Origin of the sequence: Lysinibacillus sp. IITD104 (assembly GCF_036698265.2) — a bacterium.
GTDB classification, from domain to species: Bacteria; Bacillota; Bacilli; order Bacillales_A; family Planococcaceae; genus Lysinibacillus; species Lysinibacillus boronitolerans.
On sequence record NZ_JBAHYH020000001.1, the window covers coordinates 123,312 to 180,982 of the forward strand.

58 protein-coding genes, 1 pseudogene and 2 other annotated features (1 of these 61 only partly in view) are annotated in these 57,671 nt (G+C 38.0%); of the genes and pseudogenes, 49 read left to right on the top strand and 10 right to left on the bottom strand.

Annotated features, from left to right (window positions below):
* Positions 1-74: 74 nt before the first annotated feature.
* Positions 75-2,375 (bottom strand): RNA polymerase recycling motor HelD, encoded by a 2,301-nt coding sequence (gene helD, locus V1L66_RS00585; RefSeq protein ID WP_333005954.1) that lies wholly within the window; start codon positions 2,373-2,375, stop codon positions 75-77.
* A gap of 439 nt (positions 2,376-2,814) precedes the next feature.
* Here helD and V1L66_RS00590 point away from each other — a divergent pair, with 439 nt between their 5' ends.
* A complete protein-coding gene (locus V1L66_RS00590; RefSeq protein WP_016992078.1) occupies positions 2,815-3,771 on the top strand; it encodes an AAA family ATPase in 957 nt (318 codons plus the stop codon).
* A gap of 24 nt (positions 3,772-3,795) precedes the next feature.
* Positions 3,796-4,434: an RNA ligase family protein gene (locus V1L66_RS00595; RefSeq protein WP_016992079.1), complete on the top strand. Its 639-nt coding sequence runs from the start codon at positions 3,796-3,798 to the stop codon at positions 4,432-4,434.
* A 185-nt stretch (positions 4,435-4,619) separates the two neighbouring features.
* Here the strand turns inward: V1L66_RS00595 and V1L66_RS00600 are convergent, their stop codons facing one another.
* Positions 4,620-5,810: a coenzyme F420-0:L-glutamate ligase gene (locus tag V1L66_RS00600; protein WP_016992080.1), complete on the bottom strand. Its 1,191-nt coding sequence runs from the start codon at positions 5,808-5,810 to the stop codon at positions 4,620-4,622.
* 122 nt (positions 5,811-5,932) lie between these two features.
* On the opposite strand from V1L66_RS00600, the gene V1L66_RS00605 reads away from it, so the two are divergent.
* Positions 5,933-6,850, top strand: coding sequence for a LysR family transcriptional regulator (locus tag V1L66_RS00605; RefSeq protein WP_016992081.1), 918 nt, complete (start codon positions 5,933-5,935; stop codon positions 6,848-6,850).
* Positions 6,851-6,867: 17 nt separating this feature from the next.
* On the opposite strand, the gene V1L66_RS00610 is transcribed toward V1L66_RS00605, so the two are convergent.
* The gene (locus V1L66_RS00610) at positions 6,868-7,749 is read right to left on the bottom strand and encodes a LysR family transcriptional regulator (protein WP_016992082.1); all 882 of its coding nucleotides are present in this window, start codon (positions 7,747-7,749) and stop codon (positions 6,868-6,870) included.
* Between the two features lie 113 nt (positions 7,750-7,862).
* Here V1L66_RS00610 and V1L66_RS00615 point away from each other — a divergent pair, with 113 nt between their 5' ends.
* Positions 7,863-8,882: a YeiH family protein gene (locus tag V1L66_RS00615; RefSeq protein ID WP_333005955.1), complete on the top strand. Its 1,020-nt coding sequence runs from the start codon at positions 7,863-7,865 to the stop codon at positions 8,880-8,882.
* Between the two features lie 112 nt (positions 8,883-8,994).
* Here V1L66_RS00615 and V1L66_RS00620 read toward each other — a convergent pair whose 3' ends face one another.
* A complete protein-coding gene (locus V1L66_RS00620) occupies positions 8,995-9,327 on the bottom strand; it encodes a heme oxygenase (protein WP_016992083.1) in 333 nt (110 codons plus the stop codon).
* Between the two features lie 219 nt (positions 9,328-9,546).
* Between V1L66_RS00620 and V1L66_RS00625 the strand changes: the two genes are divergently transcribed.
* The 13 genes from V1L66_RS00625 (at position 9,547) to V1L66_RS00685 (ending at position 21,435) form a co-directional block, all read left to right on the top strand.
* Complete coding sequence (locus V1L66_RS00625) at positions 9,547-10,233, top strand: response regulator transcription factor (protein WP_333005957.1); 687 nt, start codon at positions 9,547-9,549, stop codon at positions 10,231-10,233.
* Complete coding sequence (locus V1L66_RS00630) at positions 10,217-11,632, top strand: HAMP domain-containing sensor histidine kinase (RefSeq protein ID WP_333005958.1); 1,416 nt, start codon at positions 10,217-10,219, stop codon at positions 11,630-11,632. Before V1L66_RS00625 ends, V1L66_RS00630 begins: the two co-directional genes overlap by 17 nt.
* Before the next feature lie 208 nt (positions 11,633-11,840).
* The gene (locus tag V1L66_RS00635; RefSeq protein WP_258859989.1) at positions 11,841-12,542 is read left to right on the top strand and encodes a polyphosphate polymerase domain-containing protein; all 702 of its coding nucleotides are present in this window, start codon (positions 11,841-11,843) and stop codon (positions 12,540-12,542) included.
* Between the two features lie 19 nt (positions 12,543-12,561).
* The gene (locus V1L66_RS00640) at positions 12,562-13,245 is read left to right on the top strand and encodes a DUF4956 domain-containing protein (protein WP_258859988.1); all 684 of its coding nucleotides are present in this window, start codon (positions 12,562-12,564) and stop codon (positions 13,243-13,245) included.
* Between the two features lie 42 nt (positions 13,246-13,287).
* A complete protein-coding gene (locus V1L66_RS00645) occupies positions 13,288-13,500 on the top strand; it encodes a hypothetical protein (protein WP_333005961.1) in 213 nt (70 codons plus the stop codon).
* A gap of 55 nt (positions 13,501-13,555) precedes the next feature.
* Positions 13,556-15,058 (top strand): CotH kinase family protein, encoded by a 1,503-nt coding sequence (locus tag V1L66_RS00650; RefSeq protein WP_333006058.1) that lies wholly within the window; start codon positions 13,556-13,558, stop codon positions 15,056-15,058.
* 88 nt (positions 15,059-15,146) lie between these two features.
* A complete protein-coding gene (locus V1L66_RS00655; protein ID WP_258859986.1) occupies positions 15,147-15,749 on the top strand; it encodes a class I SAM-dependent methyltransferase in 603 nt (200 codons plus the stop codon).
* Between the two features lie 398 nt (positions 15,750-16,147).
* On the top strand, positions 16,148-17,368 hold the full coding sequence (locus V1L66_RS00660) for an ABC transporter substrate-binding protein (protein WP_004233542.1): 1,221 nt from the start codon (positions 16,148-16,150) through the stop codon (positions 17,366-17,368).
* 146 nt (positions 17,369-17,514) lie between these two features.
* Positions 17,515-18,390: a branched-chain amino acid ABC transporter permease gene (locus V1L66_RS00665; protein WP_016992164.1), complete on the top strand. Its 876-nt coding sequence runs from the start codon at positions 17,515-17,517 to the stop codon at positions 18,388-18,390.
* A 12-nt stretch (positions 18,391-18,402) separates the two neighbouring features.
* Positions 18,403-19,338 carry a branched-chain amino acid ABC transporter permease gene (locus V1L66_RS00670; RefSeq protein ID WP_016992163.1) on the top strand — a complete coding sequence of 312 codons (936 nt, stop codon included), beginning with the start codon at positions 18,403-18,405 and terminating at the stop codon, positions 19,336-19,338.
* Complete coding sequence (locus V1L66_RS00675; protein WP_016992162.1) at positions 19,338-20,117, top strand: ABC transporter ATP-binding protein; 780 nt, start codon at positions 19,338-19,340, stop codon at positions 20,115-20,117. The genes V1L66_RS00670 and V1L66_RS00675 overlap by 1 nt, the downstream gene beginning before the upstream one ends.
* On the top strand, positions 20,117-20,824 hold the full coding sequence (locus V1L66_RS00680) for an ABC transporter ATP-binding protein (RefSeq protein WP_004233555.1): 708 nt from the start codon (positions 20,117-20,119) through the stop codon (positions 20,822-20,824). Before V1L66_RS00675 ends, V1L66_RS00680 begins: the two co-directional genes overlap by 1 nt.
* A 113-nt stretch (positions 20,825-20,937) precedes the next feature.
* Positions 20,938-21,435 carry a cupin domain-containing protein gene (locus V1L66_RS00685; RefSeq protein ID WP_036077792.1) on the top strand — a complete coding sequence of 166 codons (498 nt, stop codon included), beginning with the start codon at positions 20,938-20,940 and terminating at the stop codon, positions 21,433-21,435.
* Positions 21,436-21,477: 42 nt separating this feature from the next.
* On the opposite strand, the gene V1L66_RS00690 is transcribed toward V1L66_RS00685, so the two are convergent.
* A complete protein-coding gene (locus tag V1L66_RS00690) occupies positions 21,478-22,197 on the bottom strand; it encodes a DUF6904 family protein (RefSeq protein ID WP_333005968.1) in 720 nt (239 codons plus the stop codon).
* 27 nt (positions 22,198-22,224) lie between these two features.
* The gene (rluF, locus tag V1L66_RS00695; RefSeq protein WP_016992158.1) at positions 22,225-22,926 is read right to left on the bottom strand and encodes a 23S rRNA pseudouridine(2604) synthase RluF; all 702 of its coding nucleotides are present in this window, start codon (positions 22,924-22,926) and stop codon (positions 22,225-22,227) included.
* 241 nt (positions 22,927-23,167) lie between these two features.
* Between rluF and adh the strand changes: the two genes are divergently transcribed.
* The 5 genes from adh to V1L66_RS00720 all read left to right on the top strand — a co-directional run bounded on the left by adh (position 23,168) and on the right by V1L66_RS00720 (position 28,469).
* Positions 23,168-24,688 carry an aldehyde dehydrogenase gene (gene adh / locus V1L66_RS00700; protein WP_333005971.1) on the top strand — a complete coding sequence of 507 codons (1,521 nt, stop codon included), beginning with the start codon at positions 23,168-23,170 and terminating at the stop codon, positions 24,686-24,688.
* Positions 24,689-24,709: 21 nt separating this feature from the next.
* A complete protein-coding gene (locus V1L66_RS00705; RefSeq protein ID WP_016992156.1) occupies positions 24,710-25,069 on the top strand; it encodes a DUF779 domain-containing protein in 360 nt (119 codons plus the stop codon).
* Between the two features lie 411 nt (positions 25,070-25,480).
* Positions 25,481-26,449, top strand: coding sequence for a DUF4003 family protein (locus V1L66_RS00710; protein WP_333005973.1), 969 nt, complete (start codon positions 25,481-25,483; stop codon positions 26,447-26,449).
* Between the two features lie 43 nt (positions 26,450-26,492).
* On the top strand, positions 26,493-27,920 hold the full coding sequence (locus V1L66_RS00715) for an aldehyde dehydrogenase family protein (RefSeq protein WP_333005974.1): 1,428 nt from the start codon (positions 26,493-26,495) through the stop codon (positions 27,918-27,920).
* A gap of 69 nt (positions 27,921-27,989) precedes the next feature.
* On the top strand, positions 27,990-28,469 hold the full coding sequence (locus V1L66_RS00720; RefSeq protein ID WP_016992152.1) for an acyl-CoA thioesterase: 480 nt from the start codon (positions 27,990-27,992) through the stop codon (positions 28,467-28,469).
* A 33-nt stretch (positions 28,470-28,502) separates the two neighbouring features.
* On the opposite strand, the gene V1L66_RS00725 is transcribed toward V1L66_RS00720, so the two are convergent.
* Together V1L66_RS00725 and V1L66_RS00730 are read right to left on the bottom strand one after the other, a co-directional pair.
* A complete protein-coding gene (locus V1L66_RS00725) occupies positions 28,503-29,285 on the bottom strand; it encodes a methyl-accepting chemotaxis protein (protein ID WP_405027057.1) in 783 nt (260 codons plus the stop codon).
* Positions 29,268-29,828, bottom strand: a pseudogene (locus V1L66_RS00730) (protoglobin domain-containing protein); the annotation flags it as partial. The gene V1L66_RS00725 and the pseudogene V1L66_RS00730, both read right to left, overlap by 18 nt.
* Positions 29,829-30,097: 269 nt before the next feature.
* Between V1L66_RS00730 and V1L66_RS00735 the strand changes: the two are divergent.
* A complete protein-coding gene (locus tag V1L66_RS00735; RefSeq protein WP_258859982.1) occupies positions 30,098-30,307 on the top strand; it encodes a hypothetical protein in 210 nt (69 codons plus the stop codon).
* A gap of 47 nt (positions 30,308-30,354) precedes the next feature.
* On the opposite strand, the gene corA is transcribed toward V1L66_RS00735, so the two are convergent.
* A complete protein-coding gene (gene corA / locus V1L66_RS00740) occupies positions 30,355-31,317 on the bottom strand; it encodes a magnesium/cobalt transporter CorA (RefSeq protein WP_016992149.1) in 963 nt (320 codons plus the stop codon).
* A 33-nt stretch (positions 31,318-31,350) separates the two neighbouring features.
* Entirely contained in the window at positions 31,351-32,031 is a 681-nt protein-coding gene (locus V1L66_RS00745) for a class I SAM-dependent methyltransferase (RefSeq protein ID WP_333005977.1), read from the bottom strand.
* 124 nt (positions 32,032-32,155) lie between these two features.
* On the opposite strand from V1L66_RS00745, the gene V1L66_RS00750 reads away from it, so the two are divergent.
* The 26 genes from V1L66_RS00750 to rpoC all read left to right on the top strand — a co-directional run.
* Positions 32,156-32,461: a DUF4870 domain-containing protein gene (locus V1L66_RS00750; RefSeq protein ID WP_016992147.1), complete on the top strand. Its 306-nt coding sequence runs from the start codon at positions 32,156-32,158 to the stop codon at positions 32,459-32,461.
* Between the two features lie 266 nt (positions 32,462-32,727).
* Positions 32,728-33,198 (top strand): CtsR family transcriptional regulator, encoded by a 471-nt coding sequence (locus V1L66_RS00755; protein WP_004233573.1) that lies wholly within the window; start codon positions 32,728-32,730, stop codon positions 33,196-33,198.
* A 13-nt stretch (positions 33,199-33,211) separates the two neighbouring features.
* Positions 33,212-33,754, top strand: coding sequence for a UvrB/UvrC motif-containing protein (locus tag V1L66_RS00760; RefSeq protein ID WP_016992146.1), 543 nt, complete (start codon positions 33,212-33,214; stop codon positions 33,752-33,754).
* Complete coding sequence (locus tag V1L66_RS00765) at positions 33,751-34,860, top strand: protein arginine kinase (protein WP_036077777.1); 1,110 nt, start codon at positions 33,751-33,753, stop codon at positions 34,858-34,860. Before V1L66_RS00760 ends, V1L66_RS00765 begins: the two co-directional genes overlap by 4 nt.
* Positions 34,850-37,294, top strand: coding sequence for an ATP-dependent Clp protease ATP-binding subunit (locus V1L66_RS00770; RefSeq protein WP_016992144.1), 2,445 nt, complete (start codon positions 34,850-34,852; stop codon positions 37,292-37,294). The genes V1L66_RS00765 and V1L66_RS00770 overlap by 11 nt, the downstream gene beginning before the upstream one ends.
* A 91-nt stretch (positions 37,295-37,385) precedes the next feature.
* Complete coding sequence (radA, locus tag V1L66_RS00775) at positions 37,386-38,762, top strand: DNA repair protein RadA (RefSeq protein ID WP_016992143.1); 1,377 nt, start codon at positions 37,386-37,388, stop codon at positions 38,760-38,762.
* Positions 38,763-39,046: 284 nt separating this feature from the next.
* On the top strand, positions 39,047-40,132 hold the full coding sequence (locus V1L66_RS00780; protein WP_312124192.1) for a PIN/TRAM domain-containing protein: 1,086 nt from the start codon (positions 39,047-39,049) through the stop codon (positions 40,130-40,132).
* An 11-nt stretch (positions 40,133-40,143) separates the two neighbouring features.
* Positions 40,144-40,839, top strand: coding sequence for a 2-C-methyl-D-erythritol 4-phosphate cytidylyltransferase (gene ispD / locus V1L66_RS00785; protein ID WP_036077773.1), 696 nt, complete (start codon positions 40,144-40,146; stop codon positions 40,837-40,839).
* A gap of 303 nt (positions 40,840-41,142) precedes the next feature.
* Complete coding sequence (gene epsC / locus V1L66_RS00790) at positions 41,143-42,084, top strand: serine O-acetyltransferase EpsC (protein ID WP_004233580.1); 942 nt, start codon at positions 41,143-41,145, stop codon at positions 42,082-42,084.
* Positions 42,085-42,225: 141 nt separating this feature from the next.
* The gene (ispF, locus tag V1L66_RS00795) at positions 42,226-42,702 is read left to right on the top strand and encodes a 2-C-methyl-D-erythritol 2,4-cyclodiphosphate synthase (RefSeq protein ID WP_004233581.1); all 477 of its coding nucleotides are present in this window, start codon (positions 42,226-42,228) and stop codon (positions 42,700-42,702) included.
* Positions 42,703-42,792: 90 nt separating this feature from the next.
* A complete protein-coding gene (gene gltX, locus V1L66_RS00800) occupies positions 42,793-44,253 on the top strand; it encodes a glutamate--tRNA ligase (RefSeq protein ID WP_016992141.1) in 1,461 nt (486 codons plus the stop codon).
* Between the two features lie 50 nt (positions 44,254-44,303).
* Positions 44,304-44,522 (top strand) — a binding site (T-box leader).
* Between the two features lie 60 nt (positions 44,523-44,582).
* On the top strand, positions 44,583-45,983 hold the full coding sequence (cysS, locus tag V1L66_RS00805; protein ID WP_016992140.1) for a cysteine--tRNA ligase: 1,401 nt from the start codon (positions 44,583-44,585) through the stop codon (positions 45,981-45,983).
* Complete coding sequence (locus V1L66_RS00810; RefSeq protein ID WP_176408506.1) at positions 45,968-46,408, top strand: Mini-ribonuclease 3; 441 nt, start codon at positions 45,968-45,970, stop codon at positions 46,406-46,408. The genes cysS and V1L66_RS00810 overlap by 16 nt, the downstream gene beginning before the upstream one ends.
* Positions 46,408-47,160, top strand: a complete 753-nt coding sequence (rlmB, locus tag V1L66_RS00815) for a 23S rRNA (guanosine(2251)-2'-O)-methyltransferase RlmB (RefSeq protein WP_016992138.1) — start codon at positions 46,408-46,410, stop codon at positions 47,158-47,160. The genes V1L66_RS00810 and rlmB overlap by 1 nt, the downstream gene beginning before the upstream one ends.
* Positions 47,161-47,162: 2 nt before the next feature.
* The gene (locus V1L66_RS00820) at positions 47,163-47,675 is read left to right on the top strand and encodes an NYN domain-containing protein (RefSeq protein WP_016992137.1); all 513 of its coding nucleotides are present in this window, start codon (positions 47,163-47,165) and stop codon (positions 47,673-47,675) included.
* Positions 47,676-47,743: 68 nt separating this feature from the next.
* On the top strand, positions 47,744-48,391 hold the full coding sequence (gene sigH / locus V1L66_RS00825; protein WP_004233587.1) for an RNA polymerase sporulation sigma factor SigH: 648 nt from the start codon (positions 47,744-47,746) through the stop codon (positions 48,389-48,391).
* A 77-nt stretch (positions 48,392-48,468) separates the two neighbouring features.
* Positions 48,469-48,615, top strand: coding sequence for a 50S ribosomal protein L33 (gene rpmG, locus V1L66_RS00830; protein WP_004233588.1), 147 nt, complete (start codon positions 48,469-48,471; stop codon positions 48,613-48,615).
* Positions 48,616-48,663: 48 nt separating this feature from the next.
* Complete coding sequence (gene secE / locus V1L66_RS00835; protein WP_004233589.1) at positions 48,664-48,849, top strand: preprotein translocase subunit SecE; 186 nt, start codon at positions 48,664-48,666, stop codon at positions 48,847-48,849.
* A 354-nt stretch (positions 48,850-49,203) separates the two neighbouring features.
* A complete protein-coding gene (nusG, locus tag V1L66_RS00840; protein ID WP_004233590.1) occupies positions 49,204-49,737 on the top strand; it encodes a transcription termination/antitermination protein NusG in 534 nt (177 codons plus the stop codon).
* A 229-nt stretch (positions 49,738-49,966) separates the two neighbouring features.
* The gene (rplK, locus tag V1L66_RS00845) at positions 49,967-50,392 is read left to right on the top strand and encodes a 50S ribosomal protein L11 (protein ID WP_004233593.1); all 426 of its coding nucleotides are present in this window, start codon (positions 49,967-49,969) and stop codon (positions 50,390-50,392) included.
* A 116-nt stretch (positions 50,393-50,508) separates the two neighbouring features.
* Positions 50,509-51,207, top strand: coding sequence for a 50S ribosomal protein L1 (rplA, locus tag V1L66_RS00850; RefSeq protein WP_004233594.1), 699 nt, complete (start codon positions 50,509-50,511; stop codon positions 51,205-51,207).
* 53 nt (positions 51,208-51,260) lie between these two features.
* Positions 51,261-51,406, top strand: a sequence feature (ribosomal protein L10 leader region).
* A 32-nt stretch (positions 51,407-51,438) separates the two neighbouring features.
* Positions 51,439-51,939, top strand: a complete 501-nt coding sequence (gene rplJ, locus V1L66_RS00855; RefSeq protein ID WP_004233596.1) for a 50S ribosomal protein L10 — start codon at positions 51,439-51,441, stop codon at positions 51,937-51,939.
* Between the two features lie 74 nt (positions 51,940-52,013).
* A complete protein-coding gene (gene rplL, locus V1L66_RS00860; RefSeq protein ID WP_004233598.1) occupies positions 52,014-52,373 on the top strand; it encodes a 50S ribosomal protein L7/L12 in 360 nt (119 codons plus the stop codon).
* A 76-nt stretch (positions 52,374-52,449) separates the two neighbouring features.
* The gene (locus V1L66_RS00865; RefSeq protein ID WP_036077767.1) at positions 52,450-53,052 is read left to right on the top strand and encodes a class I SAM-dependent methyltransferase; all 603 of its coding nucleotides are present in this window, start codon (positions 52,450-52,452) and stop codon (positions 53,050-53,052) included.
* Positions 53,053-53,294: 242 nt separating this feature from the next.
* Positions 53,295-56,870 (top strand): DNA-directed RNA polymerase subunit beta, encoded by a 3,576-nt coding sequence (gene rpoB, locus V1L66_RS00870; RefSeq protein WP_176408505.1) that lies wholly within the window; start codon positions 53,295-53,297, stop codon positions 56,868-56,870.
* A 202-nt stretch (positions 56,871-57,072) separates the two neighbouring features.
* A protein-coding gene (rpoC, locus tag V1L66_RS00875; protein WP_036077765.1) for a DNA-directed RNA polymerase subunit beta' crosses the window boundary here: on the top strand, positions 57,073-57,671 show its start. Its footprint extends 3,085 nt past the window's final position; the window shows 599 of its 3,684 coding nt (coding positions 1-599); its start codon is at positions 57,073-57,075; its stop codon lies off the right edge, out of view.

Consider the following 57,671-nt stretch of genomic DNA (forward strand, 5'->3'; position numbering starts at 1 on the left):
CCGAATTTGAATTCATTCAAATTCGGATTTCTCACTAATTGAAGCTAGTTATGTCCCAGCCTCGTTACCTATTATTAAAGGAAATACGTTAATTTGTTAATGGAATAAATGTGCAGCTCATGCATAGCTCTCGTACACGCCGTATAGAAATAGTACCGTTCGCTTTCTCTTGAGTAATTAGCGGCAGATGCATTATAGATGATTACCGCATCAAATTCGATCCCTTTCGCCATGTAAGCTGGAAGTAATAAAATACCCTTCTTAAACTGCTTTGAATTATGGTTGATTAATTGAATATCTACTCGATTGTTTAATTGCTTATAAACGGCAGAGCATTCGGCTGCGGTTTTACAGATGACAGCGATTGTTTCAAATTTAATAGATAAATGGTTGATGTCTTGAATAATTTGATCCATTAATTCCACTTCATTTGGCACGATAGTAATCGATGGTTCAGGGCCAGTTCGGTTAAATGCTTCTACTTCACTACCATCATTCAATATTTTGGCAGTGAGTTGTATGATTTGCTTTGTCGAACGATAGCTTTTGGTTAATATCATTTTTTCTGCCTGCTCACCATATAATTGAGTGTCGAGTAGAGAAGGATTATTAAAGGTATGTGGATGAATCGTTTGGTGGCCATCACCTAAAATGGTCATACGTGCTTTTGGGAATAACTGCTGTAATACAGTAAGTTGAAATGGCGAATAATCCTGTGCTTCATCTATTAACACATGACGGATCATCCTATTGGTCTGTTGTCCTTCAATTTTGTCCTGTAAATATAAAAATGGTGCAGTATCCTCATAGGCAATCAAACGCTTTGCTAAATTAGGGAGTGTTTGCTGACAAATATCTTCCCAATTGTCTGGCATAAGGTGTTGTAAATCCTTGTTAATAGAACTGTTCAATTCAAAGAGCTGTCGATAAATACCTAACATATGAACAAACTTTAACTTGTTAACAGAGTTACGTAATGGTTTAAAGTGTTTTTTGACAATTTGTCTCGCTAATTTATAGCGTTCTTGATCAAAATCGTCAAATGAATTTTCAGTATAGCGACCCTCGTATAAAAGTTCACTATAAGATTTGGAGTAGTCTTCTTTATCTAATAGCTCAGTAGCTTCTTCTACCCATTCCTTTGTACGCTCAGCCTTTTCCAATTTCGTTAGTTGCTGCAACAACCATTCTTTTACTAATTGTAGGCGATCTGGTATCGACATAGTAGAAGGGAAAGAATAGAAGTATTCGGTAATTTCCTGTGCAGTAATAATCCGTTCTCCACGAAAAACGATATTTTTAAATAACAAGCCTTTATCGGATAAATAACTCGCATATTGATCGATTAAATGCTTATAAGCGAGACTCGCTTTAAAAGAAATGATGCTTAATTTTGTTTGATACTGAGCATCATCCTTTTCTGTTAACAGTTCTTCAAGTTGCTCATAAGGATACTCTAATTGAAACTGTTTACCTAATCGTTTTTCAGCATATTCTATAAACGTTAACTGCTGCATATTGTCTTCACCTAAATCAGGTAAGACAGAATGAACATATTGATTAAAAAGTTGGTTAGGTGTAATTAGCAGAATTTGATCGGCAGTCATTTCATCACGATAACGATAAAGTAGATAAGCTACCCGCTGTAAGGCTACAGCTGTTTTGCCACTACCTGCCACACCTTCAACAATAAGATAGCGTGAATTTACATGGCGAATAATTTTATTTTGCTCTGCTTGGATTGTCGCAACAATACTACGAATATGCTCATTTGCATTTTGCGCAAGGATATCGAGCAGTAGGTCATCACCAATTGTAAGGCCCGTATTAAACATGGATTGTAGTTGACCATTTTTAATAATAAATTGCCGTTTTAACAGCATTTCTCCATGAATTTCTTCACCTAAAGTTTCGTAGGATGCATCACCAGGTGTGTAATCATAATACATACTTGATATAGGCGCTCGCCAATCAAAAATGACGATATTTTCATCCTGTTTATCCAATAATGTGGCTACACCGATATAAATTTTTAAAGGGTCTTGTTGACCATCTTGTAAAAAGTCAATACGAGCAAAATAGGGTGACTGTTGTAAACGTTCATATACCTTTACATTACGAATTGCACGTTCCTGTGCAAGCTCTGAGTCAGATAAAAGCTCTGCCTGCTGCTTAATTGCAAAAAAGGTTTCGTCTACATCCTCGGCAGTATCTAAATTGACTCTGACATCGTTCCAAAAGGATTTCTTTAAGGCAACAGCATTTTCTTTGAAGCCTTTTTCTTTATGCTCTAACTCTTTTATTTTGTGAACAATGATGTTTAAAGAATCCTCAAGGTGCTGCTTTTCTTCTAGCCATTCTTTTTGATTTTCCAACGTTTACTCACATTCCTCTCCATAGTTATTTGCTTCCTTTGACAGTAACCCTCACCTCAATAGATGGTGAGAAGAGCGTAATTGTGATGCTTTTTTAACTGGTTGTCCCACCATCCCTTTGAATAAAGTGAAAGTATCTAACGCTGGTCATGAGAAGGGTGGATTGAATCAGGAAATTTATCATACATCTACTTCGGAAAGAAGTATAGTCTAGAAATTATTGTAAATTTATGATACAATAACTGTGTAAGGTAATAAGATATTGATATATAGAGACTGCTCTACAAAAAGGTGGAGCAGTCTTTTTTATATGTAATATTGCTTCATATTATGACTGATTATAATAAATTGTTATTAAAAATAAGTGGATGAAATGCTCTTAAGACACTAAAGAATGTGGCATGCCATACGATATAGAAACTTGAAGGGAGGTGAAAAAATGAAGGTGATCTTTACAGTAGGGTTGCCCGGGAGTGGAAAAAGTACATTTGTGAAACAGCTAGCTAAAAATGAAAATGCAATTGTTCTATCAAGCGACGCTATACGTCAGGAGTTATTTGGGGATTCAACGAAGCAAAAGTCACGTATAGTCTTTCGTACGTTATATGAACGTCTTAATGACTTAGTAGCAAAAGGGTTTTCTGTCATTGTGGATGCAACCAATATTGAACGAGAGCGCAGGATGTTTGCACTTCGTAAAATACCAAGTACAGTGCAGAAGGTATGTTATTACTTTGATACACCTTATTCAATCTGTGTAGCTAGAAACCAGCAAAGGAAAAGACATGTACCATTAATCGTGATGGAAAAAATGAGAAAGCATTTAGAGTTCCCGACAGTAGGAGAAGGGTTTAATGAATTGCATATTATTCATGAATCAAGTCCCTATGATCTTTCTCGACAACAATTTGTTTCACTCATACAAGGCCACCCCACCTATGAAGAGCTTTTTCAAACACTTCAAGCAGTCCCACTTTTCAAAGAAATTTATCAATTCGATCAAGAAAACCCATTCCATCAATTTTTACTATGTCAGCATACGTATTTTGTGTACGCGTATATCAATGAGTACTACTCAGAAAGCGATAAATTAGCTCTACAAATAGCTGCATTGTTTCATGATGTTGGTAAACCAGCTTGTAAAAAATATAAACCTTTGCAACAGCGTTATGGTTATTTTGGGCATGAAAATGTCTCTGCTCAACTGGTTTGCCATTTTCTATTAGAGTTGGGCTTTGAAAAGGACTTTGTATTAAAGGTTGTTCATTTAGTGCAATTTCATATGTTAATCCAGTATGGGGGAGATAGAGGTGGAAGCCAAATTTATCATTTATTAGATGGTGATTTATTAACAAGGCTTTATTTTTTCCGTGAGGCAGATCAATTTGCCAAGTAAACATTGGGAAAGGGAGGTGAAAATATGACGAAATTCATGAAATACCCAAGAAGTTTTCATTTACCATGGAGCAGGGGCTATACCGATGATGATAAAGTTGCTAGAAATGTGAATCATTTTATTGGAAAGGAGGTTGTTGTCACTGAAAAGTTAGATGGAGAGGGGACAACACTTTACAGAGACTATATGCATGCTAGAAGTATTCATTCAGCCAACCATCCTTCTAGACATTGGGTAAAAACATTTCACGCGAATTTTGCGTATCGGATTCCAAAGGACTGGCGCTTATGTGGTGAAAATGTTTATGCCAAGCATTCTATTTATTATCAAGGATTAACAAGCTATTTCTATTTGTTTAGCATTTGGAATGAAGAAAATATTTGTTTGAGCTGGGATGAAACCGTGGCCTTTGCAGCAGCGTTAGGTATAGAAACAGTGCCCGTTTTATACCGAGGGATTTTTGACGAAGAACAGATAAAACGTACATTCACTGGAAAATCATTCTTTGAAGGGGAACAAGAGGGGTATGTCATTAGAAATACTAGCTCATTCCATTACGAAGATTTCCGTTATAATTTAGGGAAATTTGTGAGACCGCAACATGTTCAAACAAGTGAGCATTGGCTAAGAGAAGAAATTATTCCAAATAAATTAAAATCCTAATCAATTAAGAAGAGAAGGGACTGAGCACAATGTAATACTATAGCAAGCATTCAATAATCTTCTATTACGAGGTAGGTGCAAGGAGTGCATATCCCTATTCAATGGGAGTACGGGTTCGATTCCTGTTATCCTCACCATAAAAAAATGAACTCTCTTCATTAGGACGAGAGTTCATTTTTGTTTGTTTATTTAGTGTAATTATCGAAGTAGCCTTGAATGTAAATCATTGGTGTTCCTTTGTCACCCGAACCAGATGTAAGGTCAGATAGGGAACCGATAAGATCTGTTAAACGACGAGGCGTTGTTCCTTGTGCAGCCATTTGTCCTGTTAAATCTTCATCTTTATTTTGAATGTATTCAGAAATAGCAGCCTTTAGTTCTTCGCCTCGAAGGTCTGCAAAATCATTGTCTGCTAAGTATTTCAATTTAACCTCGTTCGGTGTTCCCTGTAATCCAGCTGTGAATGCTGGGGATACAACAGGATCTGCAAGCTCCCAAATTTTACCTACAGGGTCCTTGAATGCGCCGTCGCCATAAATCATAACTTCTACTGTTTTTCCTGTAGCTTCTTTAATTTTTGCTTGGATTCCATCAACAATCGGTTGGCAAGTATGCGGGAATAATTTTACGCTATCCTCTGTAGCTTTGTTTGAGCCAAGTAGACCATACTCAGCATTGAAACCAGAGCCATTAATTGATTCAGCTAAAATATTATCAAGGCTGTAAACTTTTTCTGCACCGTTCGCTGTTAGAATACGTTTTGTGCGGAAGCGTGAATGAATATCACATGTTAAGATACTCTTTGTGTAATTTAAAATTGTTTTTGGATTATTTGAGAAGATGACCTCACACGTAGCCCCTTCTGCTTCGATTAACTCTTTATAGTATTCAATATAATCTACACCAGTAAATGTGTGTTTTTTATAGCCAAAATGCTCGCGGAATTCAACCTCATTGAGTGTATCCGTCCATGGGTTAATGCCTTTTACATCGAGCTCATCAATATCTACAAGGTGATTACCCACTTCATCAGATGGGTAGCTTAGCATTAATACTACCTTTTTTACACCTTTAGCGATGCCTCGTAAACAATTGGCGAAGCGGTTTCGACTTAAGATGGGGAAAATAACGCCTACCGTATCATCACCGAACTTAGCCTTTACATCTATGGCAATATCATCAATCGTAGCATAGTTTCCTTGTGCACGTGCCACGACAGATTCAGTTACTGTCACAATATCACGATCCTCGATTGCATATCCTTCAATTTGTGCAGCATTTAACACTGTATCTACAACAATTTGCTCAATATTATCGCCTTCGTTAATAATAGGACCACGAAGACCTCTTACAACTGTACCGATTACACGTTCCAATTTAATCTCTCCTCATTCTATCTTGCGTAAAGTGAAATAAAATCCATATGATTTTACTATAAGGCTCGTTAATGATATAAGTAAAATTAATAGTTCATATAATAGCTATAAGGGGTGCTTATATGATAGGGAAATTAGATTTATATCGTGTTTTTAGTGTTGTAGCAAAAAATAATAGCTTTTCTAGTGCAGCAAAAGATTTATATATGACACAGCCAGCTGTAAGTCAGGCAATGATGCAATTAGAAAATGAGCTTGGCACACGTCTTTTTAATCGAACCCCTAAAGGTGTGACATTAACAACAGAGGGTAGCCTACTTTTTGAATATACTAATTCTGCTTTAGGGCTTTTAGATGCTGGTGAAGAAAAGTTACTTGAATTCAAAAATTTAACAACTGGGCAATTAAAAATAGGGGTAGGTGATACGATCTCACGCTTCTTTTTAATGCCTTATTTAGAAGCATTCCATACAATGTATCCGAATATTAAATTGCAAATGCTAAATGGTACAACCTCTGAAATTTGTAATTTTATTAAATCAGGTGAGGTAGATATAGGGTTTTGTAATTTTCCAATAGAAGATTCAACATTAAAGTTGACGGTATGTACAGATATTCAGGATATTTTTGTCTGTGGGGAAAAATATAAAACACTTTCGTCTAAAAGTTTAAGCTATGAGGATCTTTTGAAATTTCCACTTATCTTTTTAGAGAAAAAGTCGAATTCACGGAAGTATGTGGAAGATTATCTTTTTGCAAGAGGCGTTCACATAGAGCCAGAGTTTGAGCTAGGCTCACATGACTTGGTACTAGAATTTGCGCGTAGTAACCTTGGCATTGCATGTGTAACAAAGGAATTTTCAAGGGACTATCTACAACGAGGTCTTCTTTATGAATTAACTTTAATGGAAAGTATCCCCACAAGAAGTATTGGTATGTGTTATTTGAAGACAGTACCCCTTTCTAGAGCAGCAATGAAATTTGTTGAAATCATTGAAAATAAACATTTTAATACGAGAAGAACCATAAAAAGAGCTTAGCGACGAGAAAAAAATCGCTATGCTTTTTTTATTAAGCTATCAATCAATATGTCGACATTGCGTTTATTTTTCATGGTAGGTGAGCAAAGATAAGAAAATGTTCGCATAAAGTGCTGGCCTTCAAGGCGCAGAATAGTCATATCTCCATTTTTTAATTCACGTTCTATCACACAGGCAGACAATAAAGAAAGACCAAGTCCCTGCATTACACTCTCCTTCACGCCCTGATTACTGCTAATAGTCAAAAGCGAATGAATCTGCAAACCATTTGCTCTGAATAAATGATCCAGATAATAACGTGTTCCAGAGCCTTCTTCACGCGCAACCCAGCTTTGCTGCTGGAGTTTATCAGCAGTCAGAGGTTGTTGCTTTGTAAGAGGATGATTACTGTCGCTAACAATAAATAACTCATCCTGCATAAATGGCTTAATGACTAGTTCATTATCATGAGCCTGACCTTCAATTAGACCAATATCGACTTGCAGTAATTTTGTATATTGAATGATTTCCTTTGTATTGCCAATAATAATTTGAAGTTCAAGTTGTGGGAATCGTTGCTGTAAGCTTGCAATGATTGGAGGCAATATATATTCGCCAATTGTAAAACTTGCCCCAATGACTAGCGTACCTTGTACCTCTTGATGATAGGCAGCGATATCTTCTTTTGCAGCTTCAGCTATCGCCATGATTTGCTTTGCTCGTTTATAAAGAATTTCACCAGTTGGTGTAATTTGCACCGATTTTGGGGAGCGAATAAATAAGGTTGTTTGTAATTCTTGCTCTAGATTCTTAATGTGTAAGCTAACACTTGGTTGTGAAATATGAAGTTTTTCAGAGGTCTTCGTAAAATTATTGACTTCAACCAGTGTGATAAATGTTTTTAAAGCATCCAATTGCATATTTTCACCTCTATTATTAGAAATATTAATAATAATAATTATATATATGTATTTTACTAATAGTGCACGCTTTATTAAAGTAATAATCAACAAGGGAGAAAGAAGTGAACATCATGGTTAATAGACAGAATAAAGTAAAATCCACACTTAATCCAAATTTCTTGAAGGGAATATTGTTAACACTCCTTATTGCTTTAGTAGCGAAATATATTGCCATATTTCCTTTCTTTTCGATATTGGGACAGTTGGTTATTGCCATAATATTAGGGATGAGCTGGCGAGCAATATTTAAAGTACAGAATTCATGGCAAGTAGGTATTTCATTTTCTAGCAAGAAGCTATTACGATTCGGTATTATTTTATTGGGTATGCGCTTAAATTTGGCAGACATTTATCATGCGGGAGCAAACGTTTTTTTAATTGCAGTCATTAATTTGCTATTTGCATTAATTGTTGTGTATGGCCTAACAAAAATATTTAAAGTTGATCAGAAGCTAGGGATATTAACTGCTTGTGGGACTGCAATATGTGGAGCTGCTGCAGTAGTGGCAATTGCACCTCAAATTAAGGCAAATGAAAAGGAAACGGCGGTAGGGGCAGCGATTGTTGCGTTATTGGGGACTCTATTTACACTTATTTATACGGTACTCTATTCGATTATCGATTTAACACCTTCTGCGTATGGTATTTTCGCAGGGGGGACATTACATGAAATTGCGCATGTAATTGCAGCTGCATCTGCTGGTGGAAATGAAGCAATTGATATAGCCGTCATTGTGAAATTAACACGTGTTGCCCTGCTCGTACCTGTAGCGATTGTTATTGGTATTTTCTATCGAAGAATGGACAAAAGTGAAGAGAAAAAGGCCTTTTCTTTATCCATCATACCGTGGTTTATTTTAGGGTTTTTAGCGATGAGTGCTATCACCTCTTTAGGGATTATACCAGCGAACGTATCGCAAGCATTTGTAAATATTGCTTATATTTTAATTGCGATGGCAATGGCTGGTTTGGGATTAAATGTTGAAATAAAAACGTTTAAGGAGCTAGGTGTAAAGGCATTTATTGCAGGTTTAATCGGCTCAGTCTGCCTATCCGTACTTGGCTATATATTAGTCATTCTTTTATATTGATTTAATTAATGTTTCGTATACCAAGAAAAAAAGACCCTGCATGATTGTTCAACATGCAGGGCTTTTTAGATAGAATCAGAAGATAATGTATAAGTAATTTAATCGTCGTTCATTAATTTAAAGCTCCAATAGAAGAAGCTAATTCAGCCACCACCATTTTGCTGCCGATAATTGGACTGTCAGCCTTTTCTCCCTCAGAGCCCGAATTTGGGCGTTGATGGGCTGCAGCAAATGCATCGCTATTACGCCATGCTTGGAAATGCTCCTTAGATTCCCAATACATATTAACACTCATTTCATCATAAGTAGGATCATCAGTTGAAATTAATACCTCTACTTTATGAAAGCCTTCAAACTGTTGCAGAGGCCCTGGCTTTGTAAAATTTGGTGCCATTCTCGCAGCAAAACCGGGTTTTACTTGAATACGATTAGTTACAATAATCATGCTTTTACCCCCCTTAATTTCATTTACTAGGTTTTTGAATGAATTATCATTGATTATCATTCGCACTCAATGATAAGTGGCTTAGGAAGACATTGTCAATAGATGTCCTCTATATAATCTGTGCTAGTAGTTTATGGATTATGGATAGGCTGACATTTAACTGACATAATCCGGTGCTATAATGAGTATAAGAGTGAACTAGTAACGAGGTGATCGACTTTGGCTAACATTTTAGTAATAGAGGACGAATATGCAATAAGCCAGGTTTTAAAGGTGTATTTACAAAAGGTGGGTTATAGTGTGACACAATGTTTCAATGGTGGTCAAGCCTTGGTCATGTTTTGTGAAACACAGCCAGACCTAGTGTTGCTCGATATTATGTTACCAGAAAAAAATGGTTGGTCCATTTTAAAGGAAATCAGAGAACGAAGTGTGTGCCCAGTTATCATGTTAACAGCATTAGGTGAGGTTAATTACCGTCTAGAGGGGTTTGATCATGGGGCAGATGATTATATTGCCAAGCCTTTTATCGCAGATGAAGTTGTTGCAAGAGTGAGGGCTGTTTTAAGACGTGCTAAAGGTAGTCCAGATTCATCTACTATTAAGCAGTATGGGTCTCTAGTGATTGATTGTAAAGCGCATAAAGTGCTTTTGGGCGGAGAAGAGATTGTATTAACGCCAAGAGATTTATCTGTGCTTATGTTTTTAGCTGACCACCCTAATCAAACATTTACCCGTGATCAGCTTATTGATCAAGTGTGGGGATGGGAGTATGAGGGTAGTGATCGTGCCGTAGATTTAGCTATAAAGAGACTTAGGAAGGCTTTAAAAGAATGGGATGAGGCGGAAGGGGAAATAAAGACACTACGTGGATTGGGGTATCAGCTAAGTGTTCAAAAAAAATAAGCGAATATCCTTACTTCAATATTGGACGAGCCGATATTTACTAACACTTTTTATAGGCTTAGCTATTATTTCTTTGATCTCCGCAACGTGGATTCGTCATACAACATTTGAAAATCGATTAGAATTAATGGAGTTTTTAGCAGACGAGACGGTCTATCGTTTAACGGATGCAACAAATCCTAATAATGGACCTATAAATGGTATTCCAGGTTTCATAGGGGATCGTCAGCGTTTTAATATGAAAGAGATCGATCCAATTTTGTATGTTGTAGATACTGAGGGAAATATACTGACAAGCAACCGTCCAGTACCACCTGGTAGTGCCAAAAATGTAGCTGGCTTGTTGGATGGAAAAGAAGGTACTAAGGAAATAAAGGATGGACTTGAGCCTGAATATGTAGTGAAAAGAAAGATAGAAAATAATAATGAGTTATTGGGCTGGGCCCTGGTGATGGAGAAGAAGGAGAATTTAACAAGGGTTAACCAAGCATATGGACAGCTTGCCATATTAATTGGAGCATTAGCATTATTAGGCTGGATCGCTATTTACTTTCTGTCAAAGCGCTTAGCCAATCCCATTAAACAAGTAGCAGAGGCTGCCAAACATGTACAGGAAGGCAATTATGCAATTGATTTGCCTCAAGATAGTAAGGAAAAAGAGGTCTATGAGCTTGTTTCCTCCTTTAAAAATATGGCAAATAAACTAGAGCAGCTGGAGAAAACTCGAACGGAATTACTGGCAGGTGTCACCCATGAGTTGAAAACACCTGTCACCTCTATAAGTGGATTATTACAGGCTGTAAGAGGTGGTGTTGTAACGGGTCAGGATGCTATGGAATTCATTGAAATGGCTATGGTCGAAACGACAAAAATGAAAACAATGGTTGGTGACTTACTTGCCTTTAACCATTTTGCTGTCGATGCTATTCCTGTGCAGATAGAGTCAGTAGATATTAATCAGCTACTGCAAGATTCAGTGGCACAGTGGAAAGTAATGCAGGAAGATGAACATGTGAAAGTTGATTTACATTTGTTGGAACAGCCTTTGCTTGTACAGATAGATATTGTTCGTATCCAACAAATCATTACAAACCTATTAACCAACGCTAAACAGGCGATGGACAAAGGAACAATAACCTTGACGGTGATAGATAAGGGGGAAACTCTGTCGGTGATGGTGAAGGACACAGGACATGGAATCCCTCTAGAGGATCAGGCATTTATTTTTGAGCGTTTTTATAGAGGAGAAAATAAAAAATATACTGTTCGAGGGTTGGGTTTAGGATTACCACTTAGTAAAATGATGGCCCAATCTGTTGGAGGAGAGTTGCGATTAATCGAAAGCAATCCCTCTGGAACACATTTTGAATTAGTATTGCAAAAGGCTACTACGCTATAAGAGCGTAGTAGCCTTTTAATGTTGGTTTAACCTGTCTCCCAGAAATCTGCTTTGTGTTGTAAAAGATAGTTGAAGAATTTGTAAAGCTGACATCTGCCTGACACAAAAGCTCTTTATAGTAAACGATGTGGACGAGCAATGAACAAAGGGACGAGCAGCATTAAAGGTTTATCAGTCTGATACTAATATGAGTAGGGAGAGTGATGAAATGCCAATAGTTACTTCATTTAATCCAAATGGTCGCCAAGAAATTAAACAAGCGATCTCCTATCCAGATTATGCGTTATTAAAAGCCAAGCTTCAGCATGTTATGCAACGAGATAAGCATGCTGGCTTAGACGGTAAATATTTGATTCGTAGTACGTACTTCGATAATTTTGCCAATAAAGTGTTAAATGAGAAAAAAGAAGGCTTTATTAATCGAGATAAATATCGGGTACGCATATACGGTAAGTCTAGTGACGTTATTAATCTGGAGCGGAAGAGTAAGCGTAACAATGTTACCTTTAAAACAAAATGTTCAATATCTCAAGCTGAATATGAAAAACTACGTATTGGCGAGATAGCCTGGATGGAGAATGACGACCGAGCGCTAATTCGAGATTTATATCAAGTGATGAATTACAGCCAGCTGAGACCTACTACGGTAGTGGATTACGAGCGAGAAGCCTATATCTATCCGTTTGGCAATGTGCGTGTGACATTTGATAGTAAGGTGCAATCGAGTCTACGCAACACGGATATGTTTAATCAAAACTTACCAATGGTCGATGTGCTTGAGCCGAATCTTGTAATTTTAGAGGTAAAGTACGACGAATATTTACCAGACATTATCAAGTATTTACTGCAGTCAGTGGATACTCGTGCTGAGGCCTATTCAAAATATCAACTTAGTCGTATGTACGGCTAATAATAAAGGAGAATGAAAAATGGATACAATTAAATTTAGTGATATTTTTAAATCCAACTTTTTAGAAAAAACAACCTCATTTTCATTAATCGATTCAATTATTGGTCTAGTAGTCGCATTTTTTATTGGGCTTTTTATTTATGCTGTTTATAAGAAGACCTTTAATGGAGTTATTTACTCACATTCATTCAATATCTCACTACTTATAATGACAATGGCAACAGCACTAGTGATTATGGGAATCAGTTCAAATGTTCTGCTGTCACTTGGTATGGTTGGTGCATTATCTATTGTACGTTTCCGTACACCTATTAAGGATCCAATGGATTTAGTCTATATTTTCTGGGCAATTGTTTCAGGTATTTTATGTGGTGCTGGCTTTATTCCATTAGTGATTATTGGTGCAGTTTTAATCGGACTTGTATTGCTAATATTCGTTAATAAAATAACGGTAGAAAATCCGTATTTACTGATTGTAAAGCTTGAAGAAGAGTTGGCTAATGCTGAAATTGAGCGAATTATTGCCGCGCAAACAAAAAAATTCGCTCTGAAATCGAAATCCATTATGCAACAGAATGAAATCGAAACAACTTATGAAATTCGTGTAAAACAAAATGATGCAAAATTGATGGATGAACTAACAAAGGTAGCTGGTGTAAAATCAGCCATTATGCTGAGCTATGATGGGAATTTCACAGCGTAATGATCTTATTAACAAATAGAACTACGATGAGAGGTGACGGCTATGATTAAAACACGAATTGTCTATCTATGCATGGCAATTTTACTCCTTCTCTTTGTCGTGATATATGCTGTACTCCCGAATATAGGCATTGAAACGAAAAATTCTGAGTTTTCCTATGAGAAAATAGTATTTAATAGCAATAAAGTAACCACTGTAGATATCGAGATCGCCGAGGAAGATTGGGCGGATATGCTGGCAAAATGCTTCTGCTGAAGAATTAAAACAAGCAGATATTACTGTAAACGGCAAGAAAATTGAGAATGTTGCTATTCGTACAAAGGGCAATCTATCATTACGATCGGTTGTTAATAGTGATTCAGATCGCTATAGCTTAAAAATCGATTTTGATTATTATGATGATACACAAAGCTTATATGGCTTAAAAAAATTAAATTTAAATAATAATTATAGTGACTCTACATTAATGAGAGAGTATATCTCCTATGAACTGATGGAGCAAATGGGTTTACCAACACCAGCACACTCCTATATGTATGTCACAGTGAATGGTGAGGAGCGGGGCTTGTTTTTAGGGGTAGAAGCTGTAGATGAGACATTCCTGGCTAATAATTACGGCTCTAATGATGGCTTTTTATTTAAGCCAGATGGGACAGGCAGTGATTTAAAATATATTAGCGACGATATTGAAGACTATACAGGTATCGGATTAAAAACAAATGAAGGTAATATTGATCAATCCAAGTTGGTTGAAATGCTAGATGCCATTAATAATGGTGGAGACATAGAAAAATATATTGATGTTGATGAAATGTTACGTTATTTTGCCGTCAATACAGCACTTGTGAATTTAGACAGTTATCAAGGGAATATGAAACATAACTATTATTTATATGAACAGAACGGTGTGTTTTCTATTATTCCTTGGGATTACAACATGTCCTTTGGTGGCTTTGGGGCTGGAGGCGGTAGAATAGCAGGAGGAAACGGCGAAAATCTAGCTGACGCTTCTACTAATATGGAAAAACCATTGGCACAAAAAAATGGACAATCCGATCAAGCTGTTGATGGGGGTATGAAAAAAGAAGGTGCCGGCTTCAACATGGGCATGTCGGGCAACCTATTAGATGATAGTGCTATTAATTTTAGTGTGATTACGCCTGTTTCTGGCACAACTTTAGAGGAGCGGCCACTCCTGAATGTATTGCTTTCGAATGAGGAATATCGTGCCAAATATGAAGGTTATTTAGAAGAGCTAGCAACAACTTATTTAACAGAAGATTATGTGCAATCTATTACTAAAAAGTTAGCTGTGCTATTAACAACTTATGTTGAGGCAGATCCAACCAAATTCTCCACTACGGAGCAGTTTTTAGAAGCAGTTGAAGGCGAAAATAGCTTGCCTGCATTTGCTAAACAGCGCTCAGAATCTATATTAAAGCAACTGTCTGGAGAGCTTGTAGTGGAAGCATCTACGTTTTCTCAGGGCAATACGGGTACGCAAATGCCAAATAAAGATGGTGAAATGAATTCGATGCCAGACAATTTTGATCCAAGTCAGCTGCCAGAGGACTTTGACCCAGCAAAGAGCCCGCCTTTAGATGGCGAGGGTCCGAGAGCAGGACAAAATGGAGAACAAATGCAACCTCCTAATGGAAATGGAGCTCCAATGGGAATGCCTGGTGTAAATAGTAAAGCTGCGAATCAGGAGCCTGTTATTGATAAAAATACAGTGTTTACGGCCATTACATGTCTAGTGCTACTCCTTATCGCTCTTCTCTTTGTTGTCAAATTTAAACGTAGAGGTCGTTAGAAAATAACCATATCCAATAGCTTTGGGTATGGTTTTTGCTTTTTATCGTGTTAAAATAAAGCATTCTTTTTCTGAGGAGTCTTTTCATATGAATGAACAGCAATTTGATAAACATTTGCATATAAGCACAGTGGGAGAGCAATATGGTTTTCCTAAGCTTGCGCATTATCATCGTTACGAGCCAACGCCCTACAGCGGGTTGGAGCAATTATTCGCTTCGTATCAGATGCCTGACAATCCAGTATTTATTGATATGGGATGCGGGAAAGGGCGAGTTCCTATTTATGTGCACCATAAGTTCCATATACCAACCATTGGGATAGAGATGGATGCAGGATTTTATACTGAGGCTGAAGAAAACAAACGTAGTTATCTTCAAAAAATGAGAGCGCATGCCCCTATTAAGTTTATTCATACAATAGCCGAGGCATATGAAATAAAGTCACGTGATAATGTGTTTTTCTTTTTTAATCCTTTTTCCATCCATATTTTTCGCACAGTCATTCATAATATTTGGAAATCCTATGAGCAACGAATGCGAGACATTCATATAATTTTATATTATCCGCCTTACGATTATTTACAATTTCTACATCGTGGTACACCATTTGAATTGCTTCATGAAGTGCAAATAGAAAATGAAACAAATCTTAATGAGCGCCTTTGTGTGTTTGAATTAAAAAAAGCTTAGAGTATAGGGAAACCCACTCTAAGCTTTTTACTATTTAAAGTACAGATACAAGTAGTTACTTGTAGTTTTATGATTATTTTCAGGGAAATAATTTTAATAGTTGGGAGTTCTTTAAAGTAATTAGACTTTATTGTGAAAAAATAATTTCATCTGATAGTTTTGTACTAGTGTATAGTTTGAATTAAAAGATAATTCATAAATAACTAATTATACTGAAAAATCACTCTAGACTAAATATAAAGAATGTTTTACAATGAAAAAGGCTTATATGAATAATATTTTTGTTTTGTTTTTAGATAGTTATAAATAATTATTTTGGCTATTGAGTAAATGAATTTAATTGTTTATAATTATCAGAAATATCTAATATTTGAGAAATTTTCAGGGGGAATTTAATTATGAGAGAGAGCAAAAAGCTTAAGAAGTTCGGTTCACTTTTAGTAGCATCTTCATTACTTGCTGGTGTTCTTGCTGGTTGCGGTAACGGAGACGATTCAAGTTCTGGCGGAGGCTCATCATCAGGCGGAGGTTCATCTGATGGCGATACAATTAAAATCGGTGCCAACTTAGAGCTTTCAGGGAATGTAGCATCTTATGGTTCCTCTATTGGGCTAGGTGCAGAACTGGCTGTAAAAGAAATTAATGACGCTGGCGGTATTGATGGTAAGAAAATTGAATTGATTAAAGTAGATAATAAATCAGAGAACTCTGAAGCAACTTCAGCTGCTATTAAACTAGCAACGCAGGATAAAGTAGTAGCAATGCTAGCACCTGCAACTTCAGGTAATACAGTAGCAACTGTTCAAATTGCAAATGATAATAAAATTCCTATTGTTACTGGTTCTGGTACAGCACCGAATATCACAGTAAACGAGGATGGCAGTGTTAATGAATATGCTTTCCGTACATGCTTTATTGACCCATTCCAAGGAATTGTAGCAGCTAACTTTGCTTCAGGTGAGCTAGATGCGAAAAATGTAGCTATTTTCGCAGATAATGCATCAGACTATGCAAAAGGTTTAGCAAAATCCTTTAAAGAAACGATTACGAAGAGTGGCGGAAAAGTTGTAAAAGAAGAAGCTTATGTAGCGAAGGATACAGACTTCCGTACACAATTAACAAATATTAAAGCGGCAAATCCAGACTTTATCTTTATCCCTGGATATTATGAAGAAGTTGGTTTGATTGTTAAACAAGCACGTGAAATGGGCATTGATGTACCTCTAATGGGGGCTGACGGTTGGGACTCTCCAACTTTAATCGAACTAGCTGGCGCGGATGCATTGAATAACACATACATCACAAACCACTATTCTGCTGAAGACCCAGATCAAAAAATTCAAGATTTTGTAAAGGCATTTAAAGCGGCAAATGGTGACAAAGCGCCTGACGCATTCAATGCACTTGGTTATGACACAATTTACTACATTGCGGATGCGATTAAACGTGCAGGCTCTACAGATGGGGAAGCAATTAAAAATGAATTAGCTGCAACAAAAGATCTTTCTTTAGTAACAGGTACTTTCTCAGTTGACGAAAATCATAACCCAATTAAAACAGCAACAGTTCTTGAATTTAAAGACGGTAAACAAGTGTTCAACTCTAAAGTTAATCCTTAATGTTTTGTAAGCAAGGGGGAGGCGGGTAAACACGCCTTCCTTTTTTGTGTGCTAGATAACTAGAATCATAGAGTAAAACATAACTTTTAGTATAGATCTATGTATTTATTTTTCAATTTTCAGAAAATTTAAAGGAGTGAATGCGCATGGAATGGATACAGCAACTTGTGAACGGTATTTCACTTGGAAGTATCTACGCGTTAATAGCGTTAGGGTATACGATGGTATACGGTATTATCAAGCTGATTAACTTTGCTCATGGTGATGTCTTCATGATTGGGTCATTTATTGGCTTTTACGCTATTGCTAAATGGGAGCTTGGCTTCTTCCCAGCATTATTATTGGCGATGTTAGTTTGTGCAATCTTTGGTGTATTAATTGAACGTATTGCCTATAAACGTTTACGAAATGCTACACGTATCGCAGCTTTAATTACAGCGATTGGTGTATCGCTATTAATTGAATATACAACGATTTTCTTCAGAGGTGCTCAACCAGCAGCATATCCTGAGGTTTTCAAAAATAAATCACTAGATATTTTTGGCGTTCAAATCAGCAGTACTTCCATCTTAATTTTATCAGTCGCAGTTGTACTGATGATTCTTTTACAATTCATCGTACATAAAACAAAGATTGGTAAAGCGATGCGTGCCGTTTCCCACGATGCAGATGCAGCTCGCTTAATGGGTATTAACGTTGACAATACAATTTCTGCAACGTTTGCGATTGGTTCAGCTTTAGCTGGTGCAGCAGGTGTTATCTTCGGTGTTTATTATACAAAAATTGACCCGCTAATGGGTGTTATTCCTGGGGTTAAAGCATTTATCGCAGCCGTTCTTGGTGGTATTGGTATCATCCCTGGCGCTATGGTTGGTGGTATGTTACTAGGTGTTGTAGAGTCCTTAGTAAGTGCACTTGGCTTCTCGTTATGGCGTGATGCAGCGGCATTCGTTATTTTAATTTTAATCTTAATCTTCAGACCATCGGGTATCTTTGGTAAAAACGCCCGTGAGAAAGTGTAGGTGAGCGGTTTTATGAAAAAGTCTAAAGTTTTCTGGGGCTATGCCGTAATAGCGCTAGTCATCTATGCAGTTGTACAATTGTTGATTACAACAGAAGTAATTGATTTGTACTATAAAAATATGTTGATCACAATGTGTATTAATATCATGCTGGCTGTCAGCTTGCATATTGTTATTGGTGTTACTGGACAATTCTCGATTGGACATGCTGGATTCCTTGCAGTGGGAGCGTATGTATCGGCTATTATTACAACAAAGTTAATGTTACCATTCCCATTGGCCATCCTATTAGGGGCTGTAGCAGCAGCAGTTGCTGGTTTAATCGTAGGGATTCCAACGCTTCGGTTAAAAGGGGATTACTTAGCAATTGCTACACTAGGATTTGCAGAGATCATTCGTATTATCTTTTTAAATACGGATTATGTTGGTGGCGCAGCAGGGATGCAGGTTAAATATTTATCGAACTGGACATACGCATTCTTTGGCGTAGTGTTAACGATTCTAGTTATCTCAAACTTTACAAATTCTCGTCATGGGCGTGCTTGTATTTCCATTCGAGAAGATGAAATAGCAGCAGATGCGATGGGTATTAACACGACTTACTATAAAGTTGTTGCATTTGCGATTGGGTCTTTCTTCGCAGGTCTAGCAGGAGCCATTTTTGCACATAACTTTTACATTATTCAACCGACAACATTCGGTTTCTTAAAATCATTTGATATTTTAATTTACGTTGTACTTGGTGGTTTGGGAAGTCTTTCTGGTTCAGTGATTGCTGCGATTTTCTTAACAGTCGTGTCTACTTATCTAGCAAACTTCCCAGAAACACGTATGATTATTTACAGTTTAGTATTAATTATCGTGATGCTCTATCGTCCAACAGGCTTGATGGGAACGAAAGAGATAACACAATTATTTAAGTTTGGTAAAAAGGGAGGTACTAAATAATGACTGGAAACCTTCTTATCAATGTTGAAAATATGGGTATTCAATTCGGTGGTTTAAAGGCAGTTCAGGGCGTTAATATGTACCTTAACCAAGGCGAATTGGTAGGACTTATTGGGCCAAACGGTGCTGGGAAAACAACTAGCTTTAATATGTTAACAGGGGTATATACACCAACGGAAGGTACAATTACTTTTAATGGTATGAAATTGAATGGACTTGCTCCCTATCAGGTTACCCAGAAGGGGATCAGCCGTACGTTCCAAAATATTCGCTTATTTAAAGAGCTGTCTGTACTAGACAATGTTAAGGTAGCCAACCATTCTCTTGCTAAGCATTCTATGTGGTCTTCTATTTTTCGTTTGCCTACTCATTTCAAAGGTGAGGCTGAAATGGAGCAACAGTCAATTGAGTTCTTAAAAATCTTTGGCTTAGATGTTTATAAAGATGAGCTAGCAAAGAATTTGCCCTACGGGATGCAGCGTCGTTTAGAGATTGCTCGTGCGTTAGCGGCAAATCCCAAACTACTTTTATTGGATGAACCAGCAGCAGGGATGAACCCACAAGAAACTCATGATTTAATGGAGTTAATTGCATTTATTCGTAAAGAGTTCGGCTTAACAATATTGCTGATTGAGCATGATATGAGCTTAGTTATGGGTATTTGTGAACGTATTTACGTACTTGATCATGGACAATTAATCGCTGATGGGACACCAGAAGAAATTCGCAACAATCCAAAGGTAATAGAAGCGTACCTTGGTGAGGAGGTTATCGGCTAATGCTAAAAGTACAAAATATCGATGTTTATTATGGCAACATCCAAGCATTAAAGGGCCTCTCTTTAGAAGTAAACGAGGGTGAGATTGTAACGTTAATCGGTGCAAACGGTGCTGGAAAGAGCACGCTCTTAAAGACATTATCAGGTTTATTGAAGCCAAAAGGTGGCATTATTGAATATGAAGGCTTTTCGATAGCTGGGAAAGCGGCACAGACTATTGTTAAATCAGGGATTTCTCACGTTCCAGAAGGACGCCGTGTTTTTGCCAATATGTCAGTTGAGGAAAACTTAGAGCTTGGTGCATATCTGCGAAATGACAAAGCAGGTATTAAAAAAGATATGGATCATGTTTTCGAGTTATTTCCACGATTATTAGAGCGCCGAAAACAGCAGTCAGGTACATTGTCTGGTGGGGAACAGCAGATGCTGGCGATGGGACGCGCCTTAATGGCAAAACCAAAACTATTATTAATGGATGAACCTTCAATGGGTCTTGCACCGTTGATGGTAAAAAATATCTTTAATATTATTGAGCAGGTTAATAAAGAAGGAACAACCGTCTTACTTGTAGAGCAAAATGCTAATATGGCATTATCTGTCGCTAACCGTGCATATGTACTTGAAACAGGGCGTATTGTTTTATCTGGTTCAGCAAAAGAGCTACAAGAGAGCGAGCAAGTAAAGGCAGCTTATTTAGGCGGATTATAAAAATGGTAGGACATCTCATGTTGAGATGTCCTTTTTGGCTTGTATGTTGAAAGAATCAGAGGTAGCATTTCCACTTTACTTTTTGGTAAGGTTGAAAAAAGGAGTGATGCTTTTTGAAGTATTCAGCACAATATTTTATTGAACATTTAAAGTTAGCCGAACATCCTGAAGGGGGCTATTACATTTCATCGTTTCGTGCATCGGACGATATAGCAGTGAGAGATGTACAGAGACCGATTTATACTAGTATATATTTCCTCCTGCGCTCACAGGATATTTCACATTTACATCGTTTACAATCGGACGAGCTATGGTATTATCACGCAGGAAGCCCACTAACAGTGCATATGATTTTCCCAGATGGGACATATGAAGCGAAGAAGCTTGGCTTGAATGTAGAAGCAGGGGAGGTCCCTCAAATCGCAGTACCAAAGCATACAATTTTCGGCTCGTCGGTGGAGGAATCTGATTCGTTTAGTTTAGTAGGATGTATGGTGGCGCCAGGCTTTGACTTTGAGGATTTTGAATTGTTCACACAGGAAGAGCTTTTAGCAGATTATCCTCAGCACGAGGAAGTTATTCGTAAAATGGCCTACAAAACAATAGAATAGAAAAAACAGCCGTCTCAATTATGTTGAGACGGCATGGTTTGTTCACCAGAATATTTCTTCAGGATAATTTAGTTGAATTTGAATATCATGTAATGCTTGTTTTGTTGCTATAGCTGCTTCCATCAGGTGGGATTTTAAAGCTACATATTCATGGTCCTCTACCATTAATCTCACAGCAAATGCCGCTAAATGAGCCTGACGTTCCTCTTTACTTAATTCGATATATTCTAGATTTAGAACATCCACGTACTGGGTTGCAAAACGGAAAGTTAAGGGATTTTTAGCATGTAACATGCTTAAAAACACAGCATAATCTTCTTCACTTACCTCTTGCTCTAGACATTCAGCAATAGCCGCTTGAAATTTGCGTATAATAGCTATTTCAGGATTCCACATAGAAGCATTGTTTAACTTTTGGTGCAGGTCAATAAAATCATTTAATGCGATGGCACTAAAGATAATTTCCGGCCAAAGAATTTCTGTTGAAAAATAGACATTCTTACTTGGAAAGATGAGCTCATGTTGTGTTAGAACACTCTTATTAAGTCCATTACTAACAAACTCTAGGTGATGTTCACCGAGCATAGCATGTCTTAGTTTATAGCAAACGCTTAAAATACGTAGTCGAGGACCCTGATAATCATAGTATTTATTTTCGTCACCAGTTACTTTATAAATAGCATTAATTAGTTCATCTAAATCCCAATAATCCGCGCTAATTCTTACCCCTGTTAGTTGTTCTGTGCTTTGAATGGATATCATAGTCCTCGCCCCTCCCCTTAAATGTGTTTATTTTGGTGTGTAATTGAGTAGTTTGAATAGTTCTGTTCGTTCCTTCTCTGTTAAATCACGCCATTGCCCTACCTTTAAATTACCAAGCTTAATATTCATAATTCGAATACGTTGAAGACGCTTAACGGAATATCCTAGTGCAGTACACATTCGACGAATTTGGCGGTTTAAGCCTTGCTCTAAAATGATTTTAAATACTTTATCTGAAATCTTTTCCACATGACATGGTAAAGTTGTTGTATCTAAAATATCGACCCCAGCCCCCATTTTTTGGATGAATTGCGCAGTTATAGGCTTATCAACTTGAACAATGTATTCTTTTTCATGATGATTTTCAGCACGTAGAATTTTATTGACGATATCACCATCATTCGTTAACAACAATAGCCCCTCTGATTCCTTATCAAGACGCCCGATATGAAAAATACGCAAAGGATGATTGACAAAATCAACGACATTGCCTTTTATATGACGTTCTGTTGTACTTGTAATCCCAACAGGTTTATTCAGAGCAATGTAAACAAGCTGTTGTTCTTTCTTTACCTCTTTTCCATCCACGCAAACAATGTCTCCTGTTTCAACCTGACTACCAACTGTAGCCAGCTCACCGTTAATCGTTACCTTTCCTTCTGCTATCCATTTATCAGCCCCACGACGAGATATGATGCCTGTTTCACTTAAATATTTATTAATACGCATATTGTTCTCCTATATTTTATATTATTTTTAAGTATACCTTAACGTCACACATACAGTGAATGCTAGAAGCTTTTCTAGCAAAAATAAATTAGTTGGAAAAATTTTTGAAAAAGTTGAAATTATTTTATGTTTCTGACAATATATTAGGTGAGAGGGTTTCTATGAAAATATTGTTATTCCGATATAAAATAACGTTTTTTGTAGATAGTTCTCATTAAATTGTGTAAAGGGGAGAAGTAAAATGGTTTATGCATTTCCAAACACTGAAGGATCGGTAGTTCAATTCAAAGAGAGATACGATAATTATATCGGTGGCGAATGGACACCCCCAGTGAAGGGTCAGTATTTTGATAACGTTACTCCTGTTACTGGACAAGTTTTTACACAAGTAGCACGTTCCACAGCTGAGGATATTGAACATGCATTAGATGCGGCGCATGCTGCTAAGGATGCATGGGGCAAGACATCACCAGCAGAACGCGCAAACATTTTACTTAAAATTGCGGACCGTATTGAGCAAAATTTAGAAAAGCTAGCCGTTGCTGAAACATGGGATAACGGTAAAGCGGTACGCGAAACATTAAATGCAGACATCCCTCTTGCAATTGATCATTTTCGTTATTTTGCTGGGGTATTACGTGCTCAAGAGGGCTCAGTAAGCCAAATTGATAACGATACAGTTGCTTATCATTTCCACGAGCCAATTGGCGTAGTTGGCCAAATTATACCTTGGAACTTCCCATTATTAATGGCTGTATGGAAGCTTGCGCCGGCACTTGCAGCTGGAAACTGTGTCGTATTAAAACCTGCAGAACAAACACCAGCATCTATTATGGTGCTTTTAGAATTAATAGAAGACTTACTACCACCAGGTGTCATTAATGTTGTGAATGGATTTGGCTTAGAAGCAGGGAAACCGCTTGCATCAAATCCACGCATAGGTAAGATTGCCTTTACAGGTGAGACAACAACAGGGCGTTTAATTATGCAATACGCTTCTCAAAACCTTATTCCAGTAACATTAGAACTGGGTGGTAAGTCGCCAAACATCTTCTTTGAAGATATTATGGATAAAGATGATGCCTTTTTAGATAAAGCTGTTGAGGGCTTTGTGCTATTCGCTCTAAATCAAGGGGAAGTATGTACTTGTCCTTCACGTGCACTGATCCAAGAATCTATTTACGATAAATTTATGGAGCGCGTATTACAGCGAGTAGAAGCCATTAAAGTTGGCAACCCACTTGATCCAAACACAATGATGGGTGCACAGGCATCTAGTGAGCAAATGGAAAAAATTCTTTCTTATTTAGATATTGGTAAGCAAGAAGGTGCAGAATGTCTAATTGGAGGAGACAAAAATAATGTGGGTGAAGGCTTCGAAAATGGCTACTACATTAAACCAACTGTTTTCAAAGGGCATAATAAAATGCGTATATTCCAAGAAGAAATTTTCGGACCAGTTGTTGCTGTCACAACATTTAAAACGAAAGAGGAAGCATTAGAAATTGCTAATGATACATTATATGGTTTAGGATCAGGTGTTTGGACGAGAGATATTAATACGGCATATCGCTTCGGTCGTGAAATTCAAGCTGGTCGTGTTTGGACAAACTGTTACCATGCATATCCTGCACATGCTGCATTCGGTGGCTACAAAATGTCGGGTGTTGGTCGTGAAAATCATAAAATGATGTTAGCGCATTACCAACAAACGAAGAACTTATTAGTTAGTTATAGCGAAAACAAACTTGGTTTCTTCTAATTCGTAGGGAGGTGCATGAGCGTGGTTGAACGTGTATTAGCTACGGAAGAAGCGCTAGCACTAATCGATCTATTAAAAGAGAAACATGGGCCCGTTATGTTTCATCAATCAGGCGGATGCTGTGATGGCTCATCACCAATGTGTTATCCAGAAGGGGATTTGTTAATAGGAGATCAGGATGTGTGCCTTGGTGAAGTGGGTGATGCTCCTTTCTATATGCACAAAAATCAATATGATTACTGGAAACATACACAAATTATATTGGATGTGGTGGATGGCAGAGGCGGCATGTTTTCACTCGAGGGCGTAGAGGGAAAACGTTTCCTAACAAGGTCAAGAGCCTTCACATCTGAAGAACTGCAAGAGCTAGGGTTAATTTAACAAGTGATTTGTACAGCGGCAAAGTTTTTCTGCCGCTGTTTTTTATCTGGAAATAGAAAAGTTATTGTATGGAAAGTGAGGCTTTAGTGATGAATATTTATTTTGAGTGTTCAAGTGTTTCGATATTAATTTTTATGGAAAAGAGTATGTAAAGCGATATTACTGGATGAATTTCTTAGGAAAAGGAATAGATTTAATCGATCCTTTAAAGTCATGGTAAATAATAGTTTCTTTGTGGTTTTTGCTACCATCGGCCATACCTCCTTTGTAGGTTGTTAATATTTTCTATTAAATCAAATAAAGTAAGTAACATACATTAAATTATGTTTACTTTTTATGTTAATTGTTACAAAGAGGGTGAATCTTTCTCACATTATGTTACGTAAAACGGGTAAAGGAGTGGGATTTAATATGGATTATGTGATGATTGAAAATGAATTTGCAAATATAGTAGAGGATGTTTCAAAGGCTGCAGGCTGGACGGTGGACCGTAAAATTGTATTAGCTATTGCTAGTACATTCGTAGCGTCAGGAAAAACTTTTGATGCAACGAAGTATAAAAATGTTTTACAAGAGATGAAGAAGCAATCTACATGGATGTCTCCTTTACGAACAACAGTTGGATATAGTATTGCTGCCAACCTCATGGAGCAAGATGATGCTGAAAATGCAGTAAAGAATTTACTTACAAATGTGAGCATCTTGAAGGAGGTTAAATTTAGAAGTGGTAATTTTAGCTATATCGGGGCGCAGTTTTTGACGGAGGATGAACAGGATAAAAAGGCGCATGCACAGGCGGCTAGGGCCTTATTCGATGCTATACGTAAACATCACCCATTTTTAACCTCATATGAGGACATTCCTTATGCCGTATTATTAAGTAGTCCATCTGATGATGTTGAAATGCGTGCAGCTACCATGAATCGATACTATAAAGAGCTACGAACATATAATTTTAATGCTGGTAATGAGCTCCAATGGCTTTCGCAGGTATTAACATTTTTTTCACCCCAATTTGATGGTCAGCTAGTATCAGATGTTGTGGCCCTTCGTGATGTGCTCAAAAAGCAGAGCGTTAAAGTCAAGGCTATGCATTATCCTTTACTTGGCTTTTTAGCAATACTTAATCTGAATAAAACACAACTTCAAGGATTGATTGATTTATACCATGAATTAAAAGACATGAAGTTATTAAAATGGCATCGTGAATTTGTGCTCTTTATGGCTGTACAAATCGCTATTTATGATATGGCAAAGGTGCAAAAGTCTTTGTCCATGACCATTATGTCTTCTATAGAGCTATTAATTCAAGCACAGCAAGCAGCAATGATTGCAGCGGTTAGTGCAGCTACCATTGCATCTAGTTCAAGTTCTTCGTGATAGAATAAAGAATAACATGATTATTTGGAGGTGCATTTGAAGGATGAAGGAAACAAAACTGTGGATTAATGGCCAGTGGCATGATGCAGAGGAAAGCTATGAGCTAGCTTCTCCATACAACGGTGAGGTTATTGCTCATGTAGCTAAAGCATCTATTCAAGATGTAGAGAAAGCTATCGAAGGTGCACAGCAGGCATTCCAATCGTTTAAAAAGACAACAGCCTACGAACGTGCCGAAATATTATATAAAGTTGTTGATAAGATGCGCCAACGAAAAGAAGAACTTGCAGAGATTTTAGCCTTAGAGGCTGGAAAACCTATAGTTGCAGGTTTAGCTGAAATTGACCGTACAATCGCCACCTATCAATTTGCAGCAGAGGGAGCTAAACAGTCAAAAGGTGAGACTGTGCCAATGGATGCAGCCCCTGGAGCAGGGGATCGAATAGGCTGGACAAAAAGAGAACCTTTAGGTGTGGTATCAGCCATTACGCCATTTAATTTTCCATTCAATTTAGTGGCTCACAAGTTAGGTCCAGCATTTGCAGTAGGTAATACAGTTGTATTAAAGCCAGCAACACAAACGCCACTAAGTGCTATCGTTATGGCTGAAATTTTCCGTGAGGCAGGATTACCAGATGGGGCATTGCAAATTGTGACAGGCAGTGGAGGCGAGCTTAGTGATACACTTGTCACACATCCATACGTCAAAAAAGTAACGTTTACAGGTAGTGGTAAAGTTGGTTTGAAAATTAAAGAAAAAATAGGTTTACGTAAAGTTACTTTAGAGCTAGGTTCTAATGCAGCGGTAATTGTCGAACCCTCTACGCCAATAAATAAAATTATCAATCGTTGTGTAAGCGGGGCTTTTAACTTTGCTGGACAAGTATGCATTTCATTACAACGTATTTATGTGCATTCTTCCATTATTGATGAATTTACTAAAGCCTTTGTTGCAGAAACAGAAAAGCTTATAGTAGGAGATCCATTAGATAAAACTACGGATGTCAGTGCCATGATTAATCCAAATGAAGTGGAACGCATCAGGGAATGGATTGAGGAGGCACAGGAACAGGGGGCTAAAATTGCAACTGGAGGCGTATTTACTGAACGTACTTTAACACCAACAGTTATGACGAATGTGACAGCTGATATGAAAATTGTCTGTCAGGAAACATTCGCACCAATCGTCTCAATTGTTTCATATGAAACATTAGACGACGCAATTCGACTTGTAAACGAGTCGGACCTTGGTCTAAATGCAGGTATTTACACGAATATACTGTCAGATGCTTTATATGCAGCAGATGAATTACAGGCTGGTGCTGTCATTATTAATGACATTCCGACATTCCGAGTAGATAACATGCCATATGGTGGAGTAAAGATGAGTGGTTACGGACGTGAAGGAATTAAGTGGGCTCTAGAGGAAATGACTGACATGAAATTTATTTCGATGAAAAAATCGTTCTAAATTTGCATCAGCTCTTTTTCTGCGATACGATGACGAAAGAACAACATGAGAAGGGAAGTTGCAAGAATTATGCCAAACAACGCTGTACCAATGAGCCAATCACGTACGGTTCAATCGCGTCTCGTATTACCCCCAGACACAAATAATCACAATTCTATTTTCGGTGGAAGAGTGTTAGCTTATATTGATGAAATCGCTGCTATTACAGCAATGAAACATGCAAAAGGCCTTGTAGTGACAGCTTCTATTGACTCGGTTGATTTTTTATCCGCTGCACATGTAGGAGATATTCTTGAAATCGAGAGTATTGTTTCGTCTACAGGACGTTCTTCGATGGAGGTTTATGTTCGCGTTGTTTCGCGTAATATTGAGACTGGCGAGGAAAAATTAACGACAGAATCATTTGTCACGATGGTTGCAGTAAATGAGGAAGGGAAACCAGTACCAGTTCCTGCGATTTACCCTGAAACAGATGAAGAAAAGCGTTTATTTGAAACTGGGCCAGCAAGACGAGAGCACCGTAAACAAAAACGTGCATTGCCGCATTAAGGAAAAAGGGAACTCTAAACGAGTTCCCTTTTTTTACATATTTAACTCATTAACAACATTAATGAGCGAGTCGGAAGACGAAGATACTAGCGTAGCGCCCTGCGATAATTCAGTAATTAAATTGGAAATGGCTGAAATATCTCTTGATGTATTTACATATTGCTGTTGAATACCAGAAACTGCATCAGCAATATCATTAAATGACTTGGATAAACTTTCTTGTGTATTGACGCTATGCTGAATTTTTTGATCAACATTGATAACTGAATTAGCCATAGTCGTAATATTACTTTCCGTTTCCTTAATAAGATGAGAAACATTTTGGACGGCGTTTTTTGTTTCCTCAGCGAGTTTACGAACTTCCTCAGCAACCACCGCAAAACCTTTCCCATGTTCTCCTGCTCGTGCTGCCTCAATAGAAGCATTTAATGCTAATAAATTGGTTTGATCTGCAATGCCTGTAACTAGCCCAACGATTTCAGAAATTTTTTGAGAAGAGGTACGTAGTTGGTTCATCGTTACCTCAAGACCGTTGACACTTTGCAAAATAACTTGGATTAAATCATTTTGTTCTTTCAACTGCTGTTGGCCACGTCTTGATTTTTCTTGTGTATCTGCTACGAAGCTCAATCCTTGCTTAGTCGCTACAGCAATATCATCTGTTTGTGAGGAGATCACTAATAATGATGCGGCTGTTTCCTCACTAATGGCATTAAGCTCCTCAGCAGTACTTTGGATTGTCGTGACAAGGGAATTTTTTGTTGCATCTGCTACTGAGCGAATACGCTCTTCCTCTTTTTCATAGGCCTCAATCACCAGCTGTTGCTCAAAATTAATGATTTTACAAAAAGCGTTTATAGCACGAATAGCATCTGTTTTAGAAATATCCACTTCGTTCACAAAGTTTGCAAAAGTAGTAGTGAGTGATTGGAATGAGGCAATATACCACTTTGACTGCAAGCCAATTCGAACGTGAGCCTCAGCAATGGCTTTTCGTTCAGCAATGTAGGCATCATTAATATGACTTTCAAAAATGTCGCTTAAATGTTTATGTAACGTAATTTTCAAACGATCAATATGTGATGTTCTATTAATAATATCAAGTAAATCTTGGCTCAAACTAATGGCTGCATAAAATTTCTCCACCATTTCAGGAATTAAGTCTTTAGCTAAGGGCTGTAGTTGCTTAATAATAGCTAAATCCTCAAGTGTTAAATTTAAAAGTTGTAATTGTTTTTGAAGATTGGGGTGGTTCAATACATCTAGTTGTACACTGCTCTTAAAATTTTCTGGTGTTAAAGTAATTGAGTAGCTAGAACTACTATTTTTTGAAAACCAACTCATTATTATTTGCTCCATTCTTAATATCCATTATAAATTGTAAGTAAATAAGCACTTTTGAAATTTGTTAGGTTTGTAAATTTAATAAATAAATGGGCTTAAATCTATTTTACTATTATTTGCTGAATATTTGGTTAAAAAATTGGTTATTTCTTTATTTTTTTACTTTATTGTTAGTCCAAATGGTGAATCGATATAAATTTGAATTTAAAATAGGAAACCTGTAAAATACGAACTGTTTAGCAATATAAAAATCGTACGAAAAAAAGAAGGGGAGGAGGGATAGTATGGAGAAAAGACGCTTTAAATTTGTTATTCCTGTCATGGTGATTGTTGCAATTGGTTCTGTTTATATGCTACGAAACTATTATGCTGAGGTACCAGATGTTGAGCAATTATTAATTACAATATGTGCAGCTTTAGGATCAGGGGTATTAGCCTATTTTTTATTTCCACAGCAGGGCGATAATAAAATTGATGATAGAGGACCGTATTAATAAAGTGAAAAAGCTGCTCGTTTCACAACAAAACGAGCAGTCTTTTTTTATGGTTTAAATAGTTTAAACCATCCCTTATGTTTAAAGATGGCCAGCATAAAGATAACGATAATTATCATAATTCCAAGTACAATAAAATAGCTATATTGTCCATGAAGCTCCGGCATATTATCGAAATTCATTCCATATACACCAGCAATGAAGGTAAGTGGGATAAAGATTGTTGAGACAATTGTTAGAGTCATCATAATGCCATTCATGCGACTCGAACTCATAGCCATATAACTATCTCGCATATCCGCGGTAAGCTCTCGATTGGATTCAACCATCTCTGTTAGCTTAAGTAGATGGTCGTAGATATCTCCAAAATAAGCTCTTTCTGATTTCTTTAATGAGAAACGGTAAGAATTAAGAACGCGATATAAAAGATCACGCATTGGTAAAATAGTACGTCTTAAATCAAGTAAGTCACTACGGAACTCGAAGACAATTTTCATGGCATTTACATTGCTTTGGTATGTAAGTTCACCTTCTAAAGCATTTAGATGATCTTCAATTTTGTAAACGAGTGGAAAATAACTATCAACGATTTTATCAATGGTTTGATACGTTAAGTATACAGTACCGCGCTCCCAATTCTTCGGTTGGTTTTCCAGCATCTTCTGCACCTTATCTATTTCAGGGACAGGATTTTTATGGAAGGTTACGATAAATTTATTGGAGGCAAATATATTAACCTCCTCCGCAGCTAACGTCTCTTCATTCACTCGATGAATGACAAAGAAATGAAAGTCATCATAAAAGTCTAGCTTCGGACGCTGTAATCTCATTAAGCAATCTTCAATAGCAAGAGGGTGAAAATGAAAAAATGTATCCAACAATGATTCTTCCTCGGCTGTAGGACAATTAAAATCAACCCAATACCATTCAAATTCTTGCTGATGGATCTCCTCTAATGGAAAATCTTTTAACAGATGTTGTTGTTTTGTAATGCCAATGGTGCTTATCACGGTTTTCACCTCAAATTATTTACTACAAAATAGTTAGTCCTCTTTAAAGCATACCCATCCACCGAACAAAGTAGTGGCAAAAAATCTAGAAGGTTTAGTAAAGCCTGCCCTTTGTAAAAGTGTTACAATTTCCTCTTCACTCATAAAAGAAAGAGAACGAATGGATTTTTCCATCTCTGCTAATTCAGACAAAGAAAGTCTAGTATGCTGTTGCCAATAGGAACGCCATAAATCAAATTGTAGTTCTGTTTCTAAAGAGCCTAGCTGACCATATTTTGAAACAAGGACAAATGGTGCTCCAGGTTTTAAATGTTTTGCTATTTCTTTTATTGTGTCTAGCTTTTCTTTATATTCCTGAATAAAATGCAAGACGAGAACACAGCTTGCTGCATCATACTGTGAGAAGGGCAGCGAAGCATCTAGTATTGTAGCCTGATGGAATGACATATTATTTGGTAGAGCGAGTAAACGCTCTTTAGCTATGCTAAGCATGGATGCAGATGGATCAATGCCAGTGAATGACCAATGTGGCCTTCCTTCTGCCAGCTGTATAATTTCATTGCCGCTCCCTGCTCCCACGATTAACATGTTAGCATTTTCTGGTAGTCTAGAGTGATAAAAAGTTTGTATTAAACGTAGCATGGCATCATAACTAGGCAATGTACGGCGAATACCCTTTTCATATTCATTTGCTAATGTGTTGTTAAATTCCAACTCTCCTCACAGCCTTTCAAAAAAATTTTAAAAAATCCTTTTAAATGTGAAACTATTGTGGGTATAGTTCCGTAAATAGTAGTACATAAAACATAGATAAAGTTCAAAGAAAGGGTTGATATATATGGAGACTAAATGGTCTAAAGTAATCATACACGCAAGTGCATTTTTTGCGCCATGGTTAGTGCCCATTATTTTCTTTTTAATTAGTTCTGATGAGGAAGTAAAGGCAATTTCTATTCAAGCATTGCTATTCCAAATTGTCATGGGTGTTTTAATTGCTATCTCTGTTGTTTTAAGCTTTGTCCTTATTGGCTTACCATTTTTAATCATTTTCGGCATTATGCTATTTGTGGTACCGATTATTGGTATCGTAAAAGCATTGTCGGATGAACCTTGGCGCTATCCAATTGTTGGTCGCTGGGTATAATTTTCATAGACGCAAGTATATGCTAGTTGCATATGCTTGCGTTTTTTCTATGACTAACTAGGGTACATTAAATGTATGAGGAAATTATTAACCGTACACAAATAATTAAAAAAGTGCTCTTTTTGTTGCCTTAAAGGGCATTTTCAAGACTTTCCACTTTTCTATGGGCGAAATCATTGCAATTTTTTTCAGGCGTTTTGTATAATATACTCAAAGAAAGTCAAAGATAGTCAAAGTCAGTGAAGCAAGCGAGGTGTATTCCTAAAATGCGTAATATATCAGACATCATAGAGGGTTACTTAAAGCAAGTACTTGAATTAGGTGGAGAAGGGCATATTGAAATTAAACGTAGTGAAATCGCTGATAAATTTCAATGTGTACCATCACAAATAAATTATGTCATTAATACAAGATTTACTGCCGAGCGGGGTTACCTTGTTGAGAGCAAACGTGGTGGTGGTGGATACATTCGAATTTTACGTGTCCGCGCGAATTCACAGATTGATTTAATCGACGATGTTCTCCGGCAAATTGAAGGTGGAGCATCTCAAACGATGGCGGAAGATTTGGTTTATCGACTCATTGATGAGCAGGTAATTTCCAAGCGAGAAGCGAAATTAATGTTAGCAGCAATTGATCGCTCCACGATCGACTTGCATCTCCCATTAAGAGATGTCATTCGATCAAAAATATTGCGAGCAATGCTGACAACAATTAAATATGAACAACAAAAATAGTGAGGTGATGGAAATGATATGCGAACATTGTAAACAACGTAATGCGACAGTTACAGTAACACAAGTTCAAAGTGGGCAAAAAGTAGAGCATCATTATTGTGACGTCTGCGCCTCACAATTCCATCCATTTCATGCAGAGTTTAAACAAGAGCCAGTATCTATTCAACAGTTATTGTCTAACTGGTTTGGCTCTCCTACATGGCAAAAGGTGGGGGAAAAACAACAGGTACAACCACAACAGCAAACATGCCCACAATGTGGATTTTCGTATAAGCAATTTTTAAAAGAAGGAAAATTCGGGTGCCCAAGCTGTTATGACACATTTGGTGATCATTTGCCAAAGCTATTTAATCGCATTCAGGCAGGTCCACAACACATTGGTAAAATGCCTGGTGCTCGCAGTAATGTGTATGTTATTAAAAAGCAAATAGAAGATATCCGCAAGCGTATGAAATCCGCCGTAGATGAAGAACAGTTTGAAGAAGCGGCGAAGCTACGGGATGAAGTCAAAGAGCTAGAGAAGCATCTACAATTTGAAGGTGGTGATGTGTCATGATGATTGAATCATTTTTAGAGCGTGCGACACCAACTTGGATGCATATCAAAGATGATTACTCAGATATCGTCATTAGTACACGGATACGCCTCGCACGAAATTTAGATGGGTACCGTTTTCCTTTAGCGTTTTCAGAGAATGAGGCCCTGCAGGTAGAACAGGCTGTTACACATGCTGTAAGTGATAGCCCAATGCTTCAAAATGATTATGCTTATTTTGCTATAAAGGATTTATCGCCTTTACAGCGTCAAATTCTTGTAGAAAAGCATTTGATTAGCCCACAACTGGCTAAAAAAGAGCAAGTGGGCTCTATACTACTTTCTGAAGATGAATCCGTGAGCATTATGGTGAATGAAGAGGATCATTTACGCATTCAATGTATGACAGCAAGTTTTCAACTTCAAAGTGCCTATGAACAAGCAAATAAGATTGATCGTATCCTAGAGAAAGTATTACCGTATGCTTTTCGAGATACTTTTGGTTATTTAACAAGTTGTCCAACGAATATTGGTACGGGTCTACGAGCGTCCGTCATGATGCATTTACCCGCTCTTACATTAACAGGGCAAATGAATCAGATTATAAACGCCATGACACGCTTAGGAATGACTGTAAGAGGTATATATGGTGAAGGAAGCGAAAATTTAGGGAATGTTTATCAAGTGTCTAACCAAATTACACTTGGAAAGACAGAGGAAGATATTTTAGCAGACATACAAAGTGTCGCTGAAAAGATTATTCAAAAAGAACGACATGCAAGAGGTAAATTAATGGAAAAGGCAGAGCTTGCGCTAGAAGATCGAGTATATCGGGCTTTAGGCACCCTTACACATGCGAGAATTTTAACAAGTGAGGAAGCCGCGACTTGCCTATCTAATGTTCGTTTAGGAGTAGATTTACAATTGATTGATGGTATACAAGCAACGACCTTAAATGAATGTGTTGTTAGTATGCAACCAGGTTTTTTACAGCACTATGCAGGTGAGGCATTACCACCTGCTGAGCGGGATCGTGTTCGAGCGGAGATGCTTCGTGAGACATTATCTCAAGAACATGCGAATAAGCCTATAAATGGGGAAAAAGGAGAGGATTTATATGATGTTTAATCGTTTTACACAACGCGCGCAAAAAGTATTACAGCTTGCTCAGGAAGAGGCTATTCGTTGGAAGCACGAATCTATCGGTACAGAGCATATTCTATTAGGGCTTATACGTGAAGGCGGCGGTATTGCTGCGAAAGCGTTAGAAGCCATTGATATTAGTCCTCAAATGATTGAAGCTGGCATTGAAGAATTAGTTGGTAAGGGCAAAGAAGATGTCGGTCCAATCGTTCATTATACGCCAAGAGCTAAGAAAGTAATTGAATTATCTGTTGATGAGTCACGTAAATTAGGTCACTCCTATATTGGCACAGAGCATTTATTACTGGCGCTTATACGTGAGGGTGAGGGCGTGGCAGCTCGCGTTTTAAACAATGCGGGAGTTGGTTTAAATAAGGCTCGCCAGCAAGTATTATTGCTATTAGGTAATAATGATAATGCCCAATCTGGCCAACAAGCAGCTCAAGCTGCCAATACACCAACATTAGATAGTCTAGCACGTGATTTAACACAAATTGCACGTGAAGGTACATTAGACCCTGTTATTGGCCGAAGCAAGGAAATTACACGAGTTATTGAAGTTTTATCGCGTCGTACGAAAAATAACCCTGTATTGATTGGTGAGCCAGGTGTTGGTAAAACAGCGATTGCTGAAGGATTGGCACAGCAAATTATTAATAACGAAGTGCCAGAAATCCTTCGTGACAAACGTGTAATGACACTAGATATGGGGACAGTTGTTGCAGGTACAAAATATCGTGGAGAATTTGAAGATCGTTTGAAAAAAGTGATGGATGAAATTCGCCAAGCAGGCAACATCATTTTATTTATTGACGAATTGCATACATTAATCGGTGCGGGTGGTGCTGAAGGTGCGATTGATGCATCAAATATCTTAAAACCATCTTTAGCACGTGGTGAGCTGCAATGTATTGGTGCCACAACACTTGATGAGTACCGTAAGTACATTGAAAAGGATGCAGCTTTAGAGCGCCGTTTCCAACCAATCCAAGTGGATGAGCCGACAGTGGAAGAGGCTATTCTAATTATTCAAGGCTTACGTGATCGTTATGAAGCGCATCACCGTGTAAAAATTACAGATGAAGCGATTGAAGCAGCCGCAAAAATGAGTGATAGATATATTTCTGACCGCTTCTTACCAGATAAAGCGATTGACTTAATCGATGAAGCAGGTTCTAAAGTACGCTTACGCTCATTCGCAGTGCCACCAAACTTAAAGGCGCTCGAGGATAAGCTTGAAAATGTTCGTTCTGAAAAAAATGCAGCCGTATCAGGTCAAGAATTTGAAAAGGCAGCAGCGCTAAGAGATACGGAGCAAAAGCTGAAGGATGAAATTGAAGCCACTCGAAAAAATTGGAAAGAAGAGCAAGGTAAAGCCGAATCTAAGGTGACTGTGGATGATGTAGCAGCAGTTGTATCAATGTGGACAGGAATCCCAGTTGCTAAAATTGCTTCCGAAGAATCTTCGAAGTTACTGCAGCTTGAAGAAGAATTACACAAACGTGTAGTAGGGCAAGGTGAAGCGGTAGAAGCGATTTCTCGTGCAATACGTCGTGCAAGAGCAGGCTTAAAAGATCCAAAACGACCAATTGGTTCATTTATCTTCTTAGGACCTACAGGTGTTGGTAAAACAGAGCTTGCAAGAGCACTGGCTGAAGTAATGTTTGGCGATGAGGATGCGATGATTCGTGTTGATATGTCCGAGTATATGGAGAAACATTCGACTTCTCGTTTAGTAGGTTCACCTCCAGGCTATGTAGGCTTCGATGATGGTGGCCAACTGACAGAGAAAGTTCGCCGTAAGCCATATTCAGTCGTTTTATTAGATGAAATTGAAAAGGCACATCCTGATGTATTCAATATTCTATTGCAAGTGCTTGAAGATGGTCGTTTAACAGACTCTAAGGGACGTGTAGTAGACTTCCGCAATACAGTGGTCATTATGACTTCAAACGTTGGTGCGGATGCATTAAAATACCAAAAGAGCCTTGGTTTCAATGTAGGTGGTGCAGAGTCTAAGCATAAAGACATGAAGGGTACGATGTTAGAAGAATTGAAAAAAGCATTCCGTCCGGAATTCTTAAACCGTATCGATGAAATGATTGTCTTCCACGCATTAGAAAAAGAGCACTTAAAAGAAATCATTGCGATGATGGGCAATGCTTTAACAAAACGCTTGAAAGAGCAAGACATTTCGTTAGAGCTGACTGATGCGGCACTTGAAAAAATTGCTGAAGAAGGCTATGACCCTCAATATGGTGCTCGTCCACTACGTCGTGCATTACAAAAACAAGTAGAGGATCGATTATCGGAAGAATTACTAAAAGGTAATGTAGAAAAGGGTAATCAGGTTGTCATTGATTATGTAAACGATGAGTTTGTTGTAAAGAAAAAAGAGGGAGTATCCATCTCTAAATAATTTCAAGGAAAGACAGTAAGGCTTTAAGTGCCAAGCTGTCTTTTTTTCTGTACAATTAAGGATAAGAACAAATATTCGAGGTGAAAGCATTTTGGCAAAGAAAAAAACGAAATTTGTATGTTCAGGCTGTGGCTATGAATCTGCTAAATGGATGGGAAGATGTCCAGGGTGTGGTGAATGGAATAAAATGGTCGAAGAAGTGGAGATGGTTGCTAAAGGTCCACGTGGAGCATTTCAACATTCTGCTACAGTTACCCAAAAGGCAATCCCGATTATCCAGGTGGAAGCAACTGAGGAATCGCGTGTAGCAACAGAAATGGGCGAGCTCAATCGTGTATTAGGCGGCGGCATTGTACCTGGTTCTCTAGTATTAATTGGGGGCGATCCCGGAATAGGGAAATCAACATTACTATTACAGGTTTCCGCATTACTCTCAAATAAAGGGCATCGCGTACTTTATATTTCTGGAGAGGAATCCATTCGTCAAACGAAATTACGAGCAGAGCGTTTAGGAGTGATTTCTCAAGAGCTTTACATATATTCCGAAACAAACCTAGAGTTTTTAAATCAAACCATTGATGAAGTCCAACCTAAATTTGTCATTGTGGATTCTATACAAACGGTCTTTCATCCAGAAGTAACAAGCGCCCCAGGTAGTGTATCACAGGTTCGTGAATGTACAGCTGAGCTTATGCGAATCGCTAAAACTAAAGGTATTGCTATTTTTCTAGTAGGGCATGTAACAAAAGAGGGGCAAATAGCTGGGCCACGTATTTTAGAACACATGGTTGATACTGTACTGTATTTTGAAGGGGAAAGACATCATAATCATCGTATTTTACGAAGCCAAAAAAATCGCTTTGGTTCTACAAATGAAATTGCCATATTTGAAATGCTTCAGGGTGGGTTAAAGGAAGTTCTAAACCCTTCTGAGTTATTTTTACAGGAGCGTTCACAAGGTGCGGCGGGGTCAACTATTGTTGCATCAATGGAAGGGACAAGGCCTATCCTTGTTGAAATTCAATCCTTAGTTACACCTACAAGCTTTAACTATCCTAAACGTATGGCCACAGGTGTCGATCAAAACCGAGTACAATTGCTAATGGCTGTACTAGAAAAGCGTATGGGTCTCATGCTACAAGCTCAGGATGCATATATTAAAGTTGCTGGTGGTGTCAAGCTGGATGAGCCAGCTATAGATTTAGCAGTGTTGACAAGCATTGTATCTAGTTTTAAGGATCAGGCAGTGCGTGCAACGGATTGCTTTATTGGTGAGGTAGGACTGACAGGTGAGGTCCGTCGGGTGTCACGTATAGAACAGCGAGTCATTGAAGCGGCGAAGCTTGGATTCAAAAGAGCTTTCATTCCAGCTTCGAATATCGGTGGTTGGGAATTTCCACAGGGAATTGAAATTGTTGGTGTAGAAACGATAAAGGATGCTTTAAATGCATGCTTTAGAGAGCTATAGAGGAGATTGTGCATGTTGGATATTATGCTGACATGCATTTTCCTTCATTTTTAATGCTAATATCGGAAACTCAAATAAAGGAATCATCGTCCTAAATAATAGCTGATGTAGGAATAAAGGATTGTCATCTATTAGATGCAAAAATAGAAATTTGTAAAATTATGTCTAACTAACTTATCCTTGTTTCACAACATCAAAAATAATGAGAATTTGATTGAGCTCATGAAAGATTTTCTGCCGTAAACTATGTATAATCTTAACTAACAATTAGGAGGTGACAGCTTGTGAAAAAATTTGTTCAAATTGCGTTTTTACTGATTGGAGGAGCATTGGGCCTTGTTTTCTTACCGCCATTATACGAATTGCTTCATTTATCATCTAATCCTTGGCTAGATAATCCTTATGTATCAGTAGCTCTAGGCGCACTTTTACTGTTTACACTATCTTTTGCATTTTCCGATTACTTTGTAAGGCTCATTAGCTGGATGGAAGAAGTTCTGTTTAAGGTTCCTATCGGAGATTTATTATTTGGTACGTTTGGTTTAATAATTGGGTTGATTGTCGCTTACTTTTTAGGCTTTGCCATTGATAGTGTAAAATTCCCTGTTATTACGGAAGTACTCCCTATTATCCTGTCATTTGTATTAGGGTATTTAGGTTTCCGTCTAGGTTTTAGAAAAAGAGATGAGCTCATACAGCTTTTTACATTACGAAGTGGCAATACGAAGAAAAAAGCTAGTGAAGGTGCTGAAGTTCAAGAGGTTCGAGGAAGCTACAAACTGCTAGATACAAGTGTGATTATCGATGGTCGTATTGCTGATATTTCTGAAACAGGCTTCATTGAGGGTATCTTAGTTGTACCTCAATTTGTGCTCACAGAGCTTCAGCATATAGCTGATTCTTCCGACACCTTAAAGCGCACAAGAGGTCGGCGTGGTTTAGATATATTAAAAAAACTACAAGATGAACGTAAGACAAAAGTTGAAATTACAGACGAGGATTTTGAAGATGTACAAGAGGTAGATTTAAAGCTTGTACGTCTTGCAAAAAAAATGGGTAACGACACACAAATTGTTACGAATGATTTTAACCTGAATAAAGTCTGTGAACTCCATCATGTAAAAGTATTAAATATTAATGATTTAGCGAATGCAGTGAAGCCTGTGGTCATACCAGGTGAGGACATGCAGGTTGTGGTTATAAAAGATGGTAAAGAGCATAACCAAGGAGTTGCCTATTTAGATGATGGTACGATGATTGTGGTTGAAGGTGGTCGTAGTTATATTGGACAGGCAATTACAGTTACAGTTACTAGTGTGCTGCAAACGTCAGCAGGTCGTATGATCTTTGCTAAGCCGAAGGACGATTAGGATGTGGGAAAATGCAATATGAAGTGGTTCTACCTGCTGCTGGAAGTGGGAAGCGTATGGGTGCAGGGCAAAATAAATTATTTTTAAAGCTTTTGGAGAAGCCTATTCTGGTACACACGCTAGAAGTGTTTCAACAAGATCCCTCTTGCACAGGTATTTGGCTGGCCGTTAAACCAGAAGAACGTGCATATATTCAAAAAATGCTAGAGGATTATCAGATTACCAAAGTGAAGGGCTTACCTGATGGAGGTGCTGAGCGACAGCATTCGGTTCATTCGTGCATGAAAGAGATGCAACAGGTAGATATTGTGCTTGTTCATGACGCAGCACGCCCGTTTATTACGCATGATATTATTGCAAAGCTTGTACAGAACGCCCATAATCACGGTGCAGCAATTGCAGGGGTTCGTGCGAAAGATACGATGAAAAAAGTATCAATGAATGGCATTATAGAGGAAACGGTTGATCGAGAAAGCCTTTGGATGGTGCAAACTCCACAAGCATTCCGTTTTGAATTAATTATGGAAGCAGAGGACGTAGCTGAAAAAGTAGGTTTTCTTGGGACAGATGAGGCGATGCTAATGGAGCGTCTCGGACATCAGGTACACATCGTAGAAAGTAGTTATGAAAATGTAAAAATGACAACACAAGAAGACTTAGTATTTGGTGAGGCAATCTTGCGTAAGCGTGGATCATTCAATCATTAAGAAATATAGGCTATTCATTCGTAGTTTGTTGAGGATGGATAGTCTTTTTTATTTGTTTTGGTTGGGTAAAAGTCCATGGTGCAGGAATACCTCTTGGTTGCGAATTATGTCCATTATATATGTATGATAATGACATCCTTATAGCCGAATGAGAAACGAAGGCTAGGAAAAGGATAAAAAGTTAGAATAAGCTCACATAAAGTGGTTTTATCCGTGTATGATCGTTTTACGTGTAAAATGAAATAGTGGATATATGATTAATAAGGTAATAGAATAGATGAAAAGATGTGAGGGGTGTTTATTGTGTCATTAAATGATTGGTTAAATCAAAAGGTTCCAGAAATTACAGGTTCATTAACTAGTATAAATAAACAGTACATCGACGTTGACAACTCAATAGGCTTTGATGGACGGGATCGGGTTATAAAAATAATAGATAATTTCCATGAGGTGCTGTTTCCTGGCATTTATATGACAAGACCGATTGATGAAACAAGGGTGAACGTAGTTTGCAGTAATAAGCTGCGTGAAACGGCATTAGATTTGCGGGATATTATCGAAAAAGTATTATTTTATAATATGGAGGACAGTGACCCTGCCAATTGCGAGAAGTATTGCCGTGAACAAGCAGACAAAATTGTTATGAATTTGATTAATCGATTTCCTGCCATTCGCCAAGTGCTACAAACAGATATTCAAGCGGCATATAATGGTGACCCAGCAGCTCTCTCCACAGAAGAAATTTTACTAAGCTATCCATCTATTGTGGCTGTTTATATTCACCGCATTGCACATGAGTTATACGAAATGGGCGTACAAATTGTGCCTCGAATTATGTCAGAATATGCGCACCGATTAACGGGTATCGATATTCATCCAGGGGCTACAATAGGAGAATCATTCTTTATTGACCACGGAACAGGTGTCGTTATCGGTGAAACTTGTACAATCGGAAAGAATGTAAAAATTTATCAAGGTGTAACATTAGGTGCACTAAGCTTCCCGTTAGATGAAAATGGTAATCCAATTAAGGGCATTAAACGTCATCCGAATATTGCTGACAATGTTGTCATTTATGCTGGTGCCACTATTTTAGGGGGCGAGACGACGATTGGGCACGATTCCGTTTTAGGAAGTAATATTTGGCTAACACACTCTGTTCCTCCTTATTCACGTGTCTATAATTCACAGCCATCTCCGAATATTAGCAACAGTCAAATGAAAAATATAGAGTATCATATTTAATGAATGTAGGGCAGTCTAGAGAGTGTAGCTTTCTAAACTGCCCATTACTGCTATAGGAGGATAATTATTAAGGCGCTTTTCAAACAACCTATGGCAAATTTTGATATGATAATGATAAATATTAATTAAAGGAAGATGAATATGTTTCGAATTGGACAAGGTTTTGACGTACATGCATTTGAAGAAGGTCGTCCATTAATTATTGGAGGCATTACCATTCCGCATGAAAAAGGACTAGTAGGACATTCAGATGCGGATGTTCTTTTACACACTGTCACAGATGCAGCTCTAGGAGCAATTGGAGAAGGGGATATTGGCCGTCATTTTCCAGATACAGACCCTGCATTTAAGGACGCGGATTCTGCAAAATTATTAGAGTACATTTGGAAAATTGTTGAGGATAAGGGCTATTCTCTAGGTAATGTGGATTGTACCATTATGGCACAGCGCCCTAAAATGGCACCCTATATTGGACAGATGCAACAGCGTATCGCTGAATTATTACACGCAGAGCCTTCACAGGTAAATGTTAAAGCAACGACAACGGAACGATTAGGTTTTACAGGTCGTGAGGAAGGTATTGCGGCAATGGCAACAATTCTTTTGATTAAGAAATAAATGTGGATGAACCCCGCTTTTATTTCCTGTAACAGAGTGGTAAAATGAACAAAGTCAATTTTTGATCGAAAATTTAGGAGGCTTTTAATTATGACGAAAGAAGTTCGCGTTCGTTACGCGCCATCTCCAACAGGTTATTTACATATCGGTGGAGCGCGTACAGCATTATTCAATTATTTATATGCAAAACATCATAACGGTAAATTCATTGTACGTATTGAAGATACGGATATTGAACGTAATGTAGAGGGCGGAGAAGCATCTCAGCTAGATAACCTAAAATGGTTAGGTATTGAATATGATGAGTCCATTGATATTGGTGGACCTTATGCGCCTTATCGTCAAATGGAACGTCTTGATATTTATAAAGAGCATGCTGAAAAACTATTAGAGCAAGGTGTAGCCTACAAGTGTTTCTGTTCTTCTGAAAAGCTTGAAGCTTCTCGAGAAGAACAAAAAGCAAGAGGTGTAGCTGCGCCTACTTATGATGGTACATGTCGCCACTTATCAGCAGATGAAGTCGCTGCTAAAGAAGCTGCAGGTGAGCCATACACAATCCGTATGCGTGTACCTGAAAATGTAACATACGAATTTGAAGATTTAGTTCGTGGACAAGTTACATTTGAGTCTAAAGATATTGGTGATTGGGTACTTGTAAAAGCAAATGGTATTCCAACATATAACTATGCAGTTGTTTTAGACGATCACTTTATGGAAATCTCTCACGTATTCCGTGGTGAGGAGCATTTATCAAATACACCAAAGCAAATGATGATTTTTGATGCATTTGGTTGGGAATATCCTCGCTTTGGTCATATGACATTAATTATTAACGAAAACCGTAAAAAACTATCTAAGCGTGATGAATCGATTATTCAATTTGTTACGCAATATAAAGATTTAGGTTATCTTCCTGAAGCAATGTTTAACTTCTTTGCCCTACTTGGTTGGTCTCCAGAGGGAGAGGAAGAGATTTTCTCAAAAGAAGAATTTATCAAAATTTTTGATGAAAAACGTCTTTCAAAATCACCATCTATGTTTGATAAGCAAAAACTAACATGGATGAATAATCAATATATTAAAAAACTGTCTTTAGAAGAAGTTGTAGCATTATCTTTACCTCACCTACAAAAAGCAGGCTTGTTACCTGAAGAGCTTACTGCGGAGCAACGTGCTTGGGCGACGGATTTAATCGCACTTTATCATGACCAAATGAGTTTTGGCGCAGAAATTGTCGAATTATCTAGCCTATTCTTTAACGACCATATTGAATATGATGAAGAAGCAAAAGAGGTTTTAGCAGGAGAGCAAGTACCTGAAGTAATGGCAGCATTTAAAGCACAATTGGAAGAGCTAGAAGAATTTACACCAGATGCGGTAAAAGCTGCGATTAAAGCTGTACAAAAGACAACTGGTCATAAAGGCAAAAATCTGTTTATGCCAATCCGTGTTGTGACAACAGGTGAAACACATGGACCAGAGTTGCCGAACGCCATTTGTTTAATTGGTAAAGAGAAAGCAATTGACCGTGTAGAAAAATTTGCACAATAAAGATAAATTTATTGACAATTCATTCTTTCGTTGTAAAATGTATTTACATTGAAAAAGCGTTGATAAGGAGAAGTAAGTGGCGCATGCTCTTAAGAGAGGACCATCACCGGCTGAAAGTGGTCTGAGCCTAGGCAAAACTGAAATGCACCTTTGAGCATAAAGCTGAACGATAGTAGGCTTTATCGAGTCATCCCCGTTAATGGATGTCCAAAGTGGAAGGCTTTTTGTCTTCAATCAGAGTGGAACCACGCAAATCGAGCGTCTCTGTCATTCCTTTTAGGAGTGATAGGGGCGCTTTTTTATTCAATAGAAAAGGAGAGTGAAATACAATGGGTATTCAAATTTTTAACTCATTAACACGACAAAAGGAAACCTTTGTACCGCTAGAAGAAGGCAAGGTAAAAATGTATGTCTGCGGTCCTACAGTTTATAACTATATCCATATTGGGAATTCACGTCCTGTAATTGTTTATGATACAGTACGTCGTTATTTTCAGTATAAAGGCTATGATGTAAAGTTTGTTTCCAATTTTACGGATGTAGACGATAAAATTATAAAAGCGGCAAATGAGCTAGGCGAAGAAGTGCATGAATTAACAGAGCGCTTTATTGCAGCTTATTTTGAGGATGTTATGGCACTAGGATGCAAAAAAGCAGATGTTCATCCACGTGTGACAGAGCATATGGACGATATCATTCAATTTATTCAAGTGTTAATGGAAAAGGGCTACGCTTATGAGTCTGCTGGAGATGTGTATTACCGTACTCGTAAATTTGATGGCTACGGTAAATTATCACACCAATCCGTTGACGATTTAAAAATCGGTGCTCGTATTGAAGCAGGCGAGAAAAAAGATGATGCGCTAGATTTCGCTTTATGGAAAGCAGCTAAGCCAGGTGAGATTTTCTGGGAAAGCCCATGGGGAGATGGCCGTCCAGGGTGGCATATTGAGTGTTCTGTAATGGCTCGTGAACATTTAGGAGATACTATTGATATTCATGCTGGTGGGCAGGATTTAACTTTCCCTCACCACGAAAATGAAATTGCTCAATCAGAGGCACACAATGATAAAACATTTGCGCGTTATTGGATGCATAACGGGTATATTAATATTGATAATGAAAAGATGTCCAAATCACTTGGGAATTTCATTCTTGTGAATGATATCCGTAAACAAATTGACCCGCAGATACTACGTTTCTTCATGTTATCTGTCCACTATCGTCATCCAATTAACTTTGCGAAGGACCTAGTAGAAGCTGCTGCATCAGGTTTAGAGCGTATACGTACAGCTTACAACAATGTGAAGCATCGCCTTACTACTACAGTAAGCTTAGGTGATCATTCTGAAGAATGGCTGAACAAAATTGCGGAACAAAAAGCGCATTTTGAAGAGGCGATGGATGATGATTTTAATACAGCCAACGCTATTTCTGTGTTATTTGAAATAGCTCGCATTGCTAATATTTACTTAAATGAAACCAATACTTGCAAGAAGGTATTAGAAACCTTTATTGAAACCTTTGAAGTACTAGGTGACGTCTTAGGTATTGAATTTGCAAAAGAAGAAGAACTATTAGACGAAGAAATTGAAGCATTACTACAAGAGCGCGTCGAGGCACGTAAAAATCGTGATTTTGCTCGTTCTGATGAGATCCGTGACCATTTGCAAGCCCAAGGTATCATTTTAGAAGATACACGACAAGGAACTAGATGGAAACGAGGGTAATTAAGTTGGATAAACTTCGCAATGAAGATGTTAAACAATTAAATGCGCTGGCGTTAGCCTATATGGGTGATGCCGTATTGGAACAAAAGGTCCGAGAATATTTGCTACGCTCTGGTCGTGTTAAACCAAACACACTGCATCGAGAGGCAACTCGCTACGTTTCAGCAAAAGCACAATCTATGATCGTTCATCGCATGATGGATGAAAATTATTTAACAGAGGAGGAATTGGCAGTGTTCCGCCGTGGACGCAATGCCAAATCCGGCTCTGTACCAAAAAATACGGATGTCCAAACCTATCGTAATAGCTCAGGCTTTGAGGCGGTGCTTGGTAGTTTATATTTATTGAATGAACTAGAACGCGTCTACGAAATCATTGCATATGCTATTCAAATAATCGAGGAATCAAAAGGAGTGTCTAAATAATGGCAGAACAGAATGGTGAAATTATTGCCGGTAAAAACCCAGTGTTAGAAGCACTTCGTTCAGGCCGCGATATGAATAAAGTATGGATTGCAGAAGGTGTAAAGAAATCTGGTGTCAATGAATTGCTAGATTTAGCCCGTGAACGTGGTGTCATAGTTCAATTTGTTCCAAAAAAGAAAGTTGATCAATTATCAAGCGCCAATCATCAAGGAATTGTTGCTTCTGTTGCCGCTTATAAGTATGCTGAACTTGAGGATTTATTTGCAGCTGCAGCTCATAAACAGGAAGATCCTTTTTTCTTAATCTTAGATGAGTTAGAGGATCCTCATAATTTAGGGTCTATTATGAGAACGGCTGATGCTATAGGAGCACATGGTATTATTATCCCTAAGCGCCGATCAGTGAGTTTAACAGCAGTGGTGGCAAAGGCATCTACAGGAGCGATTGAACACGTTCCAGTTGTACGTGTAAACAATCTTGCTCAAACAATAGATGAATTAAAAGAACGCGGTATATGGATTGCAGGTACAGATGCAAAGGGATCTGCAGATTATCGAAAAATGGATGCAACATTACCATTAGCCATCATTATTGGCAGTGAGGGTAAAGGGATGGGGCGTTTATTAAAAGAAAAATGCGATTTTTTATATCACTTACCGATGGTTGGTCATGTCACATCACTGAACGCATCAGTAGCAGCAGCTTTATTAATGTACGAAGTGTATCGTAAACGTCAAGAAGCGATTGAATAACAATGAAAAACATTTTGCTTGTTGATGGCTATAATATGATTGGATCTTGGAAAGAGCTGCGGCCATTGCGTGATACGAATTTTGAGGATGCGCGAAGAAGGTTGATAGAACTCATGGCTGAATATAAAGCAGCAATGGGTTGGCGCGTAATTATTGTTTTTGACGCACATCTTGTACCAGGAGTAGAGCAATCTTATATAGAAAATGATGTAGAAGTCATTTATACACGAAAAAATGAAACAGCAGATGAACGCATTGAAAAAATGACACACGAATTAAAGGCTAGAAATGTACAAATTCATGTAGCAACTTCTGATATGGCAGAGCAAAGTGTTATATTTGGGAATGGCGCCCTAAGGAAATCGGCTAGAGAGCTAGAAATTGATACTGGTATTATCCAACATAAAATTACCCACGATGTGAAGCGGAAGCAAGAAAGTAAGCCGCCTTCTCGTATAGAATTAAAGCCAGATGTTGCGCTCGCCTTTGAAAAATGGCGACGTGGGTTGAAATGATTGATTGACGCATATTTTCCAATTCCGTTATACTGTTTCTAATTATCTGTTGTGGCTGAGGTGATACCATGTTTAAAAATAGCATTGTACAAGTGACACAAGATTTTGAACGATTCAATGATGAAGAGCTTATTGAAATGGTGCATCAAGGTAATACAGATGCGTTGGATTATTTAATTACGAAATACCGTTTGTTAGTAAGAGCGAAGGCAAGATCCTATTTCTTAATCGGAGCAGATAAGGAAGACATTGTACAGGAGGGCATGATAGGCTTATATAAAGCGATTCGTGATTTTAAAGGAGATAAGCTTGCATCATTCAGGGCTTTTGCAGAGTTATGTATAACAAGACAGATTATTACGGCTATTAAAACAGCAACTAGGCAAAAGCATATACCTCTAAATTCCTATATCTCTTTGGACAAGCCTATATTCGACGAAGAGTCAGACCGAACGCTTATGGATGTACTAACGGGTGCTATTATGGATGATCCAGAAGAATTGATGATTCATAGAGAAGAGTTTGGATATTTAGAAGAAAAGATGAGTGAGATTTTAAGTGAGTTAGAGCTTCAAGTTTTAGCCTTATATCTAGACGGTCAATCTTATCATGAAATTTCCGCTAAATTAAATCGTCATGTGAAATCTATCGATAATGCATTGCAGCGGGTAAAGCGCAAATTAGAACGTCATTTAGTCCTTGAGGAAATGTCTTAGTCCATATAGGCCTTTATTGACATTGACAAATATAGGTGTTAGTCTTAAAAAGACAAAGTGCCGAAAAAGGTGATTATATGGCAAAAAAAGTCGTGCTAAATTGTGAGAAATGTGGTTCGAGAAATTACACGTTCCCAGCTAAAGAAGGTTCAACTGTACGTCTCGAATTAAAGAAATTTTGCTCGCATTGCAATGAACATACAATGCATAAACAAACGCTATAAAATGATATGTAAATAGACAGATTTGATTGATTCGGAGGTTAAGCTAGAATGGGCAAGATCAAAAGCTTTTTCAGCGATGTAATGTCAGAAATGCGCAAAACAAGCTGGCCGAAAAGTAAAGAACTGACGAAATATACAGTCGTTGTAATTTCAACTGTTGTCATTATGGCTTTATTTTTTGTGTTAGTTGACTTAGGTATTTCATCATTATTCCGCTGGTACTTAGATTTATAATTTAGTAAATAGCATATTTTTGAAATAGCCCGTCCATTGCAATAACGGGTTTTTTCGTTTGTTTTATCTTCATTCAGCAGAAAACTCCATCTAGTTGGATTGATGAGATGGGTGAAGTGAAGCGCAAAGCAGTAAAATCTCCTCATTATGATAAATACTACTAGGAGAGTATGATAGTAGCGATAGATGACTATGCTAGTTTCGGTATATATCATCGAGCTTTCGCAAGCAATTAGCGAAAGCTATATTTTTCTAATGAGATGTTTGTGAAAAGAGTAAAAATGCATTGAGCGTATCGCGATTCATTTTCACTTTTATTTGTAAGGGAGGGACGGACGAGGAGTCCTAGTAGTTATGGAGAAAAATTGGTATGTTGTTCATACGTATTCAGGGTATGAAAACCGTGTAAAAGCAAACCTAGAGAAACGTGTAGAAACAATGGGAATGCAAGATAAAATCTTCCGTGTGATTGTTCCTGAGCATGAAGAAACAGAAATGAAAGATGGAAAAAAACGTACAATGATGCGTAAAGTTTTCCCTGGTTATGTGTTAGTAGAGTTAATCATGACAGATGACTCTTGGTATGTAGTTCGAAATACGCCTGGTGTTACAGGCTTTATCGGTTCATCAGGTGGAGGAGCAAAACCAACACCGTTATTACCAGAAGAAGCAGATCGTTTACTGCAACAAATGGGTATGACTGATAAAGTTGTAGAAGTGGACATTACTGTTGGTGAAGCAGTAGAAGTATTAGAAGGGCCGTTTGCTCATTTCCAAGGGCGTGTTGAAGAAATTGACACGGAAAAAGGTAAAATTAAAGTGACGGTTGATATGTTTGGTCGCGAAACAATTATGGAGCTAGATTTCGAACAAGTTCAAAAATTATAGTTCTACCAATAGAATATTACATGCTAATTGGTAGATGTTTCGCAGATTTTGTTAATTACTACTTGCTTAAAAAAATTAAAAGTGGTATCATTTCATAGGTCAGACTGTCATACTTTTGTTTGACGTCTGTAATGATAATTTTAATGTTATCGGCACTTAGCTGACAGACAGATATTGAGTGGGAGGGGCAACCCAATTACCACATCACGGACTTAAGGAGGTGTGTCTCGTGGCTAAAAAAGTTATTAAAGTTGTAAAACTTCAAATCCCTGCTGGTAAAGCTAACCCAGCTCCACCGGTTGGTCCTGCATTAGGTCAAGCGGGTGTGAACATCATGGGATTCTGTAAAGAATTCAATGCGCGTACTGCTGATCAAGCTGGTCTTATTATTCCGGTTGAAATTTCAGTATTCGAGGATCGTTCTTTCACTTTCATTACAAAAACTCCACCTGCAGCAGTTCTACTTAAAGTAGCAGCTGGTATCCAATCTGGATCTGGTGAACCAAACCGTAAAAAAGTGGCAACGGTTAAACGTGATAAAGTTCGCGAAATCGCTGAAACTAAAATGCCAGACCTTAACGCTGCTTCAGTAGAAGCTGCTATGTTAATGGTTGAAGGTACTGCACGAAGCATGGGTATTGTTATCGAAGACTAATCCCATTTACTTGATGTTTTGTTTTTTGGAAGGTTGCGAAGTTTCTTTGTGAACACGCAACCTTTATTCGTGGGAGGTAAAATCCGCTATAACCACAATCAAGGAGGAAATATATAATGGCTAAAAAAGGTAAAAAACTGCAAGATGCAGCGAAATTAATTGATCGTAACGCACTATACACTGCACAAGAAGCAATCGAACTTGCTCAAAAAACTAGCACAGTAAACTTCGACGCTACTGTAGAAGTTGCTTTCCGCTTAGGTATTGATACTCGTAAAAACGACCAACAAATCCGTGGTGCAGTAGTGCTACCAAACGGTACTGGTAAAACTCAACGCGTATTAGTATTTGCAAAAGGTGAAAAACTTAAAGAAGCTGAAGCAGCTGGTGCTGACTATGTAGGCGATGCAGAATACATCCAAAAAATCCAACAAGGTTGGTTTGACTTCGATGTAATCGTAGCAACTCCTGACATGATGGGCGAAGTTGGTAAACTTGGTCGTGTATTAGGACCTAAAGGTTTAATGCCAAACCCTAAAACTGGTACAGTTACTTTTGATGTAACAAAAGCAATTGAAGAAATCAAAGCTGGTAAAGTAGAATACCGTGCTGATAAAGCTGGTATTATCCACGCTCCTATCGGTAAAGTTTCTTTCTCAGCAGAAAAATTAGTAGAAAACTTCTTAGCTGTTTTTGATGTAGTTCAAAAAGCAAAACCTGCTGCAGCTAAAGGTACTTACATGAAATCTGTAAATGTTACAACTACAATGGGTCCAGCGGTTAAAATTGACGCTTCTAACGTAGTAGTAAAATAATTTATATATATGTATTGACGATAGCAGCTATACGTGATACTATAGTTGCTGTTGTGAATTATCCATTTGTACCGTAGACAGTAGGAGTGACTTGTCACTTAATGTTCCTACCGAGGACATCGGAATTCAGATTCTTATTTAAAGATGATGACTTTCAGCCTCTGTGTCTATTTGACTCGGAGGCTTTTCTTTTGTCGGTATAAATGACCCATTCTAATAGGAGGTGTCATCATGAGCAAAGCAATCGAAAACAAACAAGTACAAGTTCAAGAGATTACTGAAAAATTCCAAGGCGCTGCTTCTGTAGTAGTTGTGGATTACCGTGGTCTTAATGTTGCACAAGTAACAGAGCTTCGTAAACAACTTCGTGAAGCTGGCGTTGAGTTCAAAGTTTACAAAAACACTTTAACTCGTCGTGCTGCTGAAGCTGCTGGCCTTGAAGGAATCAACGACGTATTAGTTGGTCCTAACGCAATTGCGTTCTCAAATGAAGATGTTGTAGCGCCTGCTAAAATCATCAACGAGTTCGCTAAGAAAAACGAAGCTTTAGAAATTAAAGCTGGTATTATTGAAGGTACTATTTCTTCTGTTGAAGATGTTAAAGCACTTGCAGAACTTCCATCACGCGAAGGTCTACTTTCTATGCTTTTATCTGTACTTCAAGCTCCAGTGCGTAACTTCGCACTTGCAACAAAAGCTGTTGCAGAACAAAAAGAAGAACAAGGCGCGTAATTTAGTACGCACTGAAACTTCTGCGGCCTGATCGCAAAAAAAATAAAACATTATCCAATTAGGAGGAAATTATAATGAATAAAGAGCAAATCTTAGAAGCTATCAAAGCTATGACAGTTCTTGAATTAAACGATTTAGTAAAAGCTATCGAAGAAGAATTCGGTGTAACAGCTGCTGCTCCAGTAGCAGTAGTTGCTGGTGGTGCTGCTGCAGCTGAAGAAAAAACTGAATTTGACGTAGTATTAGCATCTGCTGGTGCAGAAAAAATCAAAGTAATCAAAGTGGTTCGTGAAATCACTGGTTTAGGTCTTAAAGAAGCTAAAGAAGTAGTAGATAACGCTCCTAAAGCTCTTAAAGAAGGCGTTTCTAAAGATGAAGCTGAAGAAATCAAAGCTAAACTTGAAGAAGTTGGCGCATCTGTAGAAGTTAAGTAATCTCGCGTTACTTTTTAACAAAAGGAAAGCTCGTCATTTTGGCGAGCTTTTTTCTTCATTCTGAGGAGGCGTGAAAATGTCAGATCACTATTATACAAGTAAGCCTCAAACTGAAAGTAAACCACGTCACTGGACATTCAAGTTACTAGGGCATACGTTTTCATTTGAAACGGATGCAGGTGTATTTAGTAAAAGCGAAGTAGATTTTGGATCCCGTGTTTTAATAGACGCTTTTCAAATGCCTGATATTGATGGTGCGATTTTTGATGTAGGTTGTGGATATGGTCCGATAGGGTTATCAATTGCCAAAACTAATCCAGACCGTACCGTTTTTATGATGGATATAAATGAACGTGCAGTTGCGCTTTCGCAAAAAAATGCGCAAGTGAACGGTGTTCAAAATGTGCGAATATTTGTGAGTGACGGCCTATCGATGGTTGATAAAGATGTAGATGCAGCAGCTATCTTAACGAATCCACCAATTCGTGCGGGGAAGGAAACGATTTTCCGCTTTTACGATGGAGCTTACGATCGGCTAGTGTCTTCGGGTGAACTCTGGGTAGTCATTCAGAAGAAACAAGGAGCGCCATCGACAGTAAGTTACTTAGAAGAAAAGTTTTCAGAAGTCGATGTAGTAGAAAAGAAAAAAGGGTACTGGATAGTACGCGCAAAAAAATAAATGAAATATGTATAATTTATTGACTTGACAAATCGGCTATGATAATATGATACAATGCAAAAATATTATTTTGAGGTCGTATGCCCTTTTTGTATAGAAATGTTTTAATATGGGTATACTTGCCAAGATAAGTTTAGTTAACCGAAAATGAGATCTTTTTGAAGACTCGTTTTCTTTTTGTCTTTCGAAATCATACACTATTTGTATGATTTTGCAAAGACCTAATATCGCTTTATTGAGGGGTGAATGAGTTGACAGGTCAACTAGTTCAGTACGGACAACACCGCCAGCGTAGAAGCTTTGCGCGTATTAAAGAGGTGCTTGAGCTTCCAAATCTGATTGAGATTCAAACGGCGTCTTACGAGTGGTTCCTTGAAGAAGGTTTACGTGAAATGTTCCGTGACATTTCGCCGATCGAGGACTTTACAGGTAATCTTTCATTAGAATTCATCGATTATTCATTAGGTGAGCCTAAATATGATGTTGATGAGTGTAAAGAGCGAGATGTTACTTACGCAGCTCCATTACGTGTGAAAGTACGTCTTTACAACAAAGAAACAGACGAAGTGAAAGAACAAGATGTCTTCATGGGTGATTTCCCGTTAATGACAGAAACAGGTACGTTCATTATCAACGGTGCTGAACGTGTTATCGTTTCACAATTAGTTCGTTCACCAAGTGTGTATTTCCATGATAAAACTGATAAAAACGGTAAAAAAGGTTTTGGAGCTACAGTTATTCCAAACCGCGGTGCTTGGTTAGAGTATGAAACTGATGCAAAAGACGTAGTTTATGTGCGAATTGATCGTACTCGTAAGCTACCAGTAACAGTGTTACTGCGTGCATTAGGTTTCGGTTCAGATCAAGAAATTATCGATATTATCGGTGATAACGAGTATCTACGTAATACGTTAGAAAAAGATAACTCTGAAAGTACAGAAAAAGCACTTTTAGAAATCTACGAACGTTTACGTCCAGGTGAGCCACCAACAGTAGAAAGTGCGAAGAGTTTATTATACTCTCGTTTCTTCGATGCTAAACGTTATGATTTAGCGAATGTTGGTCGCTACAAAATGAATAAAAAGCTTCACATTAAAAATCGTTTATTCAACCAAACGATTGCTGAAACGCTTGTAGATCCAGAAACAGGCGAAATTTTAGTAGAAAAAGGTACAGTACTAGATCGTCGTACTTTAGATAAAATTCTACCTTACCTAGAAGATTCATCAAAAGGTATTGGTTATCGCACTTTATCACAAGTCGGTGGAGTGCTTGAAGATGATGTAACTATCCAATCTATTAAGATTTATGCTCCAAAAGATGAAGCGCAAAAAGAAATTAATATCATTGGTAATGCGTACATTGATGAAGAAGTGAAGAATATTACTCCTGCTGATGTTTTATCTTCAGTAAGCTATTTCTTCAACTTACTTTACCAAGTAGGAGCAACGGATGATATTGACCATTTAGGTAACCGTCGCCTACGTTCTGTTGGTGAGTTACTACAAAACCAATTCCGTATCGGTTTGTCTCGTATGGAACGTGTAGTACGTGAGCGTATGTCAATTAACGACACAGCTGCGATCGTACCACAGCAATTAATCAATATCCGTCCAGTGATTGCGTCAATTAAAGAGTTCTTCGGAAGCTCTCAATTATCACAATTCATGGACCAAACAAACCCATTAGCAGAGTTAACGCATAAACGTCGTCTATCTGCATTAGGTCCTGGTGGTTTAACGCGTGAGCGCGCTGGTTTCGAAGTACGTGACGTTCACTATTCTCACTATGGTCGTATGTGTCCAATCGAGACACCAGAGGGTCCAAACATTGGGTTAATCAACTCATTATCTTCATTTGCCAAAGTAAATAAATTTGGTTTCATTGAGACACCTTATCGTCGTATTGACCACGAAACAGGTCGAGTAACGGAGCAAATTGATTATTTAACAGCTGATGAAGAAGATAACTACTATGTAGCACAAGCAAATTCACCGTTAAATCCAGATGGTACTTTTGCTAATGATGAAGTAGTAGGTCGTTTCCGTGGGGATAACACGGTATTCAATAAAGCGCAAATGGACTACATGGACGTATCTCCTAAACAAGTTGTCTCTGCAGCGACTGCGTGTATCCCGTTCTTAGAAAACGATGACTCGAACCGTGCACTTATGGGTGCCAACATGCAACGTCAAGCAGTTCCACTTCTTAACCCAGAAGCACCATTCGTTGGTACTGGTATGGAACATGTTGATGCGCGTGATTCTGGTGCAGCTGTAGTAGCGAAGTATGATGGTATTGTTGAGCACGTTGAAGCTCGCTCTATCCATGTTCGCCGCATTGAAGTTGTAGACGGCAAAGAGGTTAAAGGCGATTTAACGAAATATAAATTACAAAAGTTCATTCGTTCTAACCAAGGTACTTCTTATAACCAACGTCCACTTGTAAAAGTAGGCGAACGTGTGAAACCTCGTGATATTTTAGCAGATGGTCCATCAATGGAAAAAGGCGAACTAGCTCTTGGACGTAACGTACTGGTTGCATTCATGACTTGGAACGGCTTTAACTATGAGGATGCTGTTATTATGAGTGAGCGCCTTGTAAAAGACGATGTCTATACATCTGTTCATATTGAAGAATATGAATCAGAATCTCGTGATACAAAGCTTGGACCAGAAGAAATCACTCGTGATATTCCAAACGTCGGAGAAGATGCACTTCGTAACCTAGACGAACGTGGTATTATCCGTATTGGTGCGGAAGTACGTGACGGTGATATTCTTGTAGGGAAAGTAACGCCTAAAGGGGTTACAGAATTAACTGCTGAAGAGCGTTTATTACATGCAATCTTCGGTGAAAAGGCTCGTGAGGTTCGTGATACTTCATTACGTGTACCACACGGTGCTGGCGGTATCATTCTTGATGTTAAAGTATTTAACCGTGAAGATGGCGATGAATTACCACCAGGTGTTAACCAATTAGTTCGTGCTTACATTGTTCAAAAACGTAAAATTCGTGTTGGGGACAAAATGGCCGGACGTCATGGTAACAAAGGGGTTATCTCTCGTATCTTACCAGAAGAAGATATGCCATTCATGCCAGATGGCACGCCTGTTGATATCATGTTAAATCCACTTGGTGTACCTTCTCGTATGAATATCGGACAAGTTTTAGAGTTACACTTAGGTATGGCTTCTCGTTACCTAGGCGTTCACATGGCAACACCAGTATTTGATGGTGCTAATGAAGAAGACGTTTGGGAAACTATGGAAGAAGCTGGAATGAACCGTGATGGTAAAACAATCCTGTATGATGGCCGTTCTGGTGAACCATTCGATAACCGTGTATCAGTTGGTATCATGTATATGATTAAACTTGCTCACATGGTTGATGATAAACTTCATGCACGTTCAACTGGTCCTTACTCACTTGTTACGCAACAACCACTTGGTGGTAAAGCGCAATTTGGTGGACAACGTTTTGGTGAGATGGAGGTATGGGCACTTGAAGCATATGGTGCTGCGTATACACTTCAAGAAATCTTAACGGTTAAATCCGATGACGTTGTTGGTCGTGTGAAAACATATGAAGCCATCGTTAAAGGTGAAAGTGTACCAGAGCCAGGTGTTCCTGAGTCATTCAAAGTATTGATTAAAGAACTTCAATCTCTTGGTATGGATGTTAAGATGTTAACAGTTAATGATGAAGAAGTAGAGCTTCGCGATTTAGACGAAGAAGACGATCTTCAGCCAGCTGATGCACTTAACATTGCACCACAGCCAGATACAGAAGAAGAGCCAGTAGAGTCTTTTGAATAATGGAAAACCAAATTCACAAATGTGAATAAGGTCAAACTTATTTTTCAAATTAGCCGGGCAGGATTTAACGCCCTGCCTGGCTTTTTCTTTTAATAAATCATTCTATTTTTAATCCTTTGCCAAAGAGGCAATCTTTGCAAACGATTATCGAGCTGCGTAAAAGAGTCTTTATAAAGACCTATACTAGAGGGAGGTAGGCTCCTTGATAGACGTTAATGAATTTGAATATATGAAAATTGGTTTAGCATCACCTGACAAGATTCGTTCTTGGTCATATGGAGAGGTTAAAAAACCTGAAACAATTAACTACCGTACACTAAAACCAGAAAAAGATGGTTTATTCTGTGAGCGTATTTTTGGTCCAACTAAGGACTGGGAGTGTCATTGTGGGAAATATAAACGCGTGCGCTATAAAGGCGTAGTTTGTGATCGCTGTGGTGTTGAAGTAACGCGTGCTAAAGTTCGTCGTGAACGTATGGGACATATCGAATTAGCAGCACCAGTTTCTCATATCTGGTACTTCAAAGGTATTCCTAGCCGTATGGGTCTAATTTTAGATATGTCACCTCGTGCCCTTGAAGAAGTTATCTATTTCGCTTCATACGTTGTGATCGATGCAGGTGCTACTAATTTAGAAAGTAAACAATTACTTTCTGAAAAAGAGTATCGTGCATACCGTGAAAAATTCGGTAACACATTCGAAGCATCAATGGGTGCAGAAGCAATCAAAAAATTATTAGGTAAAATTGACCTAGAAGATGAAACACAATCTTTAAAAGAAGAGTTAAAGTCTGCTCAAGG

Excerpts from the sequence above, each read along its gene's own strand:
- V1L66_RS00590 (WP_016992078.1), top strand. The coding sequence starts at position 2,815 with ATGAAGGTGATCTTTACAGTAGGGTTGCCCGGGAGTGGAAAAAGTACA.
- V1L66_RS00595 (WP_016992079.1), top strand. The coding sequence starts at position 3,796 with ATGACGAAATTCATGAAATACCCAAGAAGTTTTCATTTACCATGGAGC.
- V1L66_RS00605 (WP_016992081.1), top strand. The coding sequence starts at position 5,933 with ATGATAGGGAAATTAGATTTATATCGTGTTTTTAGTGTTGTAGCAAAA.
- V1L66_RS00610 (WP_016992082.1), bottom strand. The coding sequence starts at position 7,749 with ATGCAATTGGATGCTTTAAAAACATTTATCACACTGGTTGAAGTCAAT.
- V1L66_RS00615 (WP_333005955.1), top strand. The coding sequence starts at position 7,863 with ATGGTTAATAGACAGAATAAAGTAAAATCCACACTTAATCCAAATTTC.
- V1L66_RS00620 (WP_016992083.1), bottom strand. The coding sequence starts at position 9,327 with ATGATTATTGTAACTAATCGTATTCAAGTAAAACCCGGTTTTGCTGCG.
- V1L66_RS00635 (WP_258859989.1), top strand. The coding sequence starts at position 11,841 with ATGCCAATAGTTACTTCATTTAATCCAAATGGTCGCCAAGAAATTAAA.
- V1L66_RS00640 (WP_258859988.1), top strand. The coding sequence starts at position 12,562 with ATGGATACAATTAAATTTAGTGATATTTTTAAATCCAACTTTTTAGAA.
- V1L66_RS00645 (WP_333005961.1), top strand. The coding sequence starts at position 13,288 with ATGATTAAAACACGAATTGTCTATCTATGCATGGCAATTTTACTCCTT.
- V1L66_RS00655 (WP_258859986.1), top strand. The coding sequence starts at position 15,147 with ATGAATGAACAGCAATTTGATAAACATTTGCATATAAGCACAGTGGGA.
- V1L66_RS00660 (WP_004233542.1), top strand. The coding sequence starts at position 16,148 with ATGAGAGAGAGCAAAAAGCTTAAGAAGTTCGGTTCACTTTTAGTAGCA.
- V1L66_RS00665 (WP_016992164.1), top strand. The coding sequence starts at position 17,515 with ATGGAATGGATACAGCAACTTGTGAACGGTATTTCACTTGGAAGTATC.
- V1L66_RS00670 (WP_016992163.1), top strand. The coding sequence starts at position 18,403 with ATGAAAAAGTCTAAAGTTTTCTGGGGCTATGCCGTAATAGCGCTAGTC.
- V1L66_RS00675 (WP_016992162.1), top strand. The coding sequence starts at position 19,338 with ATGACTGGAAACCTTCTTATCAATGTTGAAAATATGGGTATTCAATTC.
- V1L66_RS00680 (WP_004233555.1), top strand. The coding sequence starts at position 20,117 with ATGCTAAAAGTACAAAATATCGATGTTTATTATGGCAACATCCAAGCA.
- V1L66_RS00690 (WP_333005968.1), bottom strand. The coding sequence starts at position 22,197 with ATGATATCCATTCAAAGCACAGAACAACTAACAGGGGTAAGAATTAGC.
- rluF (WP_016992158.1), bottom strand. The coding sequence starts at position 22,926 with ATGCGTATTAATAAATATTTAAGTGAAACAGGCATCATATCTCGTCGT.
- adh (WP_333005971.1), top strand. The coding sequence starts at position 23,168 with ATGGTTTATGCATTTCCAAACACTGAAGGATCGGTAGTTCAATTCAAA.
- V1L66_RS00710 (WP_333005973.1), top strand. The coding sequence starts at position 25,481 with ATGGATTATGTGATGATTGAAAATGAATTTGCAAATATAGTAGAGGAT.
- V1L66_RS00715 (WP_333005974.1), top strand. The coding sequence starts at position 26,493 with ATGAAGGAAACAAAACTGTGGATTAATGGCCAGTGGCATGATGCAGAG.
- V1L66_RS00720 (WP_016992152.1), top strand. The coding sequence starts at position 27,990 with ATGCCAAACAACGCTGTACCAATGAGCCAATCACGTACGGTTCAATCG.
- V1L66_RS00735 (WP_258859982.1), top strand. The coding sequence starts at position 30,098 with ATGGAGAAAAGACGCTTTAAATTTGTTATTCCTGTCATGGTGATTGTT.
- V1L66_RS00750 (WP_016992147.1), top strand. The coding sequence starts at position 32,156 with ATGGAGACTAAATGGTCTAAAGTAATCATACACGCAAGTGCATTTTTT.
- V1L66_RS00755 (WP_004233573.1), top strand. The coding sequence starts at position 32,728 with ATGCGTAATATATCAGACATCATAGAGGGTTACTTAAAGCAAGTACTT.
- V1L66_RS00760 (WP_016992146.1), top strand. The coding sequence starts at position 33,212 with ATGATATGCGAACATTGTAAACAACGTAATGCGACAGTTACAGTAACA.
- V1L66_RS00765 (WP_036077777.1), top strand. The coding sequence starts at position 33,751 with ATGATGATTGAATCATTTTTAGAGCGTGCGACACCAACTTGGATGCAT.
- V1L66_RS00770 (WP_016992144.1), top strand. The coding sequence starts at position 34,850 with ATGATGTTTAATCGTTTTACACAACGCGCGCAAAAAGTATTACAGCTT.
- ispD (WP_036077773.1), top strand. The coding sequence starts at position 40,144 with ATGCAATATGAAGTGGTTCTACCTGCTGCTGGAAGTGGGAAGCGTATG.
- ispF (WP_004233581.1), top strand. The coding sequence starts at position 42,226 with ATGTTTCGAATTGGACAAGGTTTTGACGTACATGCATTTGAAGAAGGT.
- gltX (WP_016992141.1), top strand. The coding sequence starts at position 42,793 with ATGACGAAAGAAGTTCGCGTTCGTTACGCGCCATCTCCAACAGGTTAT.
- cysS (WP_016992140.1), top strand. The coding sequence starts at position 44,583 with ATGGGTATTCAAATTTTTAACTCATTAACACGACAAAAGGAAACCTTT.
- V1L66_RS00810 (WP_176408506.1), top strand. The coding sequence starts at position 45,968 with ATGGAAACGAGGGTAATTAAGTTGGATAAACTTCGCAATGAAGATGTT.
- rlmB (WP_016992138.1), top strand. The coding sequence starts at position 46,408 with ATGGCAGAACAGAATGGTGAAATTATTGCCGGTAAAAACCCAGTGTTA.
- V1L66_RS00820 (WP_016992137.1), top strand. The coding sequence starts at position 47,163 with ATGAAAAACATTTTGCTTGTTGATGGCTATAATATGATTGGATCTTGG.
- sigH (WP_004233587.1), top strand. The coding sequence starts at position 47,744 with ATGTTTAAAAATAGCATTGTACAAGTGACACAAGATTTTGAACGATTC.
- rpmG (WP_004233588.1), top strand. The coding sequence starts at position 48,469 with ATGGCAAAAAAAGTCGTGCTAAATTGTGAGAAATGTGGTTCGAGAAAT.
- secE (WP_004233589.1), top strand. The coding sequence starts at position 48,664 with ATGGGCAAGATCAAAAGCTTTTTCAGCGATGTAATGTCAGAAATGCGC.
- nusG (WP_004233590.1), top strand. The coding sequence starts at position 49,204 with ATGGAGAAAAATTGGTATGTTGTTCATACGTATTCAGGGTATGAAAAC.
- rplA (WP_004233594.1), top strand. The coding sequence starts at position 50,509 with ATGGCTAAAAAAGGTAAAAAACTGCAAGATGCAGCGAAATTAATTGAT.
- rplJ (WP_004233596.1), top strand. The coding sequence starts at position 51,439 with ATGAGCAAAGCAATCGAAAACAAACAAGTACAAGTTCAAGAGATTACT.
- rplL (WP_004233598.1), top strand. The coding sequence starts at position 52,014 with ATGAATAAAGAGCAAATCTTAGAAGCTATCAAAGCTATGACAGTTCTT.
- V1L66_RS00865 (WP_036077767.1), top strand. The coding sequence starts at position 52,450 with ATGTCAGATCACTATTATACAAGTAAGCCTCAAACTGAAAGTAAACCA.